We start from the raw sequence: 57,671 nt of genomic DNA on the forward strand, positions 1-57,671 counted from the left end.
CCCGGGCAACTGCCGCTGCGCGGCGCGTTGCTGCCGTTGAGCTGGCACGAAGGGCGCTACGCACGCATCGATATCACCGACGACGGGGCGCAGTTCCATGTGCCCACCCGTGTGGGCGATGCCGGCTTGCGCCGCACCTTGAAGGAATTCTACGAAGCGCAGGCGCGCGCCGATGTTGGTCGCTGGTTGCCGGGTTATCTGCCCGGCCTGCCGCGCGCACCGGCACGACTGCGGCTGAAGGTGATGTCATCGCAGTGGGGCTCGCTCGCACCGGATGGCTCGATGGCGTTGGACCTGGCGCTGGTGCTTGGTCGCCCTTCCGCGTTCGAATACGTGCTGGTGCACGAGCTCTGCCACCTGGTACAGGCCAACCACTCGCCCGCGTTCTGGGCCGAAGTGGAGCAACGTTTTCCCAGTTGGCGCGAAGAGCGCAGTTACTTTCACGAACACGGCCGCCAGCTCAAGGCGCAGCTGCGGCGGCTGCTGCAGGCGCAGTGACCCAGGCGTAGCGCGCGGCTGCGATGACGTGCCTTCGCGGCAGTGGCAAGGCTGCGGCAACAGCAACGGGCGATCGGTGCGGCCGGCATCAGCGAGTGGTCAACGCTGCAGCGAAGACGCCGCTAGCGCCACGCGTAGGAGGCAGCCCGGGCAAGTTGCCGGCAGGCCAGCGGCGACAGCCAGGCAACGCGTTTTGACAGGGCGTGTTCTGCAGCCGCAACGCCTGCGTCCAGGGTGCGCGCCGACATCCAGTGGTCGGCGTGACACGCCGCTGCCCACGCCTGGTCCAACAGGACGCGATCGCCTGCATCCAGGTCGGCAGCGGCGCGCACGGCCTGGAGAAAGGTCCACGGCGCATGCCACCGATCGAAGGATTCAAGTGCGCTCACGACACGGGCAGCATCGGCCATGGGTCTAGTTCGCCTGCACGATTCGCCTCTGCGCATCACACATGGCGCACATCATCCAAGAAGCCATTGATCACCGCCGCGACTGCTTCGGGCATTTCCATGTGTACGTGGTGGGTGCCGGGCAGCAGCTGCAAGCGTGCATCGCGCATCATCGCCACGCGGTGGTCGCGCAATGCGTCCGGGAAATACGGCTGCGCGGGCGTGGCGAAGATCGCCTGGGCGGGGCAGGCGATGGAGGCCAGCAGCACGTCGATCTGCGCTTCGGTCATGCGGATGGCGGTGGGCAGGGTCAGGCGCGGGTCGCTGCACCAGCTGTAGCCACCTTCCACCACGCGGACGCCGCGTTCGACCAGCAGCCGTGCAGCCGGTTCGGTGAGTTGGTTGGCCATCATGCGCGCGCGCACAGGCATCTCCATCGACGGAAACACCCGCAGCGGCCGCTCTGCCAACGTGCGTGCCGAGGCGACGGCATCGCGCAGGCGGGTGGCGGTGGTTTCCACGGGCTCGGCCAGTGCGCCCAGCGCCTCGATGGCGATCAAGGCTTCCACGCGCTCGGGCGCAGCGGCGGCCAGCAGGCTGGCAATGCCGCCTCCCATCGAGTGGCCGAGCAAGGTGAAGCGCTGCCAGCCCAGGGCATCGGCGACCTGCAACAAGATGGCGATCGCGCTGCTGAGCGTGTATTCGGCGCCTACCGGCAGCCAAGCGCTGTGGCCATGGCCCGGCAGATCCAGCAGCACCAGATCCAGCTCCTGCGCGGGCAGATGCGCGCTCAGCGGCACGAAGCTGGCCGCATTATCCAGCCAGCCATGCAAGGCCAGCACCCGGCGCGGGCCGCGATCTTGGTTGCGCAATCCGGTGACCCGGCCGATGGCGAGGTCGCACGCAAACGGCTCCAACCTCACGCGCGGCGCGCCACGGCGGCCAGCGCGTGCGCGTGCGCGTCGCTGGCGTTGAGGCAGGGGATGTAGCTGAGCGTGGCACCACGTTCGGCCAGCGTTTCGGCAAAGCCCAGCGCCACTTCTTCCAAGGTTTCCAGGCAATCGGTGGCAAAGCCCGGGCAGACCAGGTCGAAGCTGCGCACACCGCCTTCGGCCAACGCCCACAGCGTGGGTTCGGCGTACGGCTGCAGCCAGCGTTCGGCGCCGAAGCGCGACTGGTAGCCCATCTGCCACTCGTCCGCTCCCAGTCCCAGCGCTGCCACGATGGCCTGCGCGCTGCGTTCGCACTGCTGCGGATACGGGTCGCCGGCATTGGCCACGCGCTGCGGCAGGCCGTGGAAGGAGAACATCAACTTCTCGCTGCGGCCATGCACCTGCCAGTGCGTGCGGATCGACTCGGCGATCGCGGCCACCCAGCCGGCGTCCGCGCAGTAGTCCTGGATCACCTCCACCGCGATCTCCGGCGCGCTGGTGCGCCACGCATCCACCACGTCCTGGATCGAGGCGGTGGTGGTGGTGGAATACTGCGGATACAGCGGCAGCACCACGATGCGCTTGATGCCGCGTGCGCGCAGCCCTTCCAGCGTCTTGCGCAACGCCGGCTCGCCGTAGCGCATGGCCCATTCCACGTGCCAGTCGGGCATGACCGCTTGCAGGCCTTCGGTCAGGCGGCGCGTGTAGACCGCCAGCGGTGAGCCCTCCGGCAACCACACCTTGGCGTATTTTTCGGCCGATTTCGGCCCGCGGATCGGCAGGATCACCCCGTACAGCAGCGGCTTCCAGAACAGTGGTGGAATCGCGACCACGCGGCGGTCGCTGAGGAACTCGGCCAGGTAGCGGCGCACGGCCGGGGCGGTCGGCGATTCGGGAGTGCCCAGGTTGACGACCAGCAGGGCGGTATCGGGTGTCGTGTTCATGCGCACCATTCTGGCAGAGCCGGGCAGCGCTGCCGACAACAGCGCAACGATCGCTGCGATCGGCCCTGTCTTGTATGCCGGTTGCGCTCACCACCGATTCATTGCGCCGGCACTAACGTCGCGGCATTGCTATCTTTAACGGATTCTTCCTTGGAGCTTGTCATGCCTCGTTTGTCGCGCCTGGCCCTGTTGTTGTCGCTGACGTTGGTCGCCGGCCATGCCGTCGCCGGCCCGGAAGAAGACCAGCGCGCACGCAATGCGGTGCGGGTGCTGACCGAGATCATGAAGATCCCCGAGCAGGCCATTCCGGACAAACTGCTCGACGAGGCGCGCGCCATCGTGGTCATTCCCGACACGCTGAAGGCCGGCCTGGTGATCGGTGGCCGCCGCGGCCACGGCCTGATGTCGATGAAGAATCCCGACGGCAGCTGGTCGCAGCCGGTGTTCGTCAAGCTCACCGGCGGCAGCATCGGCTTCCAGGCCGGCGTGCAATCGTCCGACGTGGTGCTGGTGTTCCGCAATGACCGCAGCCTGGACAACATCGTCAACGGCAAGTTCACCCTCGGCGCCGACGCCGGCGTGGCCGCAGGCCCGGTCGGGCGCAACGCCGCCGCGGCCACCGACGGCCAGCTCAAGGCCGAAATCTGGTCGTGGTCGCGTGCCCGTGGCCTGTTCGCCGGCGTTGCGCTGGATGGTGCGGTCCTGCAGATCGACGATGCCGCCGACCTCAATGCCTACGGCAGCGGCGCGACCCCGCGCATGATTTTCGAAGGCCGCACCAACGAACGTCCGTCCACCGATGTGATCGCCTTCCGCGACCGGCTGGAAGAGGCGACCTACACCGCACGCGCCAATCGCAGCACCGACGCCGCCGCCGATGGCGCGCCGCCGGCACCGCGTCCGCAGACCCCGCCACCGGCGCAGGCACAGCAACCGGCCAACGTGCCGCCGCCGGCCAGCGAAGCCAGCACCGTACCGATGCAGCCCAGCACCACGCCGCCCGCCCAGCAAGGCTTCCAGCCGGTTTCGGAGGGCGAAATCCACACCGAATCCCTAGACGGCAACCGCTGACGCACTGTCATCCCCCTGCGCGGTGCGCTGGGGTATCCTGCGCGTTCCATCTTTCAAGCAAGCGAGCAGATCATGGGCGGTTTCAGCATTTGGCACTGGCTGATCGTGCTGGTGATCGTGTTGCTGGTGTTCGGTACCAAGCGGCTCACCAGCGGTGCCAAGGATCTCGGCAGCGCGGTCAAGGAATTTAAGAAAGGCATGCACGACGACGACAAGCCGGCCGGCAAGCTCGGCGACGACTCCCGCACTGCCGAGCAGGCGCGTGAGGCGCAGGCCGAACGCGACCGCGACGCGCGCTGATCCGGAGCGGCGTCGGTGTTTGACATAGGTGTTGGCGAACTGACGCTCATTGCGGTCGTCGCCCTGGTGGTGCTCGGCCCCGAGCGTTTGCCCAAGGCGGCCCGGTTTGCCGGATTGTGGGTGCGCCGTGCCCGAATGCAGTGGGATTCGGTCAAGCAGGAACTCGAACGCGAACTCGAGGCCGAAGAGCTCAAGCGCAGCCTGCAGGACGTGCAAGCCTCGCTGCGCGAGGCCGAAGACCAGCTACGCACTACGCAGCAGCAGGTCGAGCAGGGCGCCCGCGCGCTGCACGAGGACGTCGGCCGCGATATCGACATCCGCGCCAGCGCCACGCCGGTGGCAACGCCGCTGGAACTGGCGCATGCGGAGTTGTCTGCCAGCCCCGATGTCGATACGGCAGCAGGCGCAACCGAAGCGGCTGGAGCTGCACACACCGCGCCGGTGATCGCGCAGGCTCAACCCATTGCGCCAGCGCCGCAGCAACCCTTGGTCCCGGCTCCCCACGACACGAGAGTGCCCGCGCCGCACGCCGCGCATCTTGCCAGCGCGCCCGAGGCGGTCGCCGTCGCGCCAGTCGATGTGGGCACACCGGCCGCGTCGATACCCAACGCGCCAGCCAAGATCCAGGAGAAACAGCCGTGAGCCTGTTCGACGACGCACAGGCCGAAAGCAGTCTGATCGAGCATCTGGTCGAATTACGCGCTCGCCTAGTCCGCGCGCTGATCGGCCTGGGCGTGGTGTTGCTGGCCCTGCTGCCGTTTTCGCGGGCGATCTATTCCTGGCTGGCCGCACCGCTGATCTCGCAACTGCCGCTGGGGCAGACGATGATCGCGATGAATCCAGCCGGCGCCTTCTTCGCTCCGCTCAAGCTGACCTTCTTCGTGGCGGTGTTCTTCAGCGTGCCGTGGCTGCTGTATCAGGCCTGGGCATTCGTGGCGCCGGGGTTGTACCAGCGCGAAAAGAAGCTGGCGTTTCCACTGCTGGCCTCGGCGGTCGCACTGTTCTACATCGGCTGCGCGTTCGCCTATTTCCTTGTGTTGCCGGCGGTGTTCCACTTCCTGACCACGTTCAAGCCGGATGTGATCGCCATTACCCCGGATGCCAATTCGTACCTGGATTTCGTCCTGGCCATTTTCTTCGCCTTCGGCGCCAGCTTCGAGCTGCCGGTGGCCTTGGTGATTCTGGTGCTGCTGGGCTGGGTCAGCCCCAAGCAGCTCAGCGAAGGCCGCGGCTACGCCATCGTCGGCATCTTCATCCTGGCTGCCGTGCTCACCCCGCCGGACGTGGTCTCGCAGCTGATGCTGGCCATCCCGATGTGCCTGCTCTACGAGCTGGGCATCATTGCGTCTCGTGCGGTAGGGCCGAAGGAAAACTAGATGTCATGGAAAGCTCACAGAAAGCGCCCGTGAGGGACATGGCTGTTCTGTGCAGTCTCGCTGAGTTACCCGACGGCTCGCTGAGGGTGATTCTCGATGACGTCCGCAAAGGTCACGGGCCTGGCACGTGGGTATCCGAGAGCCTTTTTACCTTCAACGACTATCCTTCTGGTTGCCTCAGCGACTTGGCATCAGTGCCTGAGGCGGAGCTGGCAGACGTTGGTTATAACGTGTTGGCGCGCTTGCTTGCCAATAACAGGCTTGGCACCTAACAGCTCAGGCCTCTAGGGAAACTCTGAACAATCCATCGTGATCTGCCACAATCGATCAACGACCCGAGTAGACGATTTCGATGCAGCTGACCTTCGGCGACGCGGAGTACAACGGCAAGCGCAAGCGGACGCGGCGTGAGGTGTTCTTGGCCGAGATGGACCAGGTCGTGCCGTGGAAGGACCTGCTGGCGCTGATCGAGCCGCACTACCCGAAGTCGGGGCAGCCGGGGCGACAGCCGTATCGGCTGGAGACCATGCTGCGCATCCACTTTTTGCAGCAGTGGTATGCACTGAGCGATCCATCGGCGGAAGAAGCGCTGTACGACACGGTGTCGATGCGCCGTTTCGCCAAGATCGGCGGGCTGGATGAGGTGCCGGACGAGACGACGATTCTCAACTTCCGCCATCTGTTGGAGCAGCACGATTTGGCGCGCAAGCTGTTCAATCGGGTCAACGCGCACCTGTCGCGCAAGGGGCAGAGCTTGCGCGGCGGGACGATCGTGGACGCCACGATCATCGCTGCGCCCAGCTCGACCAAGAACAAGGATGGCGAGCGCGATCCGGAGATGCACCAAACCAAGAAGGGCAACCAGTACTACTTCGGGATGAAGGCGCACATCGGGGTGGACGATGACTCCGGGCTGGTGCACCACGTGGAGTGCACGGCGGCCAACGTGGCCGATATCACACAAGCGCACAAGCTGCTGCACGGCAAGGAGGACACGCTGTGCGCGGACAGCGGCTACACCGGGCTTGAGAAACGCGAGGAGATGAAGCGCAAGCGCAAACTGCGCTACCTGATCGCGGAGAAGCCCTCGAAGCTGAAGCAGATTAAGAACAAGCGCGAACTGAAGTTGGCCAAGCGCTGGGAGCACACAAAAGCCAGCCTGCGTGCAAAGGTGGAACACCCGTTTCGGGTGATCAAGCGCCAGTTTGGCTACGTCAAGGTGCGCTATCGCGGTTTGGCGAAGAACACCGCACAGATGCTGATGCTGTTTGCGCTGTCGAATCTGTGGCTGAAGCGCAAAGAGTTCATTACCGCCGCGGGGTAGGTGCGCCCGTAATCGGGACGATACCCCGAAAAAGCGCCAAAAACGGCGAAAAACCGAGGATCTGAGCGCGGTCACCGCGACCGATATGGCTTACCACATCCTCCGATCGCGTTGTTCAGACCTTCCCTAGCGTGGCGGGGCCTTCAATTCAGCCAGCCGACGTTTGCTGACTTCATTGTCGCCCCACAATCCGGACTTATCGTCGCGGTCATGGAGAATCCCTATGACTTGCCTTGGGTCCTTATCGGCATCGCCACCGGCATTTTTTCAGGTTCATTGCATACAGCAGGCAGGTTCCGTCTGCTGATTCAGATGCTGGTACTCGCTCTTGGCACCTTACTGTGCTGGCGCCTGACGTCTCTGTCAGTCGCGTGGTCCTACGAACATCCCTTCAACCCCAACGATGGAGCAGCGAGGGCAGTTGCCCACTTGTTCGGCTGGATCGTCGGTCTTGTGTTTTTGATCTTGCCGAGTTTCTTTCTCACGCTGTTGGTACGCACCTCTTATGTGCGTCGCAAGAGGCGAGGCAGGTAGCAACATCCACGCAGCGCAATCGGTTTTCCATGCAACGTGCGATCGCGATTAAGTGCGCTCCTAAGGCTCGCAAGATCAAGCTGCAAACACATCCGGCCGGGATGGCGGGGCTGGTTGGGCGGCGGCGCCGTCGTGGGTGAACATCTGCTTCCATGCGGCGTAGACCGAGCCGGCGAATACCGGCATCAGCACCGCCATCAGCAGCAGCTGGGCCAGCCACATCGCCACGGTCTGGCCGGCGATCAGGCCGACGATCAGCGCGACGATCATGACCGCGAAATAGATCGCGAAAATGGCGATGAAGGCCAGCACGAAGAACACCAGCATCGCCGGCAGGTTGTGCAGGCTGGCGCGCAGGCTTTCGCGCAGCGCGTGGCCGCCGGTGCTGCGGTCGAACATCACCTGCGGCGGCATCACGAACAGCGCCAGCGTCATTGCCGCGAAGGTGGCGATGGTCAGCAGCAGCCACAGCAGGATGCGCCCGGCCGGCAGGCTGGCGGCCAGCTGCTCGATCTGCACCGGATCCGGCTGCGCGCCGGACTGGCTGATCTGGTTGATCTTGACCATCACTTCGGACAACTGCTGCAGCCCGCTGGCGCCGATCATCGCCAGCAGCAGCACGCCCAGCAGCAGGCCGGCGATCAGCTGCGGCAGCAGCGACACCAGCAGATGCGGCGCGCGGCCGTCCTGCAGGCCGTGCAGCAGATGCGACGGTTTGGCGACGCGGCCTTCGTCCACTTCACGGATGGCCCACAGCAGGCCGCCCATGAACAATGGCCCCGCCAGCACCAGCAGGAACTGCAGAGCCGGACCCAACAGCGGCACCAGCACCGAGAGCGACACCACCAGCGAGGCGGCCACGCTCCAGATCACCCCCATCGAGCCAAGCGCCAGCGGCGCCCGCTTCAACAGCGAGAAACCGGTCAACAGCCACTCTGCGCCGGCAGATGCCGGCACCTTACGAATTTCGCTCATTCCCATTCCGGATCGATACGCGCGCCGGACCATCCGGCGTCACGCGATTATCGCTGCTTTTACGTGTGCGCGGCGGGACGAGCGCTCACGGTTTGCAACCGGCGTGCATGATGCACGAAGCGGCGCAACAGCTTGCGGGCGATGGGGGCGGCGGTGACCTCGCGGGCGACCGTGCGGGCGCAACGCCCGTGGCGGGCGATGCAGTCGGCACGCGCCTGCACATAGCCGCGCATATGGTGGGTGGCGAATTCGGGGTGGAACTGGACGCCCCAGGTGGCCCGGCCCCAGCGGAAGGCATGGCAGCGGTCCTGCCGGGAGTGCGCCAGCACGATGGCGCCATCCGGGGCACGCACGACCGTCTGCAGATGGGTGGCATGGGCCGGGAACTGCGGCGGAAGCCCTGCGAATAAAGGATCCTGCTCAGCCGGCGGGTGCAGCTCCAGCGCGATGGTCCCGGATTCGCGCCCGGCCGGGTTGTAGTCGACCTCGCCGCCCAGCGCGTGCGCCAGCAACTGGTGCCCGTAGCAGATGCCCAGCAGCGGCATGCCCTGATGGGCGGCATGGCGCAGCCATTCGGCACTGCGTTCGCTCCAGTCGGCGCGGTCGGTGACGAAGGCCGCCGAACCGCTGACGATGATGCCGGCAAAGTCGGCCGGATCGGGCAGCGCGTCGCCATTGGCCACGTCGATGGCCACCGTTTCCTGCTCGGCCAGCCCGGCCGCCACGCGGATCCAGTGCGGAAAACGGCCGTATCGCCTCATCTCCGGCACGGGCTGCCCGGTTTCGATGATCAGGAACGGCAAAACGGACATGCGCGAAGATCCGGACACGACAGATGTCCCCGATTGTAGGCGGCAGCGACGCATCTTTTTCAAGCTGCGCTCCAAGACGCGCGCTGCCGGTCATTGCCAAATGACATGTGCTGATTCCCTCGCAGGGAGATGCCGATGATGGTAGCGGTGGTCGTCGACGGGTGCATGCCCTGATATCGGCCGAAAAACGCACCGCTGCAATGACAGTGCCCGCGCGCCGTCGCTGTGGTCAGGTCGAGGCGAGGTTCGGCTGGATTAGGATGGAAAAACATCGAATCGTGCATAACCACCCGAAGACGGTGCTTGACGGCTGCGCAGCACGTCGCCGCGCCGGCGTGCTGCATCCCATACGTTCAATCCTTCAATGCGTTGGGGCCATCGGCCCAACGCGCAGCGCGCGTCGCACACGTCGTCGATGCTTCGTATCGAACAAGTCGCTCGCGGGTAGATTGACTAAAAATTTCGGGCATGAAGACCCATGCCGCCAATCCAAATGCGTTCCGCACAAACCCGCCTTTCGCTCATGAAGAAAAGCCCAGGCTAACGAAGGATCAGGCAGCGGCCAGCACTAGCGGCACGCATCAACGGCTTGGACTGCCGCCTAGAAAACGGCGGAGGATGGAGTCGGATGACCCAGGGGCATCGACGCGCGACAGGCAGCCCTTGACGGCAAGTGCCGTAAAAAAGAGCAACGCGATGCCAGCGAAGGTGCACGCGACGGGCGCTTTCGGCACTGGCAGCCGGCGACCGTCAAAAACGAGTGCATCGAGACCGAGCGGTACCCGGACAAGGTGAGCGCCGACGTCGGCGCCTCTTCGTCGCATCGTCGGCCGCAACGACCGACGCAGCATGGTTGGGACGCGCGGGAAAATGTTCGACCGAGCGAACGGCAACCCGACCGAATCGGAGGAAAACGATCGCGCGAAGAGCAAGAGCCCGCTCGGCAGTCAAAGCGGTCAGTCCATGGCACCAGGCTGACATCCGAACTGCGTAGGGCCGAAGAGCAGCTGGACGCGGCGGCACAAAAACGGCTACAGGCGCAGCGACAGCAACAGCAGCGGCAGTTGAGCGAGCTCCATGGAATCGGGCGTAATCACAACGCCAGCCTGTGCGTGTCGATGGCATACGACAACGAGCTGGCGCATTGCATGCGCGGCGAGATGGCGTTGCCCTTCCTGGAAGAAAGTCTCCATGCGCAAGTCAACGCCAATCGGCTCGACAAATACCTCCAGCTGGTTGCCAATGCACAGCGCGCCAGGGGAGCAACCTCGCGCGATCTTGGTCGTTGCACCGAGCTTGCGGCGCAGTACCTCTACCAGACCGGGTGGTTCGAAGGCGCATCGCTGAAGCAGCTGGCGCATGTGGGCAACAAGCTGAGCAAGCACCCGCACCAGCCCGCGTGCATGGAGGCAATTGGGTGGATCGCCGGGCAAGTCGATCAGGCCGATGATCTGCGGGGGCTAGCTGGCTACCCGTCCGCCCTGCTCCTGAACGCCTTCGCAAAAAATACCGACAGCGGTCGGTGTGAACGCGCGGTGGCGCGTGTGGCACGTCACCTGCTGCGTGATGACCAAGCCCGGCAGTCTCTGAGTGCGCAGAATATCAGCCTGGCACTCAATACCTTCAGCAAGTGGTCCGATCATCCGGATTGCCAGGACGCGGCGCATCGGCTCGCCGCACGTGTCGCCAGCGACAGCCGGTTGCGTTATGCGATGGATGCGCAGAGCGTGGCGACCACGCTCAACGCCCTGAGCAAATGGCCCGACACGGCAGTTTGTGGAGGCGCCGTCGGCGCGCTGGCCGAGCGGCTGGCGGACGAGGTCCGGTTGCGCAAGGACCTCAGTCCGCAAGAACTGACCAATGCGCTCAACGCCCTGAGCAAATGGCCCAATTCGCCGGTCTGTGCGGCTGCCGCCAGTGCGCTGGCCGGGCGGCTGACCGACGAGCCCGCGTTGTGCGCGGCCCTGGATCCCATCAATGTGGGGCAAGCGCTCAACGCCCTGAGCAAATGGCCCACTTCGCCGGTCTGTGCGACCGCCGCCAGCGTGCTGGCCGGGCGGCTGGTGGACGACTCTACGTTGTGCGAGGCCTTGCAAGGGCGAGGCGTGTCCAATGCGCTCAACGCCCTGAGCAAATGGTCCGACGACGCGGTCTGTGCGGCCGCCGTCGCTACGCTGGCCAGGCGGCTCGCCGACGATCCCGAGTTGCGCGAGGACCTGGACCCGCAAGGCGTGTCCAACGTCCTCAACGCGCTGAGCAAATGGCCCGATACGCCGGTCTGTGCGGAGGCCGCCAGTGCGCTGGCCGAGCGGTTGTTAGACGAACCCGATTTGCGCCAGGCCCTGGATCGCCAAGGCGTGGCCAACGTGCTCAACGCGTTGAGCAAATGGCCCGATACGCCGATCTGTGGGCAGGCCGTCAGTGCACTGGCCTGGCGGCTGGCCCACGAGCCGGAGTTGTGTACGGCCCTCGACGCGATCAACCTGACCCAGGCGCTGGGTGGCGTGAGCAAATGGCCCGACGACCAGGTGTGTGCGTCCGCCGGCAGCGCGCTGGCCGCGCGGCTGGCATGCGAGCCCGATGTGTGCGAGGCCCTGAAGCCGCAAGAAGTGGTCACCGCGCTGCATGCCCTGAGCAAATGGCCCGACGACGCGGCGTGTGCGTCCGCCGCAAGCGCGCTAGCCAAGCGGCTCACCGACCCTGACATATGCGCGGCGCTCGACTGGCTCCTGATGACCACCGCGCTCAAAGCCTTGAGCAAGTGGTCCGACAATGCGAGCTGTGCGGCCGCCGCCAGCGCACTGGCCCAGCGGCTGGCCGACGAGCCCGGGTTGCGCCAGGCCCTCAACGCGCAATGCGTGGTCGTCGCGCTCAACGCCCTGTGCAAATGGCCCGACATGGCCGATTGCGCCGAGGCCGTCAGCGCGCTGGCCGGGCGGCTGGTCGACGAGCCCGACCTGCGCGAGGAACTTGGCCCGGTAGACGTGACCAACGTCTTGAATGCCTTGAGCAAATGGCCGGGCACCGAGGTCTGTGCGCACGCCGCCCGCAGGCTGGCAGGGCGCCTGGTCGGCGATCCCCTGTTACGCAAGGCCTTCAATGCACTGGACGTGGCCAATGCGTTGAATGCCTTGAGCAAATGGCCTGACACGCCGGCCTGTGCAGCTGCCGCCAGTGCGCTGGCCGAGCGGCTGGCCGCCGATCCCGGGTTACGCAAGGATCTCAATCCATTAGACATGGCCAACGCGCTCAATGCCCTGAGCAAATGGCCCGGCACGCCGGTCTGTGCGGCCGCGGCCAGCGCACTGGCCGCACGGGTGGTTGCCGATTCCAGGTTGCGCAAGGCCTTCGACGCGCAGCAAGTGTCCACCGCGCTCAACGCCCTGTGCAAATGGCCCGAGACGCCGACCTGTGCCGCCGCCGCCAGCGCGCTGGCCGAGCGGCAGCGACGCGAGCCTGAGTTGCGCGACACGCTCAAGGCGCGAGAAATGACCAACGCGCTTAACGCCCTGAGCAAATGGCCCGACACGCCGGCCTGTGCGGCCGCCGCCAGCGCGCTGGCCGCACGGGTGGCCGCCGATCCCTGGTTGCGCGACGGCTTCGACGTGCAGCAAGTAGCGACTGTGCTCAACGCGCTGAGCAAGTGGCCCGACAACGCGGCCTGTGCGGCCGCCGCTGGCGCGCTGGCCGAGCGGTTGGTCGATGAACCGGAGTTACGCCACGCCCTGACCGCGCATGGCGTGGCCACCGTGCTCAACGCCCTAAGCAAATGGCCCAACATGCCGGTCTGTGCGGCCGCCGCCAGTGCGCTGGCCGAGCGATTGGTCGACGAACCGGAGTTACGCCACGCCCTGACCGCGCATGGCGTGGCCAGCGCGCTCAACGCGCTGAGCAAATGGCCGGACATGCCGGTCTGCGCGGCCGCGGCCAGCGCGCTGGCCGAGCGGTTGACCGACGACTTCGAACTGTGCGCGGCGCTGGACGCTTCCAACCTGCCCCAAGTGCTCAACGCCGTGAGCAAATGGCCGCACCTGCCGGTCTGTGGCGAGGTGGTCGACGCGCTGGCCGAGCGATTGGTCGACGATCCCGAGTTGCGCAATGCGCTCGACCCGCTCGGGGTGGCCAGTGCGCTCAACGCCATGAGCAAATGGCCCCAGATGCCGGTCTGCGCGGCTGCCGTCGACGCGCTGGCCGCACGGCTGGCCAACGAACCCGGGTTGCGCAGGGATCTGGATCCGCAAGGCGTCGGCAACGCACTCAACGCCCTGAGCAAATGGCCCAACACGCCGGTCTGCGCGGCCGCCGCCAGCGCGCTGGCCGAGCGGCTGACCGACGATGCCCGCTTGCGTCATGCCTTCCACCCGATCAACGTGAGCCAAGCGCTCAATGCCCTGAGCAAATGGCCCGGCACGCCCGTCTGCGAGACAGCCACCGACCTCTTGGCTGCGCGGCTGTCCAACGATGCCGCGTTGCGCAAAGGCCTGGACCCGCAAGGCGTGGCCGTCGCGCTCAACGCGCTGAGCAAATGTCTCGCCAGGCCGGCGTGCCAGTCGGCATTCGTGCTGCTCGCCGAGCGCGCAGGCTCGGCCGAGCAGCCGTGGCGGCAGTTCCAGATGCGTGGGATCGCGGTGATGGCCAACGCGATGTCCCGGCTGTTGCAGCTGGACGATGAGGACGATGAACAGTTCCAGACGTTGGGTGTCGCCAAGCTGCAGGCGATGGCCGGTCACCTGGACCTGCACCGCGAGCGGTTTGCGTCCGCCTCGGCCGCCGATATCGGCGTGCTCTTCAAGGCCCTTGCATCGGCGCGGCTGCAACGCCAGATGCGTCCGCTGGGGGAGCCGGCGCTGGAGCGGGTGTCGGCCCTCATCGGGGACGATGGATTACGCCAGACCAGCCTCGAGGGGGTCGGCAGCCTGTGCATGGGACTGTTGCCGCTGATCCGCAGTCCGGAGCTCAGGTCCCGCCATCGGGGCCAGGCATTGCGCGTGTTCGATGCGTTGCAGCCCATCGTCGCGCGCAAGATCGACCTGTATCTGCGCGGCGGCGAGGAGGGCGCGTCGGCCGACGTCGAAGAACATGCGACACGCTGCCCGGCGCTGACCTTCTACCAGGTGCTCAAGGCCTACGCGGTGGTGAGCCGGCAATGGAAAGCGCGCCATCTCGACGGCCCGCGCAAGCAACTGCGCCAGCGCCGCGACGAGCTGGTGAAGTGGGTGGACCTGACGCTGGCGCGCACGCGCGAGGCGATCGAGGCGGACCTGGGCGAGATGAGCTGGAACCTGATCGCGCAGATCGAGGCCGGCGAGCAGGTGTTCGACGCCCTGGACCTGCGCATGGCCAAGGAAGCGCCGACGATCACCCAGGCCCATCCACCGACCCGCTTCGACCTGGACAGTGGGCGCTTGAGCATGTCCACGGTTCCCGGTCGGCCGGTGGCGCCGGCACCGGGCCGCGGCAGCACGACCCATGTGGTGGTCGATCTGGTGGGCAAGGAGCTGTCGACCAATCGGTCCGAATCGGACAAGCCGTACTCGCTGTTTGCGCGCCTGACCGGGCTGCCGCTGGTGGAGGTTCAATTGCCTGGTGAGCTATCGACCTTCATGCTCGCGCGGACGTTCAACTACAACGGCGAGCCCTGGCGCTTCGACCTGTTCGGCGGCAGTCGCGCCGCGCGCAGCAAATCCGGCAGCAGCAGTCTGGTGATGTCCCAACGCAAGGAGTCGGCGTCGCTGTTGCCGGCATTCCGCTATGCCGACACCGCCCCGGGCAGCAGCCTGATGCAGTTGGCCGCCAAGCTCGCTCCGCAACGCGAGGACTGGTCGCGCATGCAGCGCTCGCTGCTGGAGATGGTGCCCAGTGACCATGTCGTGGAGGGCACGCTGCGCCTGGGCGTGTTCGATGACGTCGAGGGCCCTGCGCATCCGTTCAAGCCGTTGGCGGTGGATGGCACTGCGCTGGCGCTGTGCCCCAACGATGGCTGCGGTTTCCTGAAACTGGAGGTGGCCTTGTCCATTCCGGCCTTCCGCAAGCACTACGAGGCCTGGCACGCCGTGCAGGCCAACCAGGCCACCGAGGAGCAGCGCGACCTGGTGGCCAAGGACAAGGGCCCTTCGCTGATGCCACCGCAGGCGCTGCACCATTACCCGCGCGATGCCGCGGCACTGGAAGAGGCGCACGCGGCGATGCAGGGCCGGTTGCAGACACTGGAGCCTACGGGCGATGACCCGTTGTGGGTGTACCGGCCGCTGATCAGCGGCGGCTACCAGGGCCAGCGGGTGCGGGCGGTGCCGTCGGCCGACGACAAGGTGCATCTGCCGCAGCAGCGCAGCCAGGCCTTCGACCTGGCCGGCGGCCCGTTGCTGCTCGGCAAGCCCCCCTACGACAAGGAGAATCTGCTGCCGGTGCCCGAGCAACGCATCGCCACCATGGCCAAGGGCGACGCCACCGCCGCGTTCCTCTCGCAGTGCTTCGGCATCCAGTACAGCTACACCGGTTTCGACGATCGCTCCGGTGTCGATCCGCAGATGCTGCACAGCAAGGGCATGCTGGTGGTCGTGCCCGAGAAGCAATGGCCGGCCGCGTTTGCCGACACCGACCTGGCCTGCTCCAAGGAAGATCTGAAGACGCTGTCGTGCTGGACCAACGGCCGCGACCGCGGTGCCTTGCCGCGCGACATCCTCAGCACCGGCAGCCTGCGGCTCAAGGACATCGTGGAGCCTGGGCGCCTGGGCGCACTGCCGATCGACGAGTTGCGCAAACGCGACATGGACACCGACGGCGACGACGCCTTCATCTACGCAGGCTACCCCAAGCTGGCCGCGCTGATTTCGCAGGTGATGGACCGCAAGGCCACGCTCGGTCGGCAAAAGTCCTTTAAGCCGCCGAAGACCGCCACGCCGGCCATCGACCCGGCCACCGGCCACTACCAGCCCGGGCGGCTGGCCGAGATCATGGCGCTCAAGCGCGGTCAGCGCATCACCTCGGCGGCGGCCACGCTGGCGGCGCGTTTCATGGCGCAACCGGACGCGCTGCGCGCAGCGATGGCGCGCGAGATGATGTTCGGCACCTACGATGGCATCGAGCGCGAGTTGCGCAACGGTTTGCGCGAGCTGCTCGAAGAGCCGGCCCGCGATCCGCTGGTGTTGGCCACGCTGCGCGTGCAGGCACGCGAAGCGATCGAGCGCGCGCATCTGCCCGAAGCGCGGGAAGCGGCCGCATTGCTGCACGCGCAGCTGCTTGCGCTTGAGACGGACCCGGCCGCCGACAGCGCCGCGCCGGCGTTGCCCGAGGCCGTGGCCGAAGCGTTTCCCGGCCTGGCCAAGGCCTACGCGGCCGCTTCTGGCGTCGAGGCGCGCATCCACGCCATCCTGGACAACTACCCGGTGCGCCGGCTATCGCATGCGCAGTTCCCGGCCGGGCAACCCGGGCTGGTCCCCGGCGAGCCGGAACTGACCATGCGCAACCTGTTCACCATTGCGGTCAAGGTCGGCACCGATGCGCTGAAGTCCGACACCGGCACGGCGTTGTTCGCCAAGATCGTGGAGGCCTGCGAACGGTCCGAGCGCAGCTTCGCCGAGCGGGTCCGCGTCCCGCCATACAGCAGGGCGACCGCCCGGGCCATGCAGGACGGGCGCTTCGATCCCGAACAGACCAAGCTGCTGCTGCAGCGCATGCCGTCGATGGCCGCCGGCGTCATGGAAGACGCGCTGGAGGCGCTACAGCAGGCCGGCTGGATCGCCCGCGCGCAGCCTCCGGCCGAGCGGCTGCGCGCCGTGCAGCCGCAGGACATTGCGGCTGAGGCACAGGCCTTGCTCGAGCGCGCTCGCCAGATGGAGCCGCAGGTCACCGACATGCTGCAGCGCATTGCCGCCCGCCATGGTGGGCAACTGGCCGGCACGCAGCATCAACTGAAGTCCTACGGTTCGTTGCAGGAAAAGCTCCAGCAGCGGGTGGCACTGAAAAAGCAGACGCTGGAAGAAGCGGCGGCGGGCGTCAACGATGCGCTGCGCTACAGCGTGGTGCTGGAACCGCAGGACTTCACCGCCGGTCTGCGCGCCACGCTGGCTGCACTGGACGATGAGGGCCATGCACGGGTCAAGCTGACCAATCAATTCACCGATTACCCGCCAGTCTTCAAGGCCATCAATGTCACGCTGCGCAGCCCGGAGGGTGCGCTGTGGGAGATCCAGTTCCACACGCCGGAGACCTTCGCGCTCAAGGAGCGCTTCCACGATCTGTACAAGCGCGCCCATGCGCTGGCGGTTGGCGGGGCGTCGCGGGCCGAGCAACGCACCCTGCAGGCGCCTGCACTGGAGGCCTTCAAGCGCGTGGCCTCGCCGCCAGGATGCGAGGAGATCGACAACTGGCAGGAAGAGACCGTGCCGGCGTTGCCAAGCGCCACGCCCACGCCCGGCGCCGAGCAGGCTGCCGGCACTGCAGACCCATCGTCGGCATCCGCTGTGTTCGACACCGCCGCAAGCAAGCAGGCGGCGCTGACCCCGGTGCTCGACACGCTGGCCGAAGGCTTGGGCGCGCGGCTCTGGGGCAACGTGCGCTACGACGCCAAGCAGGGTCGGATCGAGCAGGTGCAACAGGCCCCGTTCCAGAAATCGGTCGCCTCGATCAAGGACAAGATCCGGCGCCATCTACGCGCCGGCATGACTACCGAACAGGCCGCGCAGAGCGTGGGCGATGCGCTGCGCTATGCGCTTGAGCTGCCGCCCGAGGGCTTCGTGATCAAGGTGCTGGCGGCACAGGACGCACTGCGTCGGCAAGGAATCACGTGCGTGAAGCTGAAAAATTACTTCACCTCGGGAGACGGCACCTACCGGGGCATCAATGCCAGCTTCACCGACGCCGAGGGCTACGCGTTTGAAGTGCAGTTCCACACGGCCGAGAGCTTCAACGCCAAGGCGCAAACGCACCTGCCGTACAAGCGCATGCAGTTGGCGCAGACACGACTGGACAGGGAGCGGCAAAAACCTCAACCCGATCCGGTCAGGCAGGCAAAACTGACGCAGGAGATCGCCGCGCACCAAAAGGCCATGCACGAGATGACCGCCAAGGTGCGCAAACCCGCCGGGGTCGAGCGTCTGGGAGCGCGCGCATGAGGGCCAATCCATCTTCCGCAACGTGGACAAGTGCGACAGTTGGAAAGATCGAGCTGCGGGCCAGATGGCGTCTGCACCATGACGGCACGAGCGCCGAGTTGCACTGGTGCGGCAACCTCGAGCGCGTGCGGCGCGCATTCGCGGCCGGGTGCGTCGGTCGCCGTCATGGCGATCGAGCGCTTGGCGTACGAAAACGGCGTGGAAACCGGACGTGTTTCTGCGTGCGTGCCCACCGACAACGTGCCTGAGCGAATGGGCGATCGGCAGGGATCGGTCCCACCGTGCGCAAAAAATTTTCTACGCAATCCCCGACCCTCGATGCCTTGCGGCCGCGAGAATCCCCCCGATCATGCACGCGCGTGCCGCCCGCCAACCACGCCCAAGCGGCGTGCTCACCAGCACGGAGGATTCGCTTACTCCCGCGGCGGCAGCACCGACAGCACTTCCTCGATGGTGGTCAGCCCGGCGGCGACCTTCTCCAGGCCGGTGCGGCGCAGCGTGCGCAGGCCTTCGCCGCGGGCCGCCTGGCTGAAGCTGGCTAGTTCGGTGTCTGGACGGATCAGGGTACGCAGGCGCGGGGTGACCGGCAGCAGTTCGTACAGGCCCACCCGGCCCAGGTAACCGGTGCGGCGGCATTCCAGGCAACCGACCGGCGCGTGCACGTTAAGCGTCTCCGGCAGCGCTTCGCCCGGCTCGCGAATCGCCGCCCAGTCGGCGTCGCTGAGCGTGTGCGGGCGCTTGCAGTGCACGCACAACGTGCGCACCAGCCGCTGCGCCAGTACGCCGTTGAGGGTGGAGGCCACCAGGTAATGCGGCACGCCCAGATCGAGCAGGCGGGTGATCGCCGACGCCGCATCGTTGGTGTGCAGCGTGGACAGCACCAGGTGCCCGGTGAGCGAAGCCTGCACCGCCATCTGTGCGGTTTCCAGGTCGCGGATTTCGCCGATCATGATGATGTCCGGGTCCTGGCGCAGCAGCGTGCGCACGCCGCTGGCGAAATCCAGGTCGATGTTCTGCTGCACCTGCATCTGGTTGAATTCCGGCGCGATCATCTCGATCGGGTCTTCCACGCTGCACACGTTCACGTCCGGCGTGGCCAGGCGCTTGAGCGTGGAATACAGCGTGGTGGTCTTGCCCGAGCCGGTGGGGCCGGTGACCAGCACGATGCCGTGCGGTCGCTCGACCAGCGCGCTCCAGCCGGCGGCTTCTTCGGGGCTGAAACCGAGCTGCTCGATGCTCTTGAACGCCGAATCCGGGTCGAAGATGCGCATCACGCACTTTTCGCCGAACGCGGTGGGCATCGTGGACAGGCGCATTTCCACCTCGCGCCCGCCCGGCGAGCGGGTCTTGATGCGGCCGTCCTGCGGGCGGCGGCGTTCGGCCAGATCCATACGCCCGAGCACCTTGATGCGGCTGACCACTGCGGTCATCACCGACGGCGGCACTTCCAGCACCTTGTGCAGCACCCCGTCGATGCGGAAGCGCATGCGCCCGGCCTCGCGCCGCGGTTCCAGATGGATGTCGCTGGCCCGCTGTTCGTAGGCGTACTGCAGCAGCCAGTCGACGATATGCACGATGTGGTGATCGTCGGCATTGACGTCGCCGGCACGGCCCAGTTCCACCAGCTGTTCGAAGCTGGGCAGGCCGGCATTGGGTTCGGTGCTGCGCGCATCGCTGCGCGCGCCGCGCACCGATTGGGTCACGCCGAAGAACTCCATCGTGTAGCGATGCAGGTCCAGCGGGTTGATCAGCGCCAGCTCGATACGGCGCCGGCTCAAGTGCTGCACGTCGGCCAGCCACTCCAGCGCCAGCGGCTCGCTGGTGGCGATCAGCACGCGCTCGGCATCCAGCGCCAGCGGCAGGATGCGATGGCGTCGCGCATACGCATGCGAGACCACGCCGGTGACCGCGGCCACATCGATGCGGGTGGGGTCGATGCGCAGATAGCGCAGCCCGGTGCGGGTGGCCAGCCATTCGGTCAGCCGTTCCAGGCCCAGCTCGCCGGCCGGCGGCTGGGCGGCATGCAATTTCAGATTGGCCAGCAGCACCAGCGGATGCACATCGCTGGCGGTGCGCGCGCCGCCAGCGGAGAACTGCACGCGCTCGTGTTCGTGCGGTACCACCATGCCGTCGGCCAGCAGGGCCGCGGCCACCGGGTCGAACATCAGCCGGCCGCGCGGCAGCAGTGCCACGGCGTTGTCCGGATCGGCGGTGCGCCGCTGTTCCATGCGTGTTCTTCCCCAGCAGCGGTGCTGCGCGGCAAAGCGCCGCGGGTCGGCCGGTATACTAGCGCACCCCTCCCGTACGGCCCTTGCTGCATGTCCGATTCCCGGCGCGTTCCAATCACTTTCCAGGGCCTGATCCAGACCCTCAACCAGTACTGGGCCGAGCAAGGCTGCGTGCTGATCCAGCCGCTGGACCTGGAAGTGGGTGCGGGCACGTTCCACCCGGCCACCTTCCTGCGCGCGCTGGGACCGGAGCCGTGGAATGCCGCCTACGTGCAGCCCTCGCGCCGCCCCACCGATGGCCGCTACGGCGAAAACCCCAATCGCCTGCAGCGTTATTACCAGTACCAGGTGGCGATGAAGCCCAACCCGGACAACATCCAGGACCTGTACCTGGGCTCGTTGAAGGCACTGGGCATCGACCCGTTGGTGCACGACCTGCGCTTTGTCGAAGACAACTGGGAATCGCCCACGCTCGGCGCCTGGGGCCTGGGCTGGGAGGTCTGGCTCAACGGCATGGAAGTCACCCAGTTCACCTACTTCCAGCAGGCCGGCGGGCTGGAGTGCAAGCCGGTGCTGGGCGAGATCACCTACGGGCTGGAACGGCTGTGCATGTACCTGCAAAGCTGCGACAACGTCTACGAGCTGGTGTGGACCTACGGCCCGGACGGCGCCGCAGTGACCTACGGCGATGTGTACCACCAGAACGAGGTGGAGCAGAGCACCTACAACTTCGAACACGCCAACGTGGCCGAGCTGTTCCATCGCTTCGACGCCTGCGAAGCCGAAGCCAAGCACCTGGTCGAGGTCGGCCTGCCGCTGCCGGCGTACGAGCAGGTCACCAAGGCCAGCCATGCCTTCAACCTGCTGGATGCGCGCCGCGCGATCAGCGTCACCGAACGCCAGCGCTACATCCTGCGCGTGCGGGCGCTGGCCCAGGGCGTGGCGCAGGCGTACTACGCGCAGCGCGAGAAGCTGGGGTTTCCTGGTGTCAAACGCTGATGCCGGCGCCTTGCTGATGCAATGCCCTTCCCCCGCATGCGGGGGAAGGTGCCCGCAGGGCGGATGGGGGCGGTCCGCCATCCGACCTGGCACCACCCTCATCCGGCGCTGCGCGCCACCTTCTCCCGCCAGCGGGAGAAGCACATCCTCCAGTCACCTTCGTCCGTTGACGGCAGAAGGAACAAGCAAGGTCCACCTGACATGAGCGAACACTTTCCCCTGCTGATCGAACTGGGTACCGAAGAGCTGCCGGTCAAGGCGCTGCCGGGCCTGGCGCAGGCCTTTTTCGATGGCGTGCTGAGCGGTCTGGAAAAGCGCGGCGTTGCCATCACCCGCGGCGATGCCAAGCCGCTGTCCACCCCGCGTCGTCTGGCGGTATTGCTGCCGGGTGTGGCCACCGAGCAGCCGGAGCAGCGCTCCGAAGTGCTGGGGCCGTATCTCAACATCGCCCTCGACGCCGAGGGCAAGCCGACCAAGGCGCTGGCCGGTTTCGCCGCCAAGGCCGGGATCAACTGGACCGCGCTGGAGCGCACCAGCGACGCCAAGGGCGAGCGCTTCGTGCATCGCGCGGTGACGCCGGGCGCGCGCACGGCCGACTTGCTACCGGAGATCCTGCGCGAGGCCATCGCCGCGATGCCGATCCCCAAGCCGATGCGCTGGGGCGCGCACGAATATGCCTTTGCACGGCCGGTGCAGTGGCTGGTGCTGTTGTTCGGCAGCGAAGTGATTCCGGCCGAATTGCTGGGCGTGCGCGGCGACCGCATCACACGCGGGCATCGCTTCATGCATGAGGGCGCGGTGTTGCTGGCGGCGCCCGGCGAGTACATCGATGCGCTGCGCAGCGCACATGTGCTGGTGGATCCGGACGCACGCCGTGCCCGCATCGTCGACGAAGTGCAGGCGGCCGCCACGCAGGCCGGCGGCAGCGCACGCATCAGCGACGACAACCTGGAGCAGGTGGTCAACCTGGTCGAATGGCCGGCGGCAGTGCTGTGCAGTTTCGAACGCGATTTCCTGGCGGTGCCGCAGGAAGCGTTGATCGAAACCATGGAGATCAACCAGAAATTCTTCCCGGTGCTGGATGACGGCGGCAAGCTCACCGAGCAGTTCATCGGCATCGCCAACATCCAATCCAAGGACGTGGCCGAAGTGGCCAAGGGCTACGAGCGCGTCATCCGCCCGCGCTTTGCCGACGCCAAGTTCTTCTTCGACGAAGACCTCAAGCAGGGCCTACAGGCGATGGGCGAAGGCCTGTCCAGCGTCACGTATCAGGCCAAGCTGGGCAGCGTGGCCGACAAGGTCGCGCGCGTGGCGGCGCTGGCCGAGGCGATCGCACCGCAGGTCGGTGCCGACCCGGTGCAGGCGCGTCGCGCTGCGGAACTGGCCAAGAACGACCTGCAATCGCGCATGGTCAACGAATTCCCGGAATTGCAGGGCATTGCCGGGCGCCATTACGCCAAGGCCGCCGGCGAGCCCAGCGAAATTTCGTTGGCCATCGACGAGGCCTACCAGCCGCGGTTCGCCGGCGACGACATCGCGCTCTCGCCGTCGGGCAAGGTGCTGGCGATTGCCGAGCGGCTGGATACCTTGGCCGGTGGCTTTGCGGCGGGGTTGAAGCCGACCGGCAACAAGGATCCGTTTGCGTTGCGGCGGAATGCGCTGGGGTTGGCGCGGACCATCATCGAGAGTGGGTTTGATCTCGATGTGCGCGGCGCACTGGCTGCCGCTGTCCATTCTTCCAGTACTGCGATCTTGTTTACCAAGGCAGCCAAGCAACAAGCTGACGCCGCCGTTGCCGAAGGTAAGGGTGTCAAAGTTGCAGAGGTACAGGTTGGGGGCGGTCACATGGCAAATGACCACGAAACCGCGGACGAAATCTTCGACTTCATCCTCGATCGCCTACGCGGCTACTACGCAGATAAAGGCGTCCCTGCCACGCACTTCAATGCCGTCGCAGCCTTGTTTTCCGCCGCGCCCGAAGGCGCCCCTTCACCGCACGGCGTAGGAGCGCACCTGGGCGCGACCCTTGGGTCCCTCTACGACTTCGACCGCCGCATCGACGCCATCGGCATCTTCGCCCAGCTGCCCGAGGCCGAAGCGCTGGCCGCAGCGAACAAGCGCATCCGCAATATCCTGCGCAAGGTCGAGGGCGAGATCCCCGGCGACATCGACACGACCTTGCTGCGCGAACCGGCCGAAGAAGCGCTGGCCGAAGCGGTGGAAGCAGCCATTGGCGACACCGGCGATGCCTTGCATCGTCACGACTATGTCGCCGTGCTCGCACGCCTGGCACGCCTGCGTCCGCAGGTGGATGCGTTCTTCGACAGCGTGATGGTCAATGCCGACGACCCGCAGCTGCGTGCCAACCGCCTGGCGCTGCTCAAGAAGCTCGGCGAGCGTCTCGGCAGCGTGGCCGCCATCGAGCATCTGTCCAGCTGATGTCCAGGCCGGCGGGCGCGCTGCACTGGCAGACCGCCCGGGCTGCGTTGGCGCGGCGCGACCTGGGCGTGGCAGCGTCTGCACTGCAGGCGCTGCTGGAGGCCGAACCGACGCATGTGGCTGCACGCGTGTTGCTGGCCGGCACCGTGTTGGCCAACGGCCGCATGCGCGACGCAGTGACTCAGCTGCAGCTGGCCGCCCGCGATGTGGGTGACGACGTGGCGATGCGTTGCCGTGTGGCGCAGGCCTTGTTGCGCGTGGGCGAACATCACGTGCTGCATGCGCTGCTGCGGCATCCCTCGGTGATGCAGTGCCGCGACGGCGCGACCTTGGCCTTGCTTGCCCACGTGCACCAATCCCTGGGCGAACACGTCGAGGCATTGGCGATGATGCAGCGCGCGCAGACTTGCGGATTCGATGGCCCGGACTTCCGTTTTTTTCTTGCGGTGCAACTGCAGTTCAACGGTCGCCTGGATGACGCCGCGCAGGCGTTGGAGCAGACCCTGGCGCTGTCGCCCGGCTACGGCCGTGCAGCGCTCACGCGTGCGCGGCTGCGCCGTCAGACCCCCGGCAGCAACCATGTCGCGCCATTACGTCAGCAGTTGCAGCTCGCCAGACCCGACAGTGAAGATCGTGCCGGGCTGGCGTTTGCGTTGTACAAGGAGCTGGAAGACCTTGGCGACACCGCTGCAGCCTGGGACGCGCTGCAGCACGGCAATGCCGTAATGCATGCACGTCTGCGCCACGATGCCGATGCCGAAGCCGCGCTGTATGCGCAACTGGGTGCGTTGGCTGCGCGGGGCGTGTTCGCAGCGCAGCAGGCTGGTAACGGACAAGGTCCGCAGCCGATTTTCGTGCTCGGCCTGCCGCGTTCGGGCACCACGGTGCTGGAGCGCATGCTGGGCAATCATTCGCAGATCGTGTCGGCCGGCGAGTTGAACGACTTCGGTCATCAGTTGCGCTGGGGCGCCGACCAGGCCGGCCGCAGTCTGCTCGACGCGCAGTTGCTGCAGGCGCTGCCCACGCTGGATTACGCACAGATTGGTGCGCGATATCTGCAACAGACCCAGTGGCGTGCCGGATCGGCGCGCTGGTATATCGATAAATTGCCGGCCAATGCGGTGGCGATCGGCGCGATTGCGCGCGCACTGCCGGGCGCGCCGATCGTGCACCTGGTGCGCGAGCCGATGGCGGTATGTTTTTCCAATTACCGCGCGCTGTTCGGCGATTCGTATGCCTACAGCTACGACCTGCACACGTTGGCACGTCACTATCAGGCGTATCACGGTTTGATGGCGCAATGGCGCGCGGCATTGCCGGGCCGGGTGATCGATGTGGACTACGCGCAGATGGTGCGCGATCCCTCCACAATGCTGCAGCAGCTGATGGCACATTGCGGGCTGGACGTCGAGCCGGGGCAGATCGACATCACGCGCAATGCCGCAGCGTCTGCCACGCTGAGCAGCGTGCAGGTGCGCGAGGGCGTGCACAGCCGCAACGTGGAGGAATGGCGCCGCTATGCAGTCCAGCTGGAGCCTTTGCGGCAGGCGTTGTCGCAGGCAGGTCTGCTCGATGCTGGCGTGCATTGACAGCGGCCATTAGGTCTTGGGCGGCGCACCAGGCGCGCTGCGAGCACGTTTCATCGGCCTCCAGTTCGATGCGCACCGAAGCACTCGCCCCGATGGACGGCGGTTGCGCCAGCCGGGTCTGCTTGCGCAACGCCATCACTGCACGCTCTGGCCTGCAGGCGGGCAACACTGCCGCAGCTGCCTCGCAAGTCCAAAAACGCCAGCGGCAGCCGTGTTGGCTGCCGCTGGAGGTACGCATGCACAGTGCTGTGAATCAATGCGCGCCGAAGCGCCAGTTCAATTCCAGCATGTAGGCGCGGCCGTAGCCGGTGTAGTTGAAGATGTTGTAGTACGGGTAGCTGGTGTAGGTGCGGTCACGCGGCGGGCGGGTATTGGCGATATTGTTGACCGTTGCCGTCAGCGAGATATCGTCGCTGATCGCGTAGTCCAGCGTTGCATTGAACGTGGTCCACGCGCCGACCTTGCGTGCTCCTTCCACTGCGTAGCCGTCGGTACTCTGCTGCGACAGAAAGTTCGGGGTGCGGCCGTAGCGCTGGCCGAACAAGGTGGTCGTCCACGCATCCTTCTGCCAGGTGACCGAGGCATTGGCGATGGTGCGGAACTCGGAGGAGAAGAACGGTTCGCTGAGCAGGTCGCGTACCGGGTCCTGGGGGAATTGCTGGCTTTCGTGCTTGAGGGTCACGTTGTACTGCGCGTCGAACACGAACAGGCCCCAGGATTCGGTCGCCAGGTTGTACGTCGCCTTGGTGAGCACACCGGAGATTTCCTCGTTGGAAATATTCACCGGATTGATGCGGATGCTACTCAGGCGATTGGGCACAGGTGCATCGGGCCCGGTCCGATCGATCCGCGAAAGCGCGTCCACGCAGGTAGGCGAATTGATGTCCAGGCTGCCCAGGCGGCACGCCGATTCGGTTTGCAGCAGATTGTCGGTGCTCAGATCGCTGACCTTCTGGTCGATCTTGATATTGTAGTAGTCGGCATTGACGCTGAAGCGTGCGCTTGGCGACCACACCACGCCGGCGCCCCAGGACTTGGCCGTGATCGACTTCAGATCGCGATTGCCGGCGCGGCGTCCTGAAATCGTGGTGCCAGCGTAGGTGCAATCGGCGATCGGCACGCCCGGTTCTTCCACCGCGCAACGGTAGTAATCGTTGACGCCCTGGAAGAAGCCGCTGTCGCCGGCAAAGCTGAAGGCCATGTCCGGCGCCTTGAAGGCGGTGGCGTAGTTACCGCGGAACAACAGCGAGTCGATCGGGCGGAATTCCAGTGCAGCCTTGTAGGTGAATTTGGAATCCCCACCGCCTCCCTGGTTCTTGTAGTCGTCGTAGCGACCAGACAGGTTGGCGGTCAACGTGCTCAGGATCGGGATCCGCGTTTCGAAGGCTGCCGCCCAGTTGTCGCGCTTGCCGCTGCCTTGGGTGCCGGTCAGCTGGTAGAAGTCGCCGGCGATGACGCGCGGGTCGGTCGGGTTGGTCCAGTACTGATTGCCTGCCTGCAACACGCCGGCGATGCCCACAGCGCCGGCAGGCAGGTTGAACAATTCGGTATTGGTCAGCTGCAGGTTGACGTTCTGGGTCCAGGTTCTGGACTTGGTACGGATTTCGTCGTTGAAGCTGCGGTACTGCGCCGGCGTCAATGCGCGATAGAAGTTGGCATCGTTGGGCGAGTAGATCGGGTAGCCGTAATACTCGCCTTGCGGTGCGCCAAGGAATTGTTCGCGGAAGAAGTCTTCGATGCGATCGGCCAGCGGCCATTGCTGGCGACTGTCGATGCGGTATTCCGAACGGGCGTAATAGGCGTCGTAGGTCCAGTTGCTGGCGCCCAGGCCGCCCTTCAGGCCAATTGCGATGTTGTAGGAATCGGCGGTCTGGCGCTGATTGTTGAAATTCAGATTGCCGGTTTCTTCCGGCGCAAAGATGCGCTGATAGCTTTCCAGCTGCTGGCTGTCCTGGTTGTAGAACAGACCGCCGGTGTCAGAAGAGGACTGCCAGAACTGCGAGCCACTGTTGACTTCGACCTTGGTGCGGTTGAGCAGCAGGGTCGAATACAGTTCGGCGTTGTCGTTGAATGCATAGCTCAGGTTGGCATAGCCGCTGGCGCTGCGCTCCTTGTTGAGGATGCTGGCATAGCCAGGCTCGGCACGGCTGCTGCAGAAATTGCCACGGTTGGCACGGTTGTCGTATTGCACCGAACCGTTGAACAGCGCGCCCAGCGCGGCGCAGTTGTCGGCACCGGGGTCGATGTAGGTGCGCGGTGTGTTGTGCAGCGCGATGCGCGAGCCGTAGCGCAGGGTCGGGTCCGGGTTGTCGTTGGTGGAATCGAAATCGCGCCGCTGAAAACCGTAGATCGGGTCCTGATTATTGAGCTGCAGCCCCCACACGATATTGGCGCCGCCGATCTCGTTGCCGCCAGTGAGCTGAAAGCGCTGGTTGTTGCCGCCGCCACCATCGTAGGTGCCCATGCGGTAGTTCATCTGCACGCCGTCCATGCGCTTTTTCAGGATGATGTTGACCACCCCGGCGATGGCGCTGGAACCGTAGATCGAGGACTGGTTGCCGGGCGCCACATCGATACGCTCGACCATGCCGACCGGCACGCTGGCCAGATCGACGAAGTTGCTTTGGCCGTTGTAGAGCAGCGGGTAGTCGGCCATGGGCCGGCCATCGATGAGTACCAGGGTGAAGCCCGGATCCAGCCCGAGCAGGCTCAATGACTTGGCGCCCGGAGTAAAGCCGCCACTGAACTGACTGTCCTGCACGGAGCCAGTGGCCATCGGCTGCGAGCGCAGCACGTCGTAGACGTCCTTGAAGCCGCGGCGCTGGATGTCCTGGGCAGTGATCGAAAACACCGGGGTCGCGGTTTCGATCTGGGAGCGGGGATCAACGAACCTGTCACGGTGACCTTGTCCAATTGGGTCACGTCACCTTGGTCCTGCGCCATCGCAAGCGATGGCATCGTTAAGGCGGTGCATACGGCGGTAACCAGCAGACGACGCTTCATGAAACGAACCTCTCTCTCAAGGTAAACGGGCAAGCAGCAATTGGGGGGCCGCTCGCAATCAGTGCCAACGAAACGTTAACAACACGCCGAATGTGACCACGTCACTCGGTCCCCGTATAGTCGGGTTTGCTTAGATTTTTTGTCCCTTCACGCCGAGGCTGGGTATCCTTTGACGATGCTTAAAGTCGCGTTTGCTCTTTCCTTGCTGTGCACCCTGTTCGTTCCGCTGCAAGCGGTTGCTCGGGCAACCATCGACAAGATCGAAATCAAGGGCTTGGATGGCGGCGACGACGCCGAGATGATCGAGAACATCCAGGTCTCCCTGTCTCTGTATGAGGCCGTGGGCAAGGAGCAGGGCGAGTCGCGTCTGGAATATCTGTTGGCACAGGCCGAGCGGCAAACGCGTGAGGCGTTGGAGCCGTTTGGCTACTACTCACCGACCATTACGCTGGCCGCACCGCGCGCCGGCGACAAGGTGACCGTGGTGATCACGGTGGATCGCGGCGAGCCGGTGCGGGTACGCACCTCGCATATCTCCATCACCGGCTGGGCCGAGCAGGACCGCTATCTGGGCCAGGACCTCAAGCAGTTCGAGCCGCGCGAGGGCCAGGTCTTCAGCCATCCGCAGTACGAAGCCAGCAAGGTGCGCATCACCCGGCGCCTGGCCGAGCGTGGTTACTTCGATGCCGACTTCACCCAGCGCCGCGTTGCGATCACGCGTGCCGAGCATGCGGCCGACATCGATCTGAACTGGGACAGCGGCCGCCGCTACGACATGGGCAAGGTGCGCTTCGACTACGACTACTTCCGCGACGGCCTGTTCGACCCGCTGGTGTACTGGGAAGAGGGCAGCTACTACCACGAAGGCAAGCTGGACCGATTGCGCGAGTCGCTGACCAAGCTGGATTACTTCAGCACCATCGACATCCAGCCCAAGCCCGAAGAGGCAGACGACCAAGGCCGCGTGCCGGTGGACGTCAAACTTACCCGCGCCAAGCGCACGGTCTACACCGCCGGCTTGAGCTACGGCAGCGAAAGTGGCGCCGGTGTACGCGGTGGCGTGGAGCGGCGTTACGTGAACTCGCGCGGCCACAAGATGGACACGCAGCTGGATTACGCGCAGAACCGCAAGAGCCTGACCACCAGCTACCGCGTGCCGGCGTTCCGGTGGCTGGATGGCTGGTACACCGCCTCGGCGCGGCTGTACGACGAGCAGACCGAGTACATCGACCTGCGCAACGTCAAACTCACCGGCAGCCGCAGTGGCCAGATCAACGAGCGCTGGAGCGCGATCGCCTCGATCAACGCCTTGCGCGAGCGGTGGCGTTTCAGCAGCGGCGACGATTTCGAAGGCGCGGTGTACGAGACGTCCACCCTGATCTATCCGCAGTTGCAGGCCAACTACGTCAATGTCGACGACCGGCTATTTCCGCGCAGCGGCGTGTCGGCGCAGATGTTCATCCGCGGCGGCGCCGAAGGTGCCGGCTCGGACACCAACTTCGGCCAGCTGTATGGCCAGCTGCGCTGGTTCCTGGGCGCCGGCGACAACAGCCGGTTGATCCTGCGCGGCGAAGGTGGCACCACCTGGACCAGCGACCTGGTGGCGATGCCGCCGAGCCTGCGCTTCTTCGCCGGCGGCGCGAACAGCATCCGTGGTTATGCGTTCCGCGAAGTCGGCCCGCGCACGCCCAAGCCCGACGAATTCGCGCTGGGTGCCAAGAACGTGGTCACCGCCAGTGCCGAATACGAGCATTACCTCAAGGGCGGCCCCTGGGGCGGCGCGGTGTTCGTCGATGGCGGCAGCGCCTTCGATGACCGGCCCGACTGGCATACCGGTGTCGGCTTCGGCCTGCGTTGGCGCTCGCCGGTGGGCCCGGTGCGGGTGGATATCGCGCATGGCTTGAACGACCCCGACTCGCAGTTTCAGCTCTACATCGATATCGGGGCCAACCTGTGAGCACGCCCACGCCGCCCTCCGCGCCGCGCCGCGCACGCTTCTATCGCCGGCGCCGCTTCTGGGTGGGCTCGGGCCTGACCGTGCTCGGGCTGGTGCTGCTGGCCTTGATCGCGATCTACTGGCTGCTGCAGACCGTGGCCGGGCGCGATGTGTTGCTGGCGCAGGTCACCGCGCGCCTGCCGGTGGGCGCCACCTTTACCTACCGCGCCGTCGAAGGCCCGGTGGCCGGCCCGCTGACCCTGCGCAATGTCGACTTCAAGTATCAGGACATCCACTTCACCGCCGAGCGCGTGTATCTGGAGCCGGACCTGCGCCCGTTGCTGGGGCGCAAGCTGCAGCTGGACGCGGTGCAAGTGAGCAATGCCACGTTGAACCTGGGCAAGAGCGAGGAACCGTTCACCCTGCCCAGCTGGCCCGAGTCGCTACCGCAGATCAACGTGCCGCTGGCGATCCAGGCCGACAAGATCGATGTGCAGAACCTGCGCATCACCCAGCTGCAGCAGCCGATGATCGTGCTGCACACCGTGCAGGGCGGGCTCGAGGTCGCCACCGGCGAGCTGCGCACGCGCGATCTGGTGATCGACACCGACATGGGCGACTTCCGCCTGCACGGCGATTACCTGCCCAACGACGACTACCGCGCCGACCTGACCGCCACTGCCGTGCTACCGGCCGCACGCGGGCGCACCCCGGCCAGCCTGGGGCTGGTGGCCCGCGGGGATCTGGACAAGATGGAAGTGGCCATTGCCGGCCGGGCGCCGGCGCCGCTGCAGGCCAGCCTGGTGTTCACCGGTCGCGACGACCCGACCTGGGCGTTCAAGGCGGTGACCGAGGCGCTGGATACCTCGCTGTTGATTCCGGCCGCGCAGGGGCAAGCCAATCCGCCTGCCACGCCGATCGCGCTGAACCTGGAAGCCTCCGGCAAGGGCGGCAACGCCGATCTGCACGGCAGCATCAAGCAAGGCGAACTGAGCGCTACGCTGCAACCCTCGCATGTCCGCCTGGCCGAGCAGGTCCTCACCTTCGAACCGTTGGTGATCGACACCTTCGAAGGCCGCACGCAACTGCGCGGCACCGCCGATTTCCGCGATACCCAGAATCCGAGTTTCCGCTTTGCGGTCAACGCCAGCGGCCTGCGCTTCACTCCGGCCGCGGATCCGGCCACACCGGACGCGCCGCTGGTGCCGGTGGAGCTGAAAGACGCACGCCTGGGCGTGGCCGGCACCTTGAAAGCCTGGGCTGCGATCGGCCACGCCGCACTGGAGCGCGATGGCCAGCAGGCCGAGCTGGTCTTCGACAGCCGTGGCAACGACCAACGTGCACAGCTCAAGCAGGTGCAGGCGAAAACGCCGGGCGGTGCGCTGGATCTCACCGGTGAAGTGGCCTGGGCGCCGGAGCTGCAATGGGATGTCAGCGCGCAACTGGCCAAGTTCGACCCGGGCTATTTCGCGCCGGGCTGGAACGGCAACCTGTCCGGCAAGATCGCCTCCAAGGGGCGGCAATTGCCGGCTCCTGCCGGCGGTGTCTCGCCGGGGTTCGAGGCCACTGCGGACATTCCCAGCCTGGCCGGCCAGCTGCGTCAACGCGCGCTGTCGGGCAACGGCAAGTTCGCGTTGCGCGGCGAACAGGGCGAAGGCGAGCTGCAACTGGCGCTGGGCAATAGCCGCATCACCGCCAAGGGCAAGGTGGGCGACCAGCTCGATATCGCCGCGCAACTGCAGCCGTTGCAGCTGGACGATGTCTTGCCTGGTGCCACCGGCATCGTGCGTGGGCAGCTGCAGGTCAGCGGTACGCGCGACGCACCCGACATCACCGCCGACATTGCCGGCAACGGCCTGCGCTGGGACACCTATAGCGCCCAGAGCATCAGCCTGCGTGGCCGGCTACCGTGGCGCGGCAGCGATGGCCAACTGGCCTTGCAAGGTACCGCCATCGAAGCCGGTGTGGTGCTCGACAGCGTGCGTGTGCAGGCGCGCGGCGCGGTGGAGGCCTTGCGGCTGGACGCGGACATCGCCAACAGCATGGCGACTGTCGCCCTGCAGGGCGATGTGCGTCGCAACGGCGAGCGGTGGCAGGGTCAGCTCGCGACCTTGCGCATTGCCCCAGCCAAGGGCGATGCCTGGGCGCTGCGCCAACCGTCGCAGTTCAGCACCGATGGCGCGGCGTTTACCTTGTCCGACACCTGCCTGGGTGCGGCCACCGGCGGCGCGCTGTGCGCCAGCGCCAACTGGCCGCGTGAGGGCATGGTGGTGCACGGCGACGCATTGCCGCTGTCGCTGGTGCAGCCGTGGCTGCCCAAGCAGGAAGGTCGGCAGATCTATCTGCGCGGCGAACTGTCGCTGGACGGTAGCTTCAAGCCGCGCGGCAACGCCTGGGAAGGCAGCCTGCGCATCGCCTCGCCCGAAGGCGGCATTCGTTTGGGCGAAACCCGCTACGCCGCAGTGGCCGGCAACCCCAATCGCGGCGAGTTGCTGCGCTACGACCAATTCAGCGTGCAGGCCGATTTCAGCCAGCAACAGATCCAGGGCAAGCTCGGTATCGGCTTCCAGGGCGCCGGCTTTGTCGATGCCAAGTTCAATACCGGCTGGGATGCGTACGCGCCGCTCAACGGCGAGCTGTATCTGAATATGTCGCGGCTGTACTGGCTGGAGCTGGTGATTGCCGACGTGGTGCGGCCGAAGGGGCTGGTCGAAGGCCACGTGAGCCTACGCGGCACCCGCGACAAGCCACTGCTCGGCGGCGACGCCACTCTGAGCGATTTCACCGCCGAATATCCGTCGATGGGTTTGACGCTGAGCGAGGGCAAGGGCCGCTTCGATGCGCTGCCGGATGGCTCGGCCAAGATCACCGCCTCGGCCAAGTCCGGCCCCGGCACGCTCACCGTCGATGGCGGGTTGTCGTGGTTCGGGACCAGCACGCCGTTGCTGCTCAATATCCGCGGCGACAACGTGCTGGCCTACAACACCAGCGAGTTGCGCATCATTGCCAATCCGGACATGCAGTTCGGCATTAGCGACAACACCATGCAGTTGCGCGGCAAGGTCACCGTGCCCGAAGCGGACATCGACCTGGAACGCCTGGACCGTGGCACCTCGGTGTCCGAAGACGTGGTGGTGCTGGACCCGGTGGACCCGGAACAGACGCCCGCATCGCCCTTGGATATGGACCTGGCGATCGTGCTCGGCGACAAGGTCAACATGAGCGGCTTCGGCCTCAAGGGCGGGCTGAGCGGGCAGATGCAGATCCGCGCGCGCCCGGGCCGCGAAATGACCGCCAATGGCGGGCTGGATGTGCGTGGGCGCTACAAGGCCTATGGCCAGGACCTGACCATCACCCGTGGCCAGCTGACCTGGAACAACAACATCGTCTCCGACCCGCGCGTGAGCCTGCGCGCCGAACGCAAGATCGGCGATGTCACCGCCGGCATCGATGTCAGCGGCCGCGCCGAATCGCCGCGTGCCGACGTGTGGTCGGAACCGGCGATGTCGCAATCCGAAGCGCTGTCGTACCTGGTGCTCGGCCGCGGCCTGTCCACCGCCAGCAGCGACGAAACCCAGCAGGTCAGCGCCGCCTCGGCCGCACTGTCGGCCGGCAGCAGCCTGATCGCCTCGCAGATCGGCGCCAAGCTCGGTCTGGACGACGCTGGCGTCAGTCAATCCAGCACGTTGGGCTCGGTCGTCGGTTTCGGCAAATATCTCTCGCCCAAACTCTACGTTGGCTACGGCGTGTCGATGGTCGGCGGCGGCTCGGTACTGACGCTCAAATACCTGCTCAGCCGCGGCTTCGATATCGAAGCCGAATCCAGCACCATCGAGACCAAGGGCTCGGTGAACTGGCGGCGGGAGAAGTAGGCGGCTTCGCGCTGGCAGAAACTGCTGGTCGTTCTGCTGCGCCTGCGGCCGTTAGCGTGCAGCGCTTGTTGCATGGATAGACGATTAAGCCAGCTGCATCTGCTTTACCTGCGCTGCGCACCGGCATCGATGCGCGTTGGATTGTTTCGACTGATGGAAAACGCGCCATTACGCACTCTTTATGTTCGCGCACTGGCGTGCGGATAGCGCCTTTATGCCCGCCAGGCCTACCTTGGCACTCCCGCACTGTGGTGCGTTGAGCCGAACACGATGTGTATCCTGATTTTGCGCGGTCCTCAGGCCGATCCGGCGCCGTTGATGCCGATGCCATTGCCTGCGTGTGCCGGGCGTGCATTGCGCACGTTGGCGTGTGCCGATGTGGATAGCTTGATTGCCGAGCTGCATGCGGCCGGTGGCAATGCCGAAGTGGAGCTGGTGTTGCTGGATTCGGGCGATCTGCCGTTGTCCGAGCGCAGTTGCGCGCGCGCCTTGCGCGCTGCCGTGGACGCGTTGCCCACGCCGTATATCGAGCTGCATTCCGATGCGGCGCAGGAGTTGGAGCCGTGGCTGCATGCGCAGCATGCGCCGTTGGCGGTGGTGATTGCTCCGCACGATGCGCCGCGTGCATATGCGATGTCGCTCGGCATTGCCGCGCGGTGCCTGCCGCCGATGCACGCGCCGCTGCGCGTTGCTGCCTGAGGAGGCGCGATGTCGATCATGATCATGCGTGGGCCGGAGGCGGCGATGCCGCTGGTGCGTGGGCCGCAGCCGTTGCCGCGCGCCGTCATTCGCCAATTGGTGGCGTGTGCCGGGGACGCGGGCAAGACGGTGGCATTGCGTGCCTGTGGCTCGGAACAGGAACTGCTGGATGCGCTGCGTGTGGCCGGCCAGGCGCGGATGGAGATCGCGCTGATCGATCCGGGCAGTTGCGTGGGCAGTGCGCGCTTGCATCGCGTGCTGAGCGAATTGCCTTACCCCTATGTCGAAACGCACGACGACAGCGTGGACCGTCCGGAACGCTGCCTGCCGCACGGTCTGGGGCAGTGCATCGCCACGGTGCGTGGGTATTGTGCGCAGAGCTATCTGCTGGGGCTGGAGATCGCGCTGGAACATCTGGGCTGCACGGAGATTCAAGGCGATGTCCACGTCGGGACCTGAGCGGCGCCAGCTGCATTACTTCGCCGATTACGAGGGCTACTGCGACGGTCGGCCGGTGCTGTGGGGGCAACTGGCACATAGCGTGGACGTACCAGCCGATGGCGAACTGGATGCAGCCGCGCTGGTGCGCGCACTGCGCCGGCGTGCGGCCGAGGCGCACGGCCTGGAAGCGGGGCAGATTCGCTTATGCCAGGTCACGCGACTGTAGTTGCGAGCTTGGAGCAGAAAAAGCTACGCGCACCGGCAGGCGCGCGCAGCGTGCTCGGCCAGATGGCGGCTCGCTGTCGGTGGGTCGCCACGTTCTGCGTTCAGCGCGAGGACGTCTGTTGATCGCTGTAGATGATGCGTTGCCGCGTTGCCGCCGACTTCGTGGCACGCCTGCAGTTGCACCTGAACAACCGGCAGCGCCGACGAAGACACCGCCGCCCGAAGGCGGAGGTGTCGTTCCGACAGGAACCGGTTATGGCCGCCCTGCAGATCCTGCTTACTTGGCTGCTGCGTTATCCGGCACGAACTTGGTCAGCTGGTTGGCTGTTGCCGCGACACCGAAGTTGTTTCGCGCATAGCCGGAGCCCCAGTACAGCGCACCGTTCACGATTGCCGGCGCGCTCATCACCGAGCCACTGGCCTTGTAGTTCCACAAGGTGGCACCGGTATCGCTGTCCAGGGCAACCATATTGCCTGCCATCGATCCGGCGAACAGCAGGTTAGGTGAGACCGAGATCGGACCCTGCGCGCCGGCCGGCACCGTCGGATTGACGGGGTTGATTCCCGGTGCCTTCACTTGCCACAGGATCTTGCCGGTAGCCGCATCCAGTGCCGCCCACGAACCGGCGTTGTGGCTGACGGTGTTGTCTGGGCCCAGCGTGTAGGTGGTGTTGAGGTTGTTGTTGATGCCGACATAGATGCGCGACTTGTAGGGATCAAACGCGGCGCCCCACTCGATACCACCGGTGGTGCCGCCCGGACCAACTTGGGTGGACCATACCTTGGCACCGGTCTTGGCGTCGAAGGCCCAATAGATGCCACTCTTCTGTCCGGCGCCGACCAGTTGTTGCAGCTTGCCGTTGCGCGGCACCGCAAACAGTTGCACGCCCGCACCGCCAAAGTCGTAATCGGGGCCGGTCAGGTTGGTTGCCTGGGTGTTCGGGCACAGGCCATTGGTCGGGGCAAGGATGCACGACAGATTCCAGGCATCGTAGCCCTGGTTGCGGTTGGCCCAGACCAGCTTGCCGGTGTCCAGATTGAGCGAAATCACCGAATCGACGTAGTTGTCCGGTGCCATGCAGTTGAGTTCATCCTCGACGGTCAAATCACCGCCGCGATAGGAGCGCGCATTGGACACGCAGTTACCGACGCTGGCGGGAATGTTGTAGTTGTTGCCGGTGCCGAAATAGATGCGGCGCGCGATCGGGTCCACCGCGACCTGGCCCCATGTCGATGCACCCGTGTAGCCTTCGGGCGCGTTGTAGAACTGCCAAACCTTCTTGCCGGTGTTCACGTCCAGCGCCACCACGCTGCCGCGGAATGAGAACCGATGGGTGGGATCGAGACTTTCATAATCTCTGGAGGACACCCCCAGGTACACGCGGTTGCCGTACACCACCGGGGACGAGGTGATCTGTGCCTGTGGATTGGTCTCTACCTCGCTCTTCCACAACAACTTGCCGGTTTTTTTGTCCAAGGCCAGCACGGTGCCGCCGGCCATGTCGCCCAGGATGATGCTCTTGGGGGTGATGGCAGGCGTGGTACGCGAGAGCGAATTGCTCTTGTTCGTATAGTCCGACAGCTTGGCCTGCCAGTTCGGCTTGCCGGTTTGCGTGTCCACGCTATACAGCGTGCCGCCCCAGTCGGGCACGTACAGGGTGCCGCCTTCGATGCTGGGCGTGGCCGAGATGTCGCCGGTGGTGGTCAGCGTCCACGCCGGCTTGAGCGTCTTGGCAGTGGTGCGATTGATCTTCCATTCGCCCGGTGCGAAACGCGAGTTCAAGTAGCCGCCACCGGCCACGGTCCAGTTGCTGGGGCTGGCAAAGGGAAGGTCTTGACCGAAGCTGCGCCAGACCTGGCCGGAGCGTGCGAATGCCTCGGTATCCAGGGCCGATACCGGCTGCTGCGCGGTGGTGGCGCCAGACTGCGCGAAAGCCACGGCACTGGCGAGCAGGCAAGGAACGAGCGTCAAACTGCGAAACCGCAAACGGCGTTTGGGATTGATCATCACGGCATGTCCTAGATGGAAGGAAGCGTTGGATCCCCCCGGATCTGCCGACGAACGATGGACGATTGACGTGACCGTGCAACACCTGCGCGGCGCTGCATTCAGACAACGGTCGGGTCCGTTTGCATCTGGTGCGACCAGCTTGAAAAATTTGCGTTCAATCGGTTCGTTATTCGCACTAATCGTGATGATTCATCACTATTTCCTGGGTTGCGATAGAAAACTTGATTGATGCGGTCTTGAACCGAGATGCACCGATGACGGCGGTTTGCAAGAAGTAACCAGGAGATATTGCGCAACCTTGTGTGGGTGCTTTGCCACGGATGGGCGCGATGGAAAAGTGCGCCAGGAACACCCGGTGCGCGATATCGGCGGTCGATTGCCGCGTCCTGCGGTATGTAGCCAATGGGGCTGAAGGGCTCAGCGCTGTGGCCGATTGCGCTGCGCGCTGCGAGTCGTGCGGCGTGTGGAGGCGGCGAGATGAGCGATGCGGGTGTGGTCGTACCCTCATCCGCCCCTTCGGGGCACCTTCTCCCGGCGGGAGAAGGGAATGGCGCGTTGCCGATGCGGGCACTTTGCGGCGGCATACGGCCATGCGGATGCGCGCTGGATGCGCAGGCGAGCGCGACAGCAGGTGTTCGCGCTGCGCCGTGCGGGCATTGCCGCTGTGACTGCGCTCAGGCTGCGCGTCGCGCGATCGTGATGGGGCATCCATCCCGGCACGGAAGCAACAGCCTCGCGATGCATGACGCATGACGCATGACGGCCTAGACGACACCCACCGCGTGCCTCACGCAAATCGTCTGCGTGCGCTTACACCCGCTCCGATGCGCGCCATGCATGTTGCACTGCGGCGGCATCGATCGCCGCCAATTGGGCGATCGCATCCTGCACAACCGCAGGCACGCTGGCATCCACGTCCACCGACACCACGTCCGCTTCGTCCAACGGCAGCTCCAACGTCTGCAGCTGGCTGTCGAGCAACGCGGCTGGCATGAAGTGGCCTGCGCGGGCGCTCAGGCGTGCGGCGATCACGTGCGGGGCCGCATGCAGGAACACGAAGCGCATCGGCACGCCGCTGTTGCGCAGCAGCTGGCGATGCGCGCTGCGCAAACCGGAAAAGGCCAGCACCACCGATTCGCCGGCCTGTACGCAATCGCGCAGCGTGGCCGATAGCAGTTCGACCCACGGCAGGCGCATCGCGTCGGTGAGCGGTTGACCGGCTGCCATCTGCGCGCGTGCTGCCACGCTGTGGTAGTCGTCGGCATCCAGAAAACGGAAGCGGTAATGCGCTGCCAGCGCCTGTGCAATGGTGGTCTTGCCGCTGCCCGACACGCCCATCACCACGATGGCAAGCGGCGAAGCGGACGCGGGCGTGGCATGTGTGGCGGTGTCCATCACGTCAGGTTATATCTCTGGATCGATTCGGCATTCGAATGGATTTCACGTTGGCGACAGCCGACGCGTGGTGTAGCGTCGGCGCTCCTCGCCAGGTGCGCGGGCACCCAGCGTAACGGCGTGCTCGGCCGGGTACAACGCATTTGAAGGTGTGTCGATGACGTCATCGCCCGCAACGTCTCCTGCATCGGCGCGCCTGCGCTGGCGCGAAAAGCTGGGCTATGGCGCCGGCGATCTGGGCCTGAATCTGTACTGGGCCAACATCTCGGCGTTCTTGCTGATCTTCTACACCGACACCATGCACCTGCCGGCGGCTGCAGTCGGCACCATGATCTTGTTGACCAAGATCGCCGATGCGATCGCCGACCCGGCGATGGGCGCACTGGCCGACCGCACGCGTAGCCGGCTTGGCAAGTTCCGCCCGTATCTGCTGTGGGGTGCGCTGCCGATGGCCGCTGCCGGCGTGCTTGCCTACACCACGCCGGACCTGGATCAACATGGGCGTATGTGGTGGGCCACGATCACCTTCCTGCTGATGATGCTGGCCTACACGGTGGTGAGCATTCCGTACTCGGCATTATCCGGCGTGATCACCGCCGACAGCCAGCAGCGCACCGGCCTGATCAGCCTGCGTTTCATCGGTGCGTTCGCAGGGACCACCTTGGTCAACTACTTCACGATGGACCTGGTGCGCTGGTTCGGCGCAGGCAACGATGCGTTGGGATGGCAGCGCACGATGCTGCTGTACGGCGCGGTGGCGCTGGCGTTGTTCGTCACCGTGGCGCTGACCACGCGCGAACGCGTGCAACCGCCGCCGCAACAACGCACACCGATTCGTCGCGACATCGCCGACCTGCTGCAGAACAAACCGTGGTGCGTACTCTTTGTGCTGTCTTTGATCATCATGATCACGATCACCATGCGCGGCGGTGCGGGCGTGTACTACCTCAAGTACTACGTACAACGCCCGGATCTGGTCGGCCTGTTTCTGGGCAGCTACTCGGTGGCCCTGGGCGTGGGTGCGGCCATCACGCCGCTGCTGACGCGGCGCTGGGACAAGCGCCAGCTGATGTTCTGGCTGATGGTGCTTGTCGGCCTGCTGAGTTGTGCGATGTTTTTCGTACCGGCCGATGCGGTGTGGGCGGTGTTCGTCTTGAACATGCTGATCGGCCTGGCGCTTGGGCCGAAATCGCCGTTGGCGTTTTCGATGTATGCCGATAGCGCCGACTACACCGAATGGCGCACCGGCCGCCGGGCCACGGCGATGACGTTCGCCGCTGCGACGTTTTCGCAAAAGCTCGGTGGGGCGTTGGCCTCGGCCGGCATTGCCTGGGTGCTGGCTGCAATGGGCTATGTCGCCAACACCGCGCAGTCCACCGGGTCGTTGACCGGCATCGTGCTGCTGCTGACAGTGATTCCGGGTGCGGTTGCGCTGCTGGCGGCCTGGACCATGCGTTTTTATCCGCTGGACGATGGGCTGTTGAACCGCATCCAGCACGAACTGGCCGCGCGCAAGCGCGACGAACCGGAGCACCCCTGACCGTGTCTGCAACGCCCCACGCCACGTCCGATGCGCTGTCCAGCTTGATGGCGCCCAGCGCCGATGGTGCGCGCTATACGCTCTACAGCCCCACCGCAATGCCCAATGCCGGCGGCTTCCTGTGGAACCGCCGCATGATGGTGCAGCTGACCTGCCGCGGTTATGCCACCGGCCAGTTCATGCAGCCGGAACCATCGAAATACGCGCATGCACCGATGCTGGAAGCACGCAATTTCATGATGCCGGAGCAGCCGTACTACGCGCATCATCCCGGTCGGTTCTTTTATCTCAAGGACGAAGACACCGGCGCGTTGTATTCGGTGCCGCACGAGCCGGTGCGCGCGCAGCCGCAAGCGTTCGAGTTCTCTGCCGGCAAGCACGATGTGCGCTGGCGGGTGCGCCATGACGACATCGTGGTGGAATTGTGCGTTTCCCTCCCCACCGACGATGCGGTGGAGCTGTGGGAATGTCGTGTGCACAACGTGTCCGGGCGCGCGCGCAGGCTGAGCCTGTATGCCTATTTCCCGGTCGGCTACATGTCGTGGATGCATCAGTCCGGCGGTTACGAGCCGGGCTTGGGCGCAATCGTCTGCCGTAGCGTGGCGCCGTATCAGAAGGTGGACGACTACTTCCGCCAGCGCGATTTCAAGGATTGCACCTTCCTGCTGCACGAGCAGACGCCGGTGGCCTGGGACGCGCAGCAGATGGCATTCGAAGGCGAGGGTGGCCTGCACGCACCCTCGGCGGTGCAGGCCGAGCAGCTGGGCAACCACGATGCGCATTACGAAACGCCGGCCGCCGCGTTGCAATACCGGCTGACATTGGAAGCCGATGCGGCCAGCGTGTATCGCTTCGCATTCGGGCCGGCCAAGGACGATGCCGAAATTGCCGCATTGCGGGCGCGCTATCTCTCCGAAGCCGGTTTCGCCCAGGCGGCGCGTGAATATGCGGACTATCTGCAGGCTGGCCGTGGCTGCGTGCAGATCGCCACACCCGACGCGGCGCTGGACAACATGGTCAACCATTGGTTGCCGCGCCAGGTGTTCTATCACGGCGACGTCAATCGCCTGACCACCGATCCGCAGACGCGCAATTTTCTGCAGGACCACATGGGCATGGCCTACCTGCAGCCTGCCACCGCACGCGCGGCGCTGTTGCATGCCCTGTCGCAGCAGGAGCCCAGCGGCGCAATGCCGGACGGCATCCTGTTGGTGGAAGGCGCCGAGCTCAAATACATCAACCAGGTGCCGCATACCGACCACTGCGTGTGGTTGCCGATCTTCCTGAGCGCGTATCTGTCCGAGACCGGCGATACCAGCATCCTGGAGGCGATCGTGCAAACCCATGACGGGCAGCGCCTGAGCGTTGCCGAGCGCCTGGACGCGGCCATGCAGTGGCTGCTGGACGCGCGCGATGCACGCGGGTTGAGCTTCATCGCCCAGGGTGACTGGAACGACCCGATGAACATGGTCGGCTGGCGCGGCAAGGGGGTGTCCGGCTGGCTGACCGTGGCCACCGCGTACGCGCTGCGGCTGTGGTCGGACATCTGCGCTGCGCACGGACGCAGCGCAAAGGCCGACAGGTTTGGCGAGGCGGTGGGCGCGGTCAATGCCGATGCCAACCGTGAACTATGGGACGGCAACTGGTACGCGCGCGGCATCACCGACGACGGGCTGCGCTTCGGCATCGCCGACGATGTGGAGGGGCGCATCTATCTCAATCCGCAGAGTTTCGCGCTGCTGGCCGGCACTGCCGATGCGCAGCAACGTGCGGCGCTGCTGGAGGCGGTGCGCGAGCAGCTGCACACGCCGTATGGCCCGGTGATGCTGGCGCCGGCATATACGCACATGCGCGATGACGTGGGGCGGCTGACGCAGAAGTGGCCGGGCGCGGCGGAAAACGGTGCGGTGTACAACCACGCGGCGGCATTCTATTTGTACAGCCTGTACCAGATTGGCGAGGCCGACCGCGCCTGGGAGATCCTGCGCGCTTTGCTGCCGGGGCCAACCCGCGAGGATGTACTGCAACGCGGCCACCTGCCGGTGTCGTTGCCCAACTACTACCGTGGCGCGTGGCATCAATACCCGCGCACAGCCGGGCGCTCGAGCCAGCTGTTCAACACCGGCACGGTGGCGTGGGTGTATCGCTGCGTGCTGGAAGGCTTGTTCGGGTTGGTCGGACAGGGCGATACGCTGGCGATCCGTCCGCAGCTGCCGTCGCACTGGCCGCACGCGCGTGCCAGGCGCCAGTTCCGTGGTGCGGACTTCGATGTCACGCTGACGCGCGAGCCGGGCCGCACCGCGATGGAGGTGCGGGTCGATGGCGAGCTCTGTCCGGAACAGCGCATCGGCAACATTGCGCGCGGGCAGGTGTATCGGGTCGAGGTACGGCTGCCCGAATGAGTCCGCGGGCCATCGCCGCCTCAGCGTTGGCGGCGGCGATGGCCGGCTGAAAGCGCCAGAGCGCGCTCGCGACGCGCTCCAGGTGGCGCGCGTCAGCGTGCCGGCGCAGGCCCCAGATAGGACACAGGCACCGGCACGGTGCTCAGCACGAGCTTCTCAAGGACGATGTTGTCGTCGATCCGGAAGACCTTGATCGTGTGCCGACCCTTCGCCAGCGTGCCCATCTGCGCCGATACGAACACCGCATTGTCCCGCACCGCGGTTGCCCAGGCTTTTTCGGCGGGCGTGTTCTGTGCCCCGCCGGTGGGGTGCAGTTCCCAATTGACGGTGGTCACCGGACCGTCGTCGATGGAGACGCCGAGGCGGAGCGGCCCGCGGTTGGACGTGTCCAGTGTGGGCGCAAGATACAAGCCGAGCGTCGCAGGGCCCGGCGTGGTGACGACCACGTCGTACTCCACTGCGACACGGTCTTCGGCCGTGGTGGCAGGCTGCCCCTGCGGCAGCGCGACCAGGGCGCCTTGGGTACGTCCCAGCGCGGGGATCGCGGTCCATTGCAGCCCCTTGTTGGCGATGACCCGCGAATACTTGGGCGCTTCGAGCGATAGCACCCCTGGCGTTTGCGGGGCCGGCGGGGCGAACGCGATGGAGCGCGCGATCCGGTCGGGCGGCGTGTCGCCGCCAACGCGGCTGATCGAGGGCATGGACTGCTGGGTCGGGTCGTTCCAGATCACATAGCTCATGTGGACCTGGTTCATCATGCCGTCCCATTTGCCGCCGTTGATCGTGTGGTAGCGCTGTGTCAGGGCTTTGTCGCGCTCGAAGGTGGTTTCGACCATGTCGGCGAAGTAATTGGCACGTGCATCGTTGCGTGCGGCCAGGCGCTTGTTCCATGCGGCCGCGTAATAGAGCTGGTAGAGATTGGACACTGCCGCGATCGGGTATTCGATCAGCTGGTAATAGGCGTCTTGCTGGTCGGCAGGCAAGCTTGCCTTGACGCCGAGCATGCGCTGCTCGAGCGCCTGCCATTGCGCCACGATGGCGCCGAACTCACCGCCATCCAGCTCGGCTGGCGCACCTTCGCCCAGGGCGAAGCTGTCCTGATCGACCAATTCCGGCTTTCGCCGTGCAACCAGCATGCTGTAGCGGGTGATCAGCTCTCCGATGCGTGCGGCATGCGCGGCGTCGAACGATTCCTGCGCCCATTGCTGCGGGTACGCCGCAAGCGCGCCGGGCGTCATCGCTTCCGGATTCCAAGCCATCTTCAGGAAAAAACTCAGTGGATATTCCATCGGCTTGATATCGCCGACGTTGACCACCCACAGTTGCCGTGCGCCGCGCTGATAGGCCAGATCCATCTGCTGCCAAATCTTTTCGACCTGATTGGTATTGATCCATTTGTAGTTGCGCGGCACCCCCACATAATCGAAGTGGTAGTACACGCCATACCCGCCGGCGCGCTGCAGGTCGGTGACCGGAAGACGGCGGATCTGGCCCCAGTTGTCGTCGGAAAACAGCAGCGTGACATCGTCGGGGACCTGCATTCCGTGGTCGTAGTAGTCCTGCACTTCCTTATAGAGCGCCCACACCTGCGGCGTCTGCGCAGCCGGCGCCTTCGTCACATCGGCAATGATGGCGCGCTGGTCCGCCACAACCTTTTCCAGTAGATGGCTGGCCGTGCTCTCGGCCATCGGTTCGTCGCCATCGCCGCGCATGCCGACCGTCACCAGGCTGTCGTAGCGCTGGCCGCCGCCCTTGGACATCATCCGCGCGATGCCGCCCTTCCAGAACGCACGCAGGTTGGCGGCATTGCGGGTGTAGTCCCAGGGACCGCCGCTGTTGGGGATGCTCTTGAGATGCCACTCCTTCTGCGCACGCATCATCGGCTCATGATGGGAGGTGCCCATGACGATGCCCATCTGATCGGCCAGCACCATGTTGTTGGGATCATCGACATTGAATGCCTTGCCCCACATCGCCGGCCACAGATAGTTGGCCTTCATGCGCAGGCCCAGCTCGAAGACATGCGCGTACATCTTCGCGTTGACCCCGCCGAATTTCTTCATCGCCCAGCCCTTCAAGGCCGGGTCTTCGTCGTTGATGAAGAAGCCGCGGTAGCGCACCTTCGGCGCATCGGACACGCTGCCGCGGGTGATGAACAGGTTGGAGCGATGCGCCGTTGCGACGTCGGCAAACCAGTACCACGGCGACACGCCAATCTTCTCCGAGACATCGTAGGTACCGAAGACCGCGCCACGGCGATCGGCGCCGACGATGACAAGCGCCCGATCGATCTGCGGCGTGGGGCGATCGACGACAATCTGCGTGTACGCCTCCCAGCGCTGCAGCAGGGCGCGCCTGTCGATTTTGCCGGCGGCGATGAGCGCGTCGATGATCGGGCTGTGGCCGAGCGTGCCCACGATCACGGCCGCTCCGCGGACGCCTGCCAGATCGGTGCTCACGCCACTGCTGTGGCCGGCAACCCGTTGCAGGTCGGCCGCGAAATTGTCGGCCACCGATCGCACGGCGGAATCGGCCGAGGCATCGACCACGACCGTGGCCGGCAGCTCCGAGCGGATCAGCGCAAACGCACCGGCGCTGTCGCGTTCGCACACCGACACCGGCGTGGTACACGCCCAGGCACCGTCGGCGGCGAAAAGGCCGGCAACGATGATCAGCAGGGATCGCACGCCCGACGGCGCAATGGACGAGGTCTGGCTTCTGGCTTGAACGGACATGGGCTCTCCACACCTGCGGTGCTGGTTTCTGGATGGGTGCGACACACGGATCGACTGCACTGCCAGGCGACGGGCGCGGCCGATGCACGCATCGGTATGCGCGGCGCCTGCACGCCGGGACGCATTCCATCGCGTGGTGATGAATGCGCATCGCGGTGGCTGCCGTCGTTGCACTGCAATAGTCAATCGCATCGCGCGGTGGCGCAGGCGATAGCGATGCGGGGAAGAGGCATTGCTGCAATGCAAAACGCCATCGCGCAACGAAACGCTTGGAGCATCGTCCGATTCAAGGTGGACAGACAGTATGGTGTGTTAGCGCTAACATCAAGCCTGGAGTCCGCAGGTCGTGTCTGTCGCTTGCATGTGTTCGCCGATCGCGGCGCTGGCAGCGGTGCGATTCGACGGTGCTGGCATGGTGGAACAGGCCACGGGCGCCGCAGCGGTGGTCGCACACCAACCACGGATATGCCCGCAGTTCGCGCGGGCATGTGCGCGCGTCTTCGATGCCAATGCCTGGCAAGGTGCCGGCCGCGGATTCCCCAAGGCCTTGCTTAGCCCGGCAGGGTTCGTGGCGCATGCCGATGCAACCCACGGCCGACGTCGCCCGACCCGGATGCTGCGCCTGCAACGCCAACGTGCGTGACTGCGTAAACTCCACCGCTGGCGCTGCGCCACGTCGGAGGACATGTTGGTCTCGAGCTGGATCCTGTTGCTGGTGTCCCTGGGTTACGCAGCCCTGCTGTTCGGGGTGGCGTGGTGGGGCGATCGCCGTCCGCTGTATCCGGAGCGGCCGTGGCTGCGGCCGGCGGTCTACAGCCTGGCGCTGGCGGTGTATTGCTCGTCGTGGACCTTCTACGGCGCGGTCGGCTCGGCGGTGCGCAATGGCATCGGCTACCTGCCGATCTACCTGGGCCCGCTGCTGTTGCTGCTGTTCGGCTGGCGCATCATCGAGCGGCTGGCACTGATCGCGCGCGCCGAAAATACCGTTTCCATCGCCGATTTCATCTCCTCGCGCTACGGCCGCTCGCGCCGGCTGGCCGCGTTGGTGGCGGTGATCGCGCTGATCGGCATCGTTCCGTACTTGGCGCTGCAATACAAAGCGGTGGCGATGAGCCTGGAAGTGTTGACCGGGCATAGCAGCGCCGGGCGCGGCATCTTCGCCGACCCGGCGTTGTATGTGGCATTGCTGATGGCCTTGTTCGCCACCTTGTTCGGCACCCGCCAGGTCGACGCCACCGAACACCACCGCGGCATGATGCTGGCGATCGCGCTGGAGTCGGTGATCAAGCTGGTTGCCATCGTGGCGGTGGGGCTGTTCGCATGGCTGTGGTTGAGCGAGCACCAACTGCATATCGCCGATTCGGCGCGCACGCTGTTCGAGCACACGCCGTCGGTGGGCTTCATTTCGCAGACATTGCTGAGTTTTCTGGCGGTGATCTGCCTGCCGCGCCAGTTCCATGTGGCGGTGGTCGAATGCAGCGATGTCGGCGATATCCGCCGTGCGCGTTGGTTCTTCGGCGCCTATCTGGTGATCATCTCGGCGATGGTGGTGCCGATCGCCTCGGCGGGCATCGCGTTGTTCGGCAAGGGCAGTGCGGTGGTCGACGATGCGGTGGTGCTGGCCCTGCCGCTGAGCCAGGGCAACACGGTGCTGGCGCTGGTGGCGTATGTGGGCGGGTTTTCCGCGGCCACCGGCATGGTGATCGTGGCCAGCATCGCGTTGGCCACCATGGTCAGCAACGACCTGGTGATGCCGGTGCTGCTGCGTCGCCGTGGCAGCGCCGATGCGCGCGCGGCGGTGGCCTCGCGCGTGTTGTGGATCCGACGTGTTGCGATCCTGCTGCTGGCGCTCATTGCCTACGGATATCACCGCAGCGTGGCCAACGACACCACGCTGGCCGCGTACGGATTGATGGCGTTTGCCGCGGTAGCGCAATTTGCGCCCGGTGTGATCGGCGGGCTGTATTGGCGTGGCGCCAGCCGCAAGGGCGTGGAGACCGGCATGGCGCTCGGCTTCATGACCTGGATCTACACGCTGCTGCTGCCGGCGGCCACGCGCGCCGGCTGGCTGCAGGCGGACTGGCTGGTGGACGGGCCGTTCGGTATCGCCTGGCTGCAGCCGCAGCAGCTGTTCGGCATGCGCGGCTGGGACCCGCTGGCGCATGGCACGTTCTGGTCGCTGCTGATCAACGTGGGCGCGATGATGCTGGTCTCTGCGCGCTGGCGTCCGGGCGTGGACGAACGCCTGCGTGCCGCGCCGTTCCTGGATCCGTACGCGCAGCGCCCGGCGGTGGCCGGCGAGTGGCCGGGGCATGTGCGGGTTGGCGACCTGCAGGCGCTGGCCGAACGCGTGGTGGGCGAGCGGCATGCGCGGCGCGCGTTCGTGGAGCAGGCGCAATTGCTGGAACGCGAACTGCAGCCGACGGTGGTGGCCGACCGCGCCTGGGTGCAGTTCACCGAACGCCTGCTGGCCGCCTCCATCGGCGCCGCCTCCGCACGCCTGGTGCTGACCAGCCTGTTGCGCGGTTCGGGCATGGAACTGGGCGAAGTGGTGGCGGTGCTGGACGAAGCCGGCCAGGAGCTGCGCTTCAATCGCGAGATTCTGTCCACCACGCTGGAAAACATCAGCGCCGCGGTCAGCGTGGTCGACCCGGACATGCGCTTGACCGCCTGGAACCGGCGTTATCAGCAGTTGTTCGGCTATCCCGATGGCATGTTGTACGTGGGCCGGCCGGTGGCCGACCTGATCCGCTACAACGCCGAGCGCGGCGAACTGGGCGAGGGCGATATCGAAGACCAGATCGATCGCCGGATCCGGCATATGCGCGCCGGCTCGCCGCATGTGTTCGAACGCACCCGCAGCGACGGCAAGGTGATCGAGATGCGCGGTCAGGCGCTGCCGGGCGGTGGCTACGTCACCAGCTACAACGACATCACCGACTACAAGCGCGCCGAACGCGCATTGCTGGACGCCAACGAAAATCTGGAGCAACGCGTGGCCGATCGCTCGCGCGAGGCCGAGCTGGCGCAACAATCCAAGACCCGCTTTCTGGCAGCCATCAGTCACGACGTGTTGCAGCCGCTCAACGCTGCGCGCCTGTTCGCCTCGGCCTTGCGCGAGAGCCTTCAGCACAACGAAGAGCAACGGCATCTGGCCGAACGCGTGGATGCCTCGCTGCGTGCGGCCGAAGAATTGCTCGACGGCCTGCTCGACGTCTCGCGCCTGGATGCCGGTGGGTTGCGTCCCACGGTCGAGGATTTCGACGCCAGCGCGCTGATGCACGAGCTGGCCGCGCAATACGCGCCGGTGGCAGCCAGCCGTGGTCTTCGGCTACAGGTGCATGTGCGCGCGATCTGGGTGCGCAGCGACCGCCGCCTGCTGCGCCGGGTGATGCAGAACTTCCTGGCCAATGCGTTGCGCTACACGCGCCAGGGCCGCATCGTGCTGGGCATGCGTGGGCGCGGGCAGCAGGTGGAGCTGCAGGTGTGGGACACCGGCCCGGGCATTCCCGAGCACCACATGCGGCAGATCTTCGAAGAATTTCGCCGCTATCAGCAGCCCTTCGATTGGGGCGAGCAGGGTCTGGGCTTGGGTCTGTCGATTTGCCAACGCATCTCGCGCCTGCTCGACCACGACCTGAGCGCGCGCAGCCAGGTCGGTCGCGGCAGCATGTTCTCGATCCTGTTGCCGCGTGTGGCGCCGGTTCCGGTGGCACCGCTGTTGCCGGTGACGGCTGCACGTGCATCTCCCAGCGGCGATTCGCTGGCCGGCCTGCGCGTGCTGTGCGTGGACAACGACCGCGAAATTCTCGATGGCATGCGCGCGCTGCTCGGCCGCTGGCAGGTGGAAGTGATCACCGCCAGCACCGTGGACCAGGCGCTGGAACGTGCGCGCGAACAGCCGGACCTGATGCTGGTGGATTACCACCTGCACGACCGCATGGATGGCCTGGACACGCTCGATGCCGTGCAAGCCGCCGCGCCGGCGCCGATCGCCGGCGCCCTGCTTACGGCCGACGGTCGCGACGAACTCAAGCAGCTTGCGCGCGAACGCGGGTATCGGTTGCTGACCAAGCCGGTGAAGCCGGCGTCGCTGCGCGCGTTCCTGAGCGCCTACCACGATGCAAAGACACGCTGAAAGGTGCACCTGTGCATCGCGACATGCGGGGATGCACGCCGCAGCGATCACGCATTCCATGATGCCGATCGCGTGCGGTTCGCACGCCCACGCAGCGTAGGAGCGCACCCGGGCGCGATGGCGGCTTTACCAGGAAAACCCGCCGCGCCCAGGTGCGCTCCTACGGCTACGCCGCACCGCCCAGGTGCTCGTAAAGAATCACGCTGCCGACGATCACCAGGATCAATCCACCCAGGATTTCGGCGCGCTTGCCGATCAGATTGCCGAGCGCGCGGCCCAGCATCACGCCGGCAGTGACCATGCTGAAGGTGCACAGGCCCACCACCACCGCCACCACGCCGATGTGCACATCCAGAAACGCCAGGCTGACGCCGACCGCCATCGCATCGATGCTGGTGGCAAAGCCGGTGGTGGCCAAGCCCAGCAAGCCATGCCGTTTTGGCGTCTCGGAGGCTGCATCTTCGGCATCCTCCGGCCCGTTGCGCAGGCCGGCCACGATCATGTGGGTCCCCAATGCGCCCAGCAGCACGAAGGCGATCCAGTGATCGTAGGCAGACACATAACTGGCTGCGGCACGGCCCAGCAGCCAGCCGATCACCGGGGTGATCGCTTCGATGCAGCCGAAGATCAGGCCGGCGCGCAGTGCATCGCGCCACTGCGGCTTGCGCATTGCCGCGCCCTTGCCGATCGCCGCGGCGAACGCATCGGTCGACATCGCAAAACCGATCAACACAATGGAAAAAGGAGACATCGACACTCTCGGGTTGGGCACGGTCACAACGGCATGCGCCCGCGCCAACCGTCGTCGTGCACGCATGCCGCTGGTCTCGCCAAACCGAAACTGGTTGCCTGCACCACGGCGCACTGGCCGAGTATGTTGATGCAGGCGCTTTCGATGCACGAAAGCAGGCTACTCCCCAAGGGGCGCGCAGTGTACCAACGCATTGCCGCGTTCGGTGCGTTTGCACTGCACGCGAAGGTCGGTCTGATCTTTATAGCCGTGGCTATGCGGGCGCATCCTGGTCGCCCTGCGGCGGTGTTCCATCACCCCGCAGCAAGGCGCGCACCACGTCCATTTCCGCGTCGCGACCGTCTTGCAGATCCTGCGCCGTGATGTGCACGGGCACATCGGGCAATACGCCGCGATCCGGTTGGGCGCTGATCGGAAACTGCCCAACCACTGGCAGGTCCACTTCGATCTGCGAGTTGGGCAGATGCAGGAAGAAAAAAGCACTGCCGTTGATGCCACGCAGGTTGCCGCCGGTGGGCTGGCCGACCAGCGTGGCCAGGCCGTTGCGCTGCACCTGTTGTGCAAACTCGAAGGTGGCCGAGCTGTTCTCGGCACTGGTCAACACGAAGACCTGGCCGGCGAAGTGCGGCGTGCGCAGTGGCAGGTACGCTTGCGCCGCTGCGCCGCGTGGAGAATCGAGTGCGTAGAAACGCGCGTCGTAGGCGCGCGCACGCGTGCCCCAATCGCGGAAGGAGCGATCCCAGGTCGTGACAGACGATGCCAACGCATCGGGCAGGCGCCGATAGCGCACCAAGTTGCGCACGGGCGGCACGGCCACTTCGCCTGCGGCCAGATAACCAAGCAGCACGCTGCCCACATCCAGCCCGCCCTCGTTGCCACGCAGATCGATCACCAGCGCACGCACGCGGCGCTCGGCAAGGCGAGCGAAGCTGCGCGCCAAGAAGGCGTGCCAGTCCCAGCGGCTCTCATAGAGCGCCCAGTCCGGCATGCGCAGGATCGCCAGATCGGTCGAATCCATCGTCAGCGTCCATGCCGGTGCTGCGCTGTCGCGTGCACGCTGGGGCGCCATTGCATTGCGCTGCGCCGCGTCGATGCCGCTGACCCGCAGCGCGCGTGGCGCGTTCGCTCCCGGCGTGCGGACCTGCAGCATCGGGTTGGCGGAAATCTGTGGGAACAGCATCGGCAGGTACACATCGAATGCCTCGATGCGTGCAAACGCCTGCAGCTCCATCTGGGCAACGCGCTTGGCATCGTTGCTGCCGTCCGCGCGTGCCACGCTCATCAGGGCCGCCAGAATCTGCGCGCTGGCAACGCCATCGATCGACAGCACTTCAGTGCCGGGGACCAGGCCGGGCTGATCCGAGCCATTGCGGCTGATGACCATGCGGCCTTGCAGCCAGCGGAAGTGAAACGGGAGCAGCCGCTCGCCGGGGAACAGGGCCTGCTGGATCGGCGCGGGTTGATTGACGAAATTGGGGAAGCTGTGGCCGCAGCGCACGCTGGCTGTCAGGCGCGAAATGGCCAGATAGGCCTGGCCGAGCGTGGCGCCGTGTGCCAGTTCGGCGCGCAGCGCGGCGAAGCGTTGCGCAACCTGCGGCTCGGTAGCGTAGCGGTACAGGCCCGGATGCAACGCCGCATAGGCCTGTTGAAGCACATCGACATCGGCCAGCAGCGCCGGGCCCGACAGCGGGCTGTCCCTGCTCAACGGCGGCGTTGGCGGGGCGGCCCACGCCGGGCACATGGGCAAGCACAGCACGCACCATGACAGGACGCGCCACAACGGCAATGGGTGGGGGCGGATGCGCGGGGACATGGCAACTCCTTGGCAAGAGTCGAGACAATTCCCAACCGCACGGCGGCATGCGCCTCAAATGCCCAATCGCCAAGCGATTTTCAGGATATGGGACGTTGCGTGCGCCGGTAATCGCTGGGCGTGCAGCCAACCTGCGCCCGAAACACCCGGTTGAAGCTGGCCTTGGAGCCGAAGCCGACCGCCAGCGCGATGGACAGGATGTCCTCGTTGCCCGCCAGCAAACGCCGTGCCTCGGCAATGCGCAGCGCGTTGACGAAGGCGCTGAAGCTCAGCCCCAGCCCCTCGTTGAGCGCTCGCGAGAGGTAATTGCTGTTGGTGCCAATGCGGCGCGCCAGCTCGGGCAGGGTGAGGTTCGGCTCGCGCCACCAGCCGTGCGCGCCGACTTCGGCGGCGACGCGTTGACCCAGTGCCTGCCAGTCCTTCTCCGGCGCCGCGGGCTGTGGGCAGGCGGGCGCGGGCAGGTCCGACACAGGCATTTGCGGGTCCAGCATCTGCGCCGCGTCGCGCTGCGGATAGTGCGCGCGCGCATGTCGCCAACCTTCCAGCCCCAGGTAGTAGACCAGGGCGGCGGTGGCCAGATACCGCGGGAACTCGTCGAAGTACGACAGGCGATGCCATAGGCGGTCGCTGGCGGTAAAGCCCAGCCGCAACGCCACCAGCAACGAAGCGGCCAGCAGAAAGCCGCGCAGCCACGGCAGCCGCAGTTCCTCGCGCGCGCTGCTGTGGTGCTCCAGCCAGCGTTGATAGGCCAGGTACTCGCGCCAGGCCAGCGCCAGGTACACCGCCAGCGAGGCCAGCACCAGGGCATCTTGCAGCGGGGCGATCCAGGGTACCTGGACAGCGGCGTTCCAGGCCCACTTGCGTTGCAGCGGCCAGGTGAACAGCCAGGTGTAGTAAGCGCCTTGCAGCAGCGCCGGCAGCAGATGCAGCGCCCAGCGCGGTGGCAACTGCTGGCGATGCCAGTTGGCGCACGTAGAGCCACACCAGCGGGCCGATGGCCAGCTCCCAGAACAGCGGTGCGTAGGTAAGGTCCGGGTAGGCGTCGTAGGCGCCGGCATAGCCGAGCGTGTAGGGCGTGATCAGCGCCACCACCACCAGCAGCAACGCCGCCAGGCAGCGGTTGGCGATGCGGTTGACCGACGTCAGCAGCAACAGGCCCGCACCGAGCACGCCATGCGCGCTGCCGAGCAGCAGGATGGTGCTCCACATCCCGAAGGTGATGCTGGACATGCGATCCCGCGTGGTCGATCGCGCCGAGTATAGAGGCCAACGGCGGCGGCGGCGTTCCGGCCACGGTGGCGCGGCCTTCGCTCGGTGTGCGGCTAGTGCAGCGCGCCGGAAATCTCGGCGGTTGCCGCGCACAGGGCCTGCAACGCCGCTTGCGGGCTCACCAGCGCAGGGCGCCGTTCGATGAAGGGCACCGTGAGCGTGTAGGTGGCGCTGCCGCGTTGCAGGATCGGGGCAGTCAGGTCGACCACGCCCACCACCGCCTCGCTGGGCTGCATGGCATAGCCATCGCGGCGCGCCTGCGCGGCGGCGGCCAGGAACTGCGCGCGCTCGAACGGCACATCGCTGGCCTCGAGCATGTCCAACCAGCGCGCCTGCACCTCCGGCTGCTGGAAGGCGAACAGCACCAGCCCGGAGCTGGAATGCGTCAACGGGCGACGATGCCCCGGGCGTACCACCAGGCCCAGGTCGCTGGGCACGTCCATTTGCGCGATCACCACGATCTGGTCGCCGGACGGCGCAACCAAGTGGCACGGCTGGTAGATCGCATCGGACAGGCGCCGCATCACCGGCAGTGCGGCCTCGCTGATGCTCTGCACGTGCGGCTGCTGCATCCCGAGCATGAACAAGCGGTTGGTCAGCACGTAGTCGCCTTCGCCATCGCGGGTGAGGTAGCCGCGCTCTTCCAGCACCTGCAGCATGCGGAAGATTTCCCCGCGCGAGCGCCCGATGCCCTGCGAGATCGCGCCCATGCTCATCGGCTGCGCCTGGCGGGCGAGCAATTCCAGGATGTCCAGCCCCTTGTCCAGGGCGGGTGCGCGGTACTTGGCGGGTGCGGTGCTCATCCGTTTGCGGGTCCAGGCAAGGTGCGGCGCGCCAGGGTACAGGCATCGCAGGCACGGCGGCGGTGGAAGTCTCTTCGTGCAAATATAAACAAAGATTTTATATTTGCATGACGCTGGCCTGCGCAGTACGCTCGCTCGATTGCAACGCAAGCGCCACAGCCTTGGGAGGGGAACGGTCGCATGCATCACAGTGACATTGCCGCGTCGCCGCGCGGCAACCTGGCGCGCACCGCCATGGTTCCCCTGTTGTTGATCGTCAGCCTGTTCTTTCTATGGGGCATGGCCAACAACCTCAACGACATCCTGATCAAGCAGTTCAAGAAGGCGTTCGAGCTGACCGACCTGCAGGCCGGGCTGGTGCAGAGCGCCTTTTACATGGGCTATTTCGTGTTTGCGATGCCGGCGGCGATGTTCATGCGCCGCTACAGCTACAAGGCCGCGGTGGTGCTGGGCCTGCTGTTGTACGCATGCGGCGCGTTCCTGTTCTATCCGGCCGCGCAAGTGCACACCTACTGGCTGTTCCTGCTGGCGCTGTTCGTGATCGCCAGCGGGCTGGCATTCCTGGAAACCACGGCCAACCCGCTGGTGACCGTGCTAGGTCCGGCCGATGGCGCGGCGCTTGAACCTTGCGCAGGCGTTCAACCCGCTGGGCTCGATCACCGGCGTGCTGGTCGGCCAGCATTTCATCTTCTCCGGCGTGGAGCACACCCCGGCCGAGCTGGCCGCGATGGCGCCGGCCGCGCGCGAGGCGTTTTTCGCCACCGAATCGGCAGCCGTGCAGACGCCCTACCTGATCATCGGTGCGGTGGTGGTGCTGTGGGCGATCCTGATCGCGCTGGTGCGCTTTCCCAGCGGCGCGCCGGAGGCAGGCACCGGCGCCGCGCCCAGGCGCGCACGCTTTGGCGAATTGCTGCGTAACCGCCTGTTCGTGTTTGCGGTGGTGGCGCAGTTCTTCTACGTGGGCGCGCAGGTCGGCATCTGGAGTTACCTGATCCGCTATCTGCAGGACGCAGTGCCCGGCACGCCGGAGAAGACCGCTGCGACCTATCTCACCATCTCGCTGGTGCTGTTCATGGCCGGCCGCTTCATCGGCACCGCGCTGTTGCGCTATCTGGCACCTGCCAAGCTGTTGGCAAGTTTTGCCGTGATCAATCTGGTCCTGTGCGCGGTGGCCATCGCACTGCCGGGGTGGACCGGCTTGTATGCACTGGTGGCGGCGAGCGTGTTCATGTCGGTGATGTTCCCGACCATTTTTGCGCTGGGCCTGGACGGCATGCACGACGATGCCCGCAAGCTGGGCTCGTCCATGCTGGTGATGTCCATCATCGGCGGTGCCCTGCTCACGGCGGTGATGGGCGCGGTGTCGGATATGGCCGGCATCCACTGGGCGATGGTTGTGCCGGGTGCGTGCTTTGCGGTGATTTTGTCGTTCGCGTTGCGCGCCCGTCGCGTGGCGCCCGTGGTTGCAGGAGCCTGAGCATGCCGCGTCTTTGCTATGTGTTGGACCTGCACGACGATGCGGACTTGATCGCCGAATACGAGCGCTGGCATCAACCCACCGAGGTGTGGCCGGAAGTGGTGGCTTCCCTGCAGCAGGCCGGCATCCAGGAACTGGAGATCTTTCGCAGCGGCGACCGGTTGGTGATGCTGATGCAGGTCAGCGAGGACTACGATCCGGCCGCCAAGGCCGCGCGCGATGCAGCCGACCCGCGTATCCAGGCATGGGAGCAGTTGATGTGGCGGTTCCAGAAACCGCTGCCCGGCAGTGCGCCGGGCGAGAAATGGCGGCAGGCCGGGCGGATCTTTGCGCTGAGTGAGGCGATCGACGCGCAGCGCTAAGAGCGCCCTCATCCGCCCTGCGGGCACCTTCTCCCGCAGGCGGGAGAAGGGCGTGCTCCGCGTTGGGCCAGGCGTGGCGGGTTTAGGCAGCCAGCCATTGGTTGTTCTGCACGGCCGAAAGCTCAGGCCCAGACGTGTCAATCCGAATTGCCGAGCGGTCCCGGACCGCTTCCTTCTCCCGTGCGCGGGAGAAGGGTGTGCTCCGCGTTGGTCCAGGCGTGGCGGGTTTAGGCAGCCAGCCATTGGTTGTTCTAGAAGGCCGAAAGCTCAGACCCAGACGTGTCAATCCGAATTGCCGAGCGGTCCCGGACCGCTTCCTTCTCCCGCGCGCGGGAGAAGGGCGTGCTCCGCGTTGATCCAGGCGCGGCGGGTTTAGGCAGCCAGCCGGTGGTTGTTCTAGAAGGCCGAAGCTCGGGCCGAGACGTGTCAATTCGAATTGCCGAGCGGTCCCGGAACCGCTTCCTTCTCCCGCGCGCGGGAGAAGGTGCCCGAAGGGCGGATGAGGGGACGCGCGCTCAGGTCTTCGCGCTGGCCGCCAGATCCTCTACCCAGAAGCGTCCGCCCGGATAGCTGAACTCCGCGATCGAGGCGGCGTGCATTTCTGCGGAGAAGCCCGCCGCTTCCGGGGCGAGATAGCGGCCGTGGCGAATGCGCACCGGGTCCAGGAAATGCTGGTGCAGGTGGTCGACGAACTCGATCGCGCGGTCTTCCATCTTGCCGGTGATGGCCACGAAATCGGCCATTGCCAGATGCTGCACCAACTCGCACAGACCGACACCGCCGGCGTGCGGAAACACGCGCACGCCGAACTTGGCGGCCAGCAGCAGGATGGCGAGGTTCTCGTTGACCCCGCCCACGCGCGCGGCATCGATCTGGATCAGGTCCACCGCACCGGCCTGCAGCAACTGCTTGAACACCACCCGGTTCTGCGTGTGCTCGCCGGTGGAGACCGGCACCGGCGCGATGCCTTGGCGGATGGCGGCATGGCCGAGCACGTCGTCCGGGCTGGTGGGTTCTTCGATCCAGGCGATGTCGAATTCGGCCAGCTGGCGCATCCAGTCGATCGCCGGGCCCACGTCCCAGCGTTGGTTGGCATCGACGGCCATGGCGATGTCCGGGCCGATCGCTTCGCGTGCCAGGCGGCAGCGACGGATATCGTCGCGCACGTTGGCGCCGACCTTGAGCTTGATGGTGCGGAAGCCGTCGGCCACCGCTTCCTTGGCCAGCCGCACCAGCTTTTCGTCGGAGTAGCCGAGCCAGCCAGGCGAGGTGGTGT

34 protein-coding genes, 3 pseudogenes and 1 riboswitch (2 of these 38 running past the window's edge) are annotated in these 57,671 nt (G+C 65.8%); of the genes and pseudogenes, 22 read left to right on the forward strand and 15 right to left on the reverse strand.

Annotation, left to right across the window (positions count from 1 at the left end; all coding sequences use genetic code 11):
* Nucleotides 1-498, forward strand: the 3' portion of a protein-coding gene (locus ACCQ03_RS01135) for a YgjP family zinc-dependent metalloprotease (protein ID WP_057679948.1). Its footprint begins 288 nt before the window's first position; only the last 498 of its 786 coding nucleotides appear in the window; its start codon lies beyond the left edge, outside the window; its stop codon occupies nt 496-498.
* A gap of 122 nt (nt 499-620) precedes the next feature.
* On the opposite strand, the gene ACCQ03_RS01140 is transcribed toward ACCQ03_RS01135, so the two are convergent.
* The 3 genes from ACCQ03_RS01140 to hemH are packed head-to-tail and all read right to left on the reverse strand — an operon-like array spanning nt 621 to nt 2,772.
* A complete protein-coding gene (locus ACCQ03_RS01140; RefSeq protein ID WP_237377062.1) occupies nt 621-887 on the reverse strand; it encodes a hypothetical protein in 267 nt (88 codons plus the stop codon).
* 56 nt (nt 888-943) lie between these two features.
* Entirely contained in the window at nt 944-1,804 is an 861-nt protein-coding gene (locus ACCQ03_RS01145) for an alpha/beta fold hydrolase (protein ID WP_057679946.1), read from the reverse strand.
* A gap of 2 nt (nt 1,805-1,806) precedes the next feature.
* On the reverse strand, nt 1,807-2,772 hold the full coding sequence (gene hemH / locus ACCQ03_RS01150; protein ID WP_057679945.1) for a ferrochelatase: 966 nt from the start codon (nt 2,770-2,772) through the stop codon (nt 1,807-1,809).
* Between the two features lie 153 nt (nt 2,773-2,925).
* Here hemH and ACCQ03_RS01155 point away from each other — a divergent pair, with 153 nt between their 5' ends.
* From ACCQ03_RS01155 to ACCQ03_RS01180, 6 genes are all read left to right on the forward strand, one after another.
* Nucleotides 2,926-3,834 (forward strand): lipid-binding SYLF domain-containing protein, encoded by a 909-nt coding sequence (locus ACCQ03_RS01155; RefSeq protein ID WP_209227476.1) that lies wholly within the window; start codon nt 2,926-2,928, stop codon nt 3,832-3,834.
* A 72-nt stretch (nt 3,835-3,906) separates the two neighbouring features.
* A complete protein-coding gene (gene tatA, locus ACCQ03_RS01160) occupies nt 3,907-4,134 on the forward strand; it encodes a Sec-independent protein translocase subunit TatA (RefSeq protein WP_003484969.1) in 228 nt (75 codons plus the stop codon).
* Nucleotides 4,135-4,149: 15 nt separating this feature from the next.
* On the forward strand, nt 4,150-4,776 hold the full coding sequence (gene tatB, locus ACCQ03_RS01165) for a Sec-independent protein translocase protein TatB (RefSeq protein ID WP_209227478.1): 627 nt from the start codon (nt 4,150-4,152) through the stop codon (nt 4,774-4,776).
* Nucleotides 4,773-5,510 carry a twin-arginine translocase subunit TatC gene (gene tatC, locus ACCQ03_RS01170; protein ID WP_057679942.1) on the forward strand — a complete coding sequence of 246 codons (738 nt, stop codon included), beginning with the start codon at nt 4,773-4,775 and terminating at the stop codon, nt 5,508-5,510. The genes tatB and tatC overlap by 4 nt, the downstream gene beginning before the upstream one ends.
* A gap of 352 nt (nt 5,511-5,862) precedes the next feature.
* The gene (locus ACCQ03_RS01175) at nt 5,863-6,834 is read left to right on the forward strand and encodes an IS5 family transposase (protein WP_150147813.1); all 972 of its coding nucleotides are present in this window, start codon (nt 5,863-5,865) and stop codon (nt 6,832-6,834) included.
* Nucleotides 6,835-6,945: 111 nt separating this feature from the next.
* A complete protein-coding gene (locus ACCQ03_RS01180) occupies nt 6,946-7,368 on the forward strand; it encodes a hypothetical protein (protein ID WP_372359839.1) in 423 nt (140 codons plus the stop codon).
* Between the two features lie 75 nt (nt 7,369-7,443).
* Here the strand turns inward: ACCQ03_RS01180 and ACCQ03_RS01185 are convergent, their stop codons facing one another.
* Both ACCQ03_RS01185 and ACCQ03_RS01190 read right to left on the reverse strand, forming a co-directional pair.
* Nucleotides 7,444-8,343 (reverse strand): BPSS1780 family membrane protein, encoded by a 900-nt coding sequence (locus ACCQ03_RS01185; RefSeq protein WP_057679939.1) that lies wholly within the window; start codon nt 8,341-8,343, stop codon nt 7,444-7,446.
* A gap of 59 nt (nt 8,344-8,402) precedes the next feature.
* Entirely contained in the window at nt 8,403-9,155 is a 753-nt protein-coding gene (locus tag ACCQ03_RS01190) for a glutamine amidotransferase (RefSeq protein ID WP_039582685.1), read from the reverse strand.
* A 791-nt stretch (nt 9,156-9,946) separates the two neighbouring features.
* Between ACCQ03_RS01190 and xopAD the strand changes: the two genes are divergently transcribed.
* Entirely contained in the window at nt 9,947-18,268 is an 8,322-nt protein-coding gene (gene xopAD / locus ACCQ03_RS01195; protein ID WP_342343468.1) for a XopAD/skwp family type III secretion system effector, read from the forward strand.
* 413 nt (nt 18,269-18,681) lie between these two features.
* Here the strand turns inward: xopAD and ACCQ03_RS01200 are convergent, their stop codons facing one another.
* Nucleotides 18,682-20,496 (reverse strand): GspE/PulE family protein, encoded by a 1,815-nt coding sequence (locus ACCQ03_RS01200; protein ID WP_209227728.1) that lies wholly within the window; start codon nt 20,494-20,496, stop codon nt 18,682-18,684.
* A 90-nt stretch (nt 20,497-20,586) separates the two neighbouring features.
* Here ACCQ03_RS01200 and glyQ point away from each other — a divergent pair, with 90 nt between their 5' ends.
* The 3 genes from glyQ (at nt 20,587) to ACCQ03_RS01215 (ending at nt 25,523) form a co-directional block, all read left to right on the forward strand.
* The gene (glyQ, locus tag ACCQ03_RS01205; RefSeq protein WP_057679310.1) at nt 20,587-21,495 is read left to right on the forward strand and encodes a glycine--tRNA ligase subunit alpha; all 909 of its coding nucleotides are present in this window, start codon (nt 20,587-20,589) and stop codon (nt 21,493-21,495) included.
* Nucleotides 21,496-21,696: 201 nt separating this feature from the next.
* The gene (gene glyS, locus ACCQ03_RS01210) at nt 21,697-23,934 is read left to right on the forward strand and encodes a glycine--tRNA ligase subunit beta (protein WP_209227726.1); all 2,238 of its coding nucleotides are present in this window, start codon (nt 21,697-21,699) and stop codon (nt 23,932-23,934) included.
* Nucleotides 23,934-25,523, forward strand: a complete 1,590-nt coding sequence (locus tag ACCQ03_RS01215; protein ID WP_150147350.1) for a tetratricopeptide repeat-containing sulfotransferase family protein — start codon at nt 23,934-23,936, stop codon at nt 25,521-25,523. Before glyS ends, ACCQ03_RS01215 begins: the two co-directional genes overlap by 1 nt.
* 253 nt (nt 25,524-25,776) lie before the next feature.
* Here ACCQ03_RS01215 and ACCQ03_RS01220 read toward each other — a convergent pair.
* A pseudogene (locus ACCQ03_RS01220) lies at nt 25,777-28,466 on the reverse strand (TonB-dependent receptor plug domain-containing protein).
* A gap of 235 nt (nt 28,467-28,701) precedes the next feature.
* Here ACCQ03_RS01220 and ACCQ03_RS01225 point away from each other — a divergent pair.
* From ACCQ03_RS01225 to ACCQ03_RS01245, 5 genes are all read left to right on the forward strand, one after another.
* Nucleotides 28,702-30,483 (forward strand): autotransporter assembly complex protein TamA, encoded by a 1,782-nt coding sequence (locus ACCQ03_RS01225; protein ID WP_017156060.1) that lies wholly within the window; start codon nt 28,702-28,704, stop codon nt 30,481-30,483.
* Entirely contained in the window at nt 30,480-34,334 is a 3,855-nt protein-coding gene (locus ACCQ03_RS01230) for a translocation/assembly module TamB domain-containing protein (RefSeq protein WP_209227724.1), read from the forward strand. The genes ACCQ03_RS01225 and ACCQ03_RS01230 overlap by 4 nt, the downstream gene beginning before the upstream one ends.
* A 270-nt stretch (nt 34,335-34,604) precedes the next feature.
* A complete protein-coding gene (locus ACCQ03_RS01235) occupies nt 34,605-35,033 on the forward strand; it encodes a hypothetical protein (RefSeq protein ID WP_104620309.1) in 429 nt (142 codons plus the stop codon).
* Nucleotides 35,034-35,042: 9 nt separating this feature from the next.
* Nucleotides 35,043-35,492: a 3-dehydroquinate dehydratase gene (locus ACCQ03_RS01240; protein ID WP_209227722.1), complete on the forward strand. Its 450-nt coding sequence runs from the start codon at nt 35,043-35,045 to the stop codon at nt 35,490-35,492.
* A complete protein-coding gene (locus tag ACCQ03_RS01245; RefSeq protein ID WP_005914565.1) occupies nt 35,473-35,700 on the forward strand; it encodes a hypothetical protein in 228 nt (75 codons plus the stop codon). Before ACCQ03_RS01240 ends, ACCQ03_RS01245 begins: the two co-directional genes overlap by 20 nt.
* 276 nt (nt 35,701-35,976) lie before the next feature.
* Here ACCQ03_RS01245 and ACCQ03_RS01250 read toward each other — a convergent pair whose 3' ends face one another.
* The gene (locus tag ACCQ03_RS01250; protein ID WP_209227720.1) at nt 35,977-37,707 is read right to left on the reverse strand and encodes an outer membrane protein assembly factor BamB family protein; all 1,731 of its coding nucleotides are present in this window, start codon (nt 37,705-37,707) and stop codon (nt 35,977-35,979) included.
* Between the two features lie 813 nt (nt 37,708-38,520).
* On the reverse strand, nt 38,521-39,105 hold the full coding sequence (locus tag ACCQ03_RS01255) for a gluconokinase (RefSeq protein WP_057678007.1): 585 nt from the start codon (nt 39,103-39,105) through the stop codon (nt 38,521-38,523).
* A 157-nt stretch (nt 39,106-39,262) separates the two neighbouring features.
* Here ACCQ03_RS01255 and ACCQ03_RS01260 point away from each other — a divergent pair, with 157 nt between their 5' ends.
* Together ACCQ03_RS01260 and ACCQ03_RS01265 are read left to right on the forward strand one after the other, a co-directional pair.
* Nucleotides 39,263-40,645, forward strand: coding sequence for an MFS transporter (locus tag ACCQ03_RS01260; RefSeq protein WP_209227718.1), 1,383 nt, complete (start codon nt 39,263-39,265; stop codon nt 40,643-40,645).
* A gap of 2 nt (nt 40,646-40,647) precedes the next feature.
* Nucleotides 40,648-43,047, forward strand: a complete 2,400-nt coding sequence (locus tag ACCQ03_RS01265; RefSeq protein ID WP_209227716.1) for a GH36-type glycosyl hydrolase domain-containing protein — start codon at nt 40,648-40,650, stop codon at nt 43,045-43,047.
* Between the two features lie 92 nt (nt 43,048-43,139).
* Here ACCQ03_RS01265 and ACCQ03_RS01270 read toward each other — a convergent pair whose 3' ends face one another.
* Nucleotides 43,140-45,782 carry a glycosyl hydrolase 115 family protein gene (locus ACCQ03_RS01270; protein ID WP_209227714.1) on the reverse strand — a complete coding sequence of 881 codons (2,643 nt, stop codon included), beginning with the start codon at nt 45,780-45,782 and terminating at the stop codon, nt 43,140-43,142.
* Nucleotides 45,783-46,128: 346 nt separating this feature from the next.
* On the opposite strand from ACCQ03_RS01270, the gene ACCQ03_RS01275 reads away from it, so the two are divergent.
* Both ACCQ03_RS01275 and ACCQ03_RS01280 read left to right on the forward strand, forming a co-directional pair.
* A complete protein-coding gene (locus ACCQ03_RS01275) occupies nt 46,129-46,425 on the forward strand; it encodes a hypothetical protein (protein WP_209227712.1) in 297 nt (98 codons plus the stop codon).
* A 42-nt stretch (nt 46,426-46,467) separates the two neighbouring features.
* Complete coding sequence (locus ACCQ03_RS01280; protein ID WP_228507658.1) at nt 46,468-49,920, forward strand: hybrid sensor histidine kinase/response regulator; 3,453 nt, start codon at nt 46,468-46,470, stop codon at nt 49,918-49,920.
* Nucleotides 49,921-50,086: 166 nt separating this feature from the next.
* Here the strand turns inward: ACCQ03_RS01280 and ACCQ03_RS01285 are convergent, their stop codons facing one another.
* The 4 genes and pseudogenes from ACCQ03_RS01285 to ACCQ03_RS01300 form a co-directional block, all read right to left on the reverse strand.
* Nucleotides 50,087-50,671, reverse strand: coding sequence for a manganese efflux pump MntP (locus ACCQ03_RS01285; RefSeq protein WP_150147359.1), 585 nt, complete (start codon nt 50,669-50,671; stop codon nt 50,087-50,089).
* Nucleotides 50,672-50,683: 12 nt separating this feature from the next.
* Nucleotides 50,684-50,845, reverse strand: a riboswitch (yybP-ykoY riboswitch).
* A gap of 79 nt (nt 50,846-50,924) precedes the next feature.
* Nucleotides 50,925-52,412: a S41 family peptidase gene (locus ACCQ03_RS01290; protein WP_209227738.1), complete on the reverse strand. Its 1,488-nt coding sequence runs from the start codon at nt 52,410-52,412 to the stop codon at nt 50,925-50,927.
* Nucleotides 52,413-52,564: 152 nt separating this feature from the next.
* Nucleotides 52,565-53,693, reverse strand: a pseudogene (locus ACCQ03_RS01295) (helix-turn-helix domain-containing protein).
* A 113-nt stretch (nt 53,694-53,806) separates the two neighbouring features.
* Nucleotides 53,807-54,556 (reverse strand): IclR family transcriptional regulator, encoded by a 750-nt coding sequence (locus ACCQ03_RS01300; RefSeq protein ID WP_057678013.1) that lies wholly within the window; start codon nt 54,554-54,556, stop codon nt 53,807-53,809.
* Nucleotides 54,557-54,736: 180 nt separating this feature from the next.
* Here ACCQ03_RS01300 and fucP point away from each other — a divergent pair.
* Both fucP and ACCQ03_RS01310 read left to right on the forward strand, forming a co-directional pair.
* Nucleotides 54,737-56,033, forward strand: a pseudogene (gene fucP / locus ACCQ03_RS01305) (L-fucose:H+ symporter permease).
* A gap of 2 nt (nt 56,034-56,035) precedes the next feature.
* Nucleotides 56,036-56,395, forward strand: coding sequence for an L-fucose mutarotase (locus ACCQ03_RS01310; protein ID WP_057678014.1), 360 nt, complete (start codon nt 56,036-56,038; stop codon nt 56,393-56,395).
* A 515-nt stretch (nt 56,396-56,910) separates the two neighbouring features.
* Here the strand turns inward: ACCQ03_RS01310 and ACCQ03_RS01315 are convergent.
* Nucleotides 56,911-57,671 carry the 3' portion of an L-fuconate dehydratase gene (locus ACCQ03_RS01315; protein ID WP_150147365.1) on the reverse strand. It continues 562 nt past the right edge of the window, so only the last 761 of its 1,323 coding nucleotides appear in the window; the start codon falls outside the window, past its right edge; its stop codon occupies nt 56,911-56,913.

The sequence above is a fragment of the Xanthomonas sp. NCPPB 3569 genome (assembly GCF_041475645.2).
In the GTDB taxonomy this organism is placed as follows: Bacteria; Pseudomonadota; Gammaproteobacteria; order Xanthomonadales; family Xanthomonadaceae; genus Xanthomonas; species Xanthomonas phaseoli.

Excerpts from the sequence above, each read along its gene's own strand:
- glyQ (WP_057679310.1), top strand. The coding sequence starts at position 20,587 with ATGTCCGATTCCCGGCGCGTTCCAATCACTTTCCAGGGCCTGATCCAG.
- ACCQ03_RS01270 (WP_209227714.1), bottom strand. The coding sequence starts at position 45,782 with ATGTCCGTTCAAGCCAGAAGCCAGACCTCGTCCATTGCGCCGTCGGGC.
- tatA (WP_003484969.1), top strand. The coding sequence starts at position 3,907 with ATGGGCGGTTTCAGCATTTGGCACTGGCTGATCGTGCTGGTGATCGTG.
- ACCQ03_RS01155 (WP_209227476.1), top strand. The coding sequence starts at position 2,926 with ATGCCTCGTTTGTCGCGCCTGGCCCTGTTGTTGTCGCTGACGTTGGTC.
- ACCQ03_RS01200 (WP_209227728.1), bottom strand. The coding sequence starts at position 20,496 with ATGGAACAGCGGCGCACCGCCGATCCGGACAACGCCGTGGCACTGCTG.
- ACCQ03_RS01310 (WP_057678014.1), top strand. The coding sequence starts at position 56,036 with ATGCCGCGTCTTTGCTATGTGTTGGACCTGCACGACGATGCGGACTTG.
- ACCQ03_RS01185 (WP_057679939.1), bottom strand. The coding sequence starts at position 8,343 with ATGAGCGAAATTCGTAAGGTGCCGGCATCTGCCGGCGCAGAGTGGCTG.
- ACCQ03_RS01245 (WP_005914565.1), top strand. The coding sequence starts at position 35,473 with ATGTCCACGTCGGGACCTGAGCGGCGCCAGCTGCATTACTTCGCCGAT.
- ACCQ03_RS01190 (WP_039582685.1), bottom strand. The coding sequence starts at position 9,155 with ATGTCCGTTTTGCCGTTCCTGATCATCGAAACCGGGCAGCCCGTGCCG.
- ACCQ03_RS01215 (WP_150147350.1), top strand. The coding sequence starts at position 23,934 with ATGTCCAGGCCGGCGGGCGCGCTGCACTGGCAGACCGCCCGGGCTGCG.
- glyS (WP_209227726.1), top strand. The coding sequence starts at position 21,697 with ATGAGCGAACACTTTCCCCTGCTGATCGAACTGGGTACCGAAGAGCTG.
- ACCQ03_RS01225 (WP_017156060.1), top strand. The coding sequence starts at position 28,702 with ATGCTTAAAGTCGCGTTTGCTCTTTCCTTGCTGTGCACCCTGTTCGTT.
- ACCQ03_RS01260 (WP_209227718.1), top strand. The coding sequence starts at position 39,263 with ATGACGTCATCGCCCGCAACGTCTCCTGCATCGGCGCGCCTGCGCTGG.
- ACCQ03_RS01285 (WP_150147359.1), bottom strand. The coding sequence starts at position 50,671 with ATGTCTCCTTTTTCCATTGTGTTGATCGGTTTTGCGATGTCGACCGAT.
- ACCQ03_RS01255 (WP_057678007.1), bottom strand. The coding sequence starts at position 39,105 with ATGGACACCGCCACACATGCCACGCCCGCGTCCGCTTCGCCGCTTGCC.
- ACCQ03_RS01175 (WP_150147813.1), top strand. The coding sequence starts at position 5,863 with ATGCAGCTGACCTTCGGCGACGCGGAGTACAACGGCAAGCGCAAGCGG.
- ACCQ03_RS01250 (WP_209227720.1), bottom strand. The coding sequence starts at position 37,707 with ATGATCAATCCCAAACGCCGTTTGCGGTTTCGCAGTTTGACGCTCGTT.
- ACCQ03_RS01290 (WP_209227738.1), bottom strand. The coding sequence starts at position 52,412 with ATGTGCCCGGCGTGGGCCGCCCCGCCAACGCCGCCGTTGAGCAGGGAC.
- ACCQ03_RS01235 (WP_104620309.1), top strand. The coding sequence starts at position 34,605 with ATGTGTATCCTGATTTTGCGCGGTCCTCAGGCCGATCCGGCGCCGTTG.
- hemH (WP_057679945.1), bottom strand. The coding sequence starts at position 2,772 with ATGGTGCGCATGAACACGACACCCGATACCGCCCTGCTGGTCGTCAAC.
- ACCQ03_RS01300 (WP_057678013.1), bottom strand. The coding sequence starts at position 54,556 with ATGAGCACCGCACCCGCCAAGTACCGCGCACCCGCCCTGGACAAGGGG.
- ACCQ03_RS01280 (WP_228507658.1), top strand. The coding sequence starts at position 46,468 with ATGTTGGTCTCGAGCTGGATCCTGTTGCTGGTGTCCCTGGGTTACGCA.
- ACCQ03_RS01240 (WP_209227722.1), top strand. The coding sequence starts at position 35,043 with ATGTCGATCATGATCATGCGTGGGCCGGAGGCGGCGATGCCGCTGGTG.